At 61.2% G+C, this 57,671-nt stretch carries 48 protein-coding genes (2 of these 48 only partly in view); 36 read left to right on the top strand and 12 right to left on the bottom strand.

Annotated elements, in window-relative coordinates:
• From ahpF to AACH87_RS15925, 7 genes are all read left to right on the top strand, one after another.
• Positions 1–1,283 carry the 3' portion of an alkyl hydroperoxide reductase subunit F gene (gene ahpF / locus AACH87_RS15955; RefSeq protein WP_338795464.1) on the top strand. 286 nt of this gene lie to the left of the window's left edge, so only the last 1,283 of its 1,569 coding nucleotides appear in the window; its start codon lies beyond the left edge, outside the window; the stop codon is at positions 1,281–1,283.
• 338 nt (positions 1,284–1,621) lie between these two features.
• Entirely contained in the window at positions 1,622–3,868 is a 2,247-nt protein-coding gene (locus AACH87_RS15950) for a TonB-dependent hemoglobin/transferrin/lactoferrin family receptor (protein WP_338795462.1), read from the top strand.
• Positions 3,869–3,918: 50 nt separating this feature from the next.
• A complete protein-coding gene (locus AACH87_RS15945) occupies positions 3,919–4,263 on the top strand; it encodes a hypothetical protein (RefSeq protein ID WP_338795461.1) in 345 nt (114 codons plus the stop codon).
• Between the two features lie 5 nt (positions 4,264–4,268).
• Complete coding sequence (locus AACH87_RS15940) at positions 4,269–5,384, top strand: ChuX/HutX family heme-like substrate-binding protein (RefSeq protein ID WP_338798991.1); 1,116 nt, start codon at positions 4,269–4,271, stop codon at positions 5,382–5,384.
• Positions 5,381–6,286: an ABC transporter substrate-binding protein gene (locus AACH87_RS15935; protein ID WP_338795460.1), complete on the top strand. Its 906-nt coding sequence runs from the start codon at positions 5,381–5,383 to the stop codon at positions 6,284–6,286. The genes AACH87_RS15940 and AACH87_RS15935 overlap by 4 nt, the downstream gene beginning before the upstream one ends.
• Before the next feature lie 36 nt (positions 6,287–6,322).
• The gene (locus tag AACH87_RS15930) at positions 6,323–7,456 is read left to right on the top strand and encodes an iron ABC transporter permease (RefSeq protein WP_338795459.1); all 1,134 of its coding nucleotides are present in this window, start codon (positions 6,323–6,325) and stop codon (positions 7,454–7,456) included.
• Between the two features lie 278 nt (positions 7,457–7,734).
• Positions 7,735–8,517, top strand: a complete 783-nt coding sequence (locus AACH87_RS15925; RefSeq protein WP_338798990.1) for a heme ABC transporter ATP-binding protein — start codon at positions 7,735–7,737, stop codon at positions 8,515–8,517.
• 79 nt (positions 8,518–8,596) lie between these two features.
• On the opposite strand, the gene AACH87_RS15920 is transcribed toward AACH87_RS15925, so the two are convergent.
• Positions 8,597–9,418, bottom strand: a complete 822-nt coding sequence (locus AACH87_RS15920; RefSeq protein ID WP_338795458.1) for a pyruvate, water dikinase regulatory protein — start codon at positions 9,416–9,418, stop codon at positions 8,597–8,599.
• 320 nt (positions 9,419–9,738) lie between these two features.
• Between AACH87_RS15920 and ppsA the strand changes: the two genes are divergently transcribed.
• The 4 genes from ppsA (at position 9,739) to AACH87_RS15900 (ending at position 15,291) form a co-directional block, all read left to right on the top strand.
• Positions 9,739–12,129 carry a phosphoenolpyruvate synthase gene (gene ppsA / locus AACH87_RS15915; protein WP_338795457.1) on the top strand — a complete coding sequence of 797 codons (2,391 nt, stop codon included), beginning with the start codon at positions 9,739–9,741 and terminating at the stop codon, positions 12,127–12,129.
• 48 nt (positions 12,130–12,177) lie between these two features.
• The gene (locus tag AACH87_RS15910) at positions 12,178–12,546 is read left to right on the top strand and encodes a DUF4212 domain-containing protein (protein ID WP_338795455.1); all 369 of its coding nucleotides are present in this window, start codon (positions 12,178–12,180) and stop codon (positions 12,544–12,546) included.
• A 43-nt stretch (positions 12,547–12,589) separates the two neighbouring features.
• Entirely contained in the window at positions 12,590–14,641 is a 2,052-nt protein-coding gene (locus tag AACH87_RS15905; protein ID WP_338798989.1) for a VC_2705 family sodium/solute symporter, read from the top strand.
• Positions 14,642–14,778: 137 nt separating this feature from the next.
• Positions 14,779–15,291 (top strand): hypothetical protein, encoded by a 513-nt coding sequence (locus AACH87_RS15900; protein ID WP_338795454.1) that lies wholly within the window; start codon positions 14,779–14,781, stop codon positions 15,289–15,291.
• Between the two features lie 127 nt (positions 15,292–15,418).
• Here the strand turns inward: AACH87_RS15900 and AACH87_RS15895 are convergent, their stop codons facing one another.
• The 3 genes from AACH87_RS15895 to AACH87_RS15885 form a co-directional block, all read right to left on the bottom strand.
• Positions 15,419–15,775, bottom strand: a complete 357-nt coding sequence (locus tag AACH87_RS15895) for an FKBP-type peptidyl-prolyl cis-trans isomerase (RefSeq protein WP_338795453.1) — start codon at positions 15,773–15,775, stop codon at positions 15,419–15,421.
• A 128-nt stretch (positions 15,776–15,903) separates the two neighbouring features.
• Positions 15,904–16,215, bottom strand: coding sequence for a winged helix-turn-helix transcriptional regulator (locus tag AACH87_RS15890; RefSeq protein WP_338795452.1), 312 nt, complete (start codon positions 16,213–16,215; stop codon positions 15,904–15,906).
• A 321-nt stretch (positions 16,216–16,536) separates the two neighbouring features.
• The gene (locus AACH87_RS15885) at positions 16,537–17,448 is read right to left on the bottom strand and encodes a LysR family transcriptional regulator (RefSeq protein WP_338795451.1); all 912 of its coding nucleotides are present in this window, start codon (positions 17,446–17,448) and stop codon (positions 16,537–16,539) included.
• A 112-nt stretch (positions 17,449–17,560) separates the two neighbouring features.
• On the opposite strand from AACH87_RS15885, the gene AACH87_RS15880 reads away from it, so the two are divergent.
• The 3 genes from AACH87_RS15880 (at position 17,561) to AACH87_RS15870 (ending at position 20,975) form a co-directional block, all read left to right on the top strand.
• Entirely contained in the window at positions 17,561–18,550 is a 990-nt protein-coding gene (locus AACH87_RS15880) for a hydroxymethylglutaryl-CoA lyase (RefSeq protein WP_338795450.1), read from the top strand.
• 18 nt (positions 18,551–18,568) lie between these two features.
• Complete coding sequence (locus AACH87_RS15875; RefSeq protein ID WP_338795449.1) at positions 18,569–19,804, top strand: CaiB/BaiF CoA-transferase family protein; 1,236 nt, start codon at positions 18,569–18,571, stop codon at positions 19,802–19,804.
• Positions 19,805–19,901: 97 nt separating this feature from the next.
• Positions 19,902–20,975 (top strand): tripartite tricarboxylate transporter substrate binding protein, encoded by a 1,074-nt coding sequence (locus AACH87_RS15870; RefSeq protein ID WP_338795448.1) that lies wholly within the window; start codon positions 19,902–19,904, stop codon positions 20,973–20,975.
• A 93-nt stretch (positions 20,976–21,068) separates the two neighbouring features.
• Here the strand turns inward: AACH87_RS15870 and AACH87_RS15865 are convergent, their stop codons facing one another.
• From AACH87_RS15865 to dnaG, 4 genes are all read right to left on the bottom strand, one after another.
• Positions 21,069–22,637, bottom strand: coding sequence for a methyl-accepting chemotaxis protein (locus tag AACH87_RS15865; protein WP_338795447.1), 1,569 nt, complete (start codon positions 22,635–22,637; stop codon positions 21,069–21,071).
• Positions 22,638–22,790: 153 nt separating this feature from the next.
• Positions 22,791–23,789: a tripartite tricarboxylate transporter substrate-binding protein gene (locus AACH87_RS15860; protein ID WP_338795445.1), complete on the bottom strand. Its 999-nt coding sequence runs from the start codon at positions 23,787–23,789 to the stop codon at positions 22,791–22,793.
• Positions 23,790–24,127: 338 nt separating this feature from the next.
• Positions 24,128–26,503: an RNA polymerase sigma factor RpoD gene (gene rpoD / locus AACH87_RS15855; protein ID WP_338795444.1), complete on the bottom strand. Its 2,376-nt coding sequence runs from the start codon at positions 26,501–26,503 to the stop codon at positions 24,128–24,130.
• A 346-nt stretch (positions 26,504–26,849) separates the two neighbouring features.
• Positions 26,850–28,898 carry a DNA primase gene (gene dnaG / locus AACH87_RS15850; RefSeq protein WP_338798988.1) on the bottom strand — a complete coding sequence of 683 codons (2,049 nt, stop codon included), beginning with the start codon at positions 28,896–28,898 and terminating at the stop codon, positions 26,850–26,852.
• A 156-nt stretch (positions 28,899–29,054) separates the two neighbouring features.
• On the opposite strand from dnaG, the gene AACH87_RS15845 reads away from it, so the two are divergent.
• Positions 29,055–30,701 carry an acyl-CoA synthetase gene (locus AACH87_RS15845; protein ID WP_338795443.1) on the top strand — a complete coding sequence of 549 codons (1,647 nt, stop codon included), beginning with the start codon at positions 29,055–29,057 and terminating at the stop codon, positions 30,699–30,701.
• A 57-nt stretch (positions 30,702–30,758) separates the two neighbouring features.
• On the opposite strand, the gene AACH87_RS15840 is transcribed toward AACH87_RS15845, so the two are convergent.
• The 4 genes from AACH87_RS15840 to AACH87_RS15825 form a co-directional block, all read right to left on the bottom strand.
• A complete protein-coding gene (locus AACH87_RS15840) occupies positions 30,759–31,097 on the bottom strand; it encodes a DUF5329 domain-containing protein (RefSeq protein WP_338795442.1) in 339 nt (112 codons plus the stop codon).
• Between the two features lie 383 nt (positions 31,098–31,480).
• Positions 31,481–33,085 carry an alkaline phosphatase D family protein gene (locus tag AACH87_RS15835; protein ID WP_338795441.1) on the bottom strand — a complete coding sequence of 535 codons (1,605 nt, stop codon included), beginning with the start codon at positions 33,083–33,085 and terminating at the stop codon, positions 31,481–31,483.
• A gap of 80 nt (positions 33,086–33,165) precedes the next feature.
• On the bottom strand, positions 33,166–34,692 hold the full coding sequence (locus tag AACH87_RS15830; protein WP_338795440.1) for a GGDEF domain-containing protein: 1,527 nt from the start codon (positions 34,690–34,692) through the stop codon (positions 33,166–33,168).
• A 180-nt stretch (positions 34,693–34,872) separates the two neighbouring features.
• On the bottom strand, positions 34,873–35,850 hold the full coding sequence (locus AACH87_RS15825; RefSeq protein WP_338795439.1) for an NADPH:quinone oxidoreductase family protein: 978 nt from the start codon (positions 35,848–35,850) through the stop codon (positions 34,873–34,875).
• Positions 35,851–36,036: 186 nt separating this feature from the next.
• Between AACH87_RS15825 and surE the strand changes: the two genes are divergently transcribed.
• The 21 genes from surE to AACH87_RS15720 all read left to right on the top strand — a co-directional run.
• Positions 36,037–36,837 carry a 5'/3'-nucleotidase SurE gene (gene surE, locus AACH87_RS15820; RefSeq protein WP_338795438.1) on the top strand — a complete coding sequence of 267 codons (801 nt, stop codon included), beginning with the start codon at positions 36,037–36,039 and terminating at the stop codon, positions 36,835–36,837.
• Positions 36,837–37,613, top strand: a complete 777-nt coding sequence (locus AACH87_RS15815) for a protein-L-isoaspartate(D-aspartate) O-methyltransferase (protein ID WP_338795436.1) — start codon at positions 36,837–36,839, stop codon at positions 37,611–37,613. Before surE ends, AACH87_RS15815 begins: the two co-directional genes overlap by 1 nt.
• A gap of 12 nt (positions 37,614–37,625) precedes the next feature.
• Positions 37,626–38,561 carry a peptidoglycan DD-metalloendopeptidase family protein gene (locus AACH87_RS15810; RefSeq protein ID WP_338795435.1) on the top strand — a complete coding sequence of 312 codons (936 nt, stop codon included), beginning with the start codon at positions 37,626–37,628 and terminating at the stop codon, positions 38,559–38,561.
• 137 nt (positions 38,562–38,698) lie between these two features.
• Positions 38,699–39,709, top strand: coding sequence for an RluA family pseudouridine synthase (locus AACH87_RS15805; protein ID WP_338798987.1), 1,011 nt, complete (start codon positions 38,699–38,701; stop codon positions 39,707–39,709).
• Between the two features lie 152 nt (positions 39,710–39,861).
• Positions 39,862–40,602 carry an SMC-Scp complex subunit ScpB gene (scpB, locus tag AACH87_RS15800; RefSeq protein ID WP_338795434.1) on the top strand — a complete coding sequence of 247 codons (741 nt, stop codon included), beginning with the start codon at positions 39,862–39,864 and terminating at the stop codon, positions 40,600–40,602.
• Entirely contained in the window at positions 40,595–42,031 is a 1,437-nt protein-coding gene (locus tag AACH87_RS15795) for a pseudouridine synthase (RefSeq protein WP_338795433.1), read from the top strand. The genes scpB and AACH87_RS15795 overlap by 8 nt, the downstream gene beginning before the upstream one ends.
• 77 nt (positions 42,032–42,108) lie before the next feature.
• Positions 42,109–42,534 (top strand): nucleoside-diphosphate kinase, encoded by a 426-nt coding sequence (gene ndk, locus AACH87_RS15790; protein WP_338795432.1) that lies wholly within the window; start codon positions 42,109–42,111, stop codon positions 42,532–42,534.
• 87 nt (positions 42,535–42,621) lie between these two features.
• Positions 42,622–43,743, top strand: a complete 1,122-nt coding sequence (gene rlmN / locus AACH87_RS15785; RefSeq protein ID WP_338795431.1) for a 23S rRNA (adenine(2503)-C(2))-methyltransferase RlmN — start codon at positions 42,622–42,624, stop codon at positions 43,741–43,743.
• A gap of 24 nt (positions 43,744–43,767) precedes the next feature.
• Positions 43,768–44,601 carry a type IV pilus biogenesis/stability protein PilW gene (gene pilW / locus AACH87_RS15780; protein ID WP_338795430.1) on the top strand — a complete coding sequence of 278 codons (834 nt, stop codon included), beginning with the start codon at positions 43,768–43,770 and terminating at the stop codon, positions 44,599–44,601.
• A gap of 4 nt (positions 44,602–44,605) precedes the next feature.
• On the top strand, positions 44,606–45,544 hold the full coding sequence (locus tag AACH87_RS15775; protein ID WP_338795429.1) for a helix-turn-helix domain-containing protein: 939 nt from the start codon (positions 44,606–44,608) through the stop codon (positions 45,542–45,544).
• A gap of 20 nt (positions 45,545–45,564) precedes the next feature.
• On the top strand, positions 45,565–46,818 hold the full coding sequence (ispG, locus tag AACH87_RS15770; RefSeq protein WP_338795428.1) for a flavodoxin-dependent (E)-4-hydroxy-3-methylbut-2-enyl-diphosphate synthase: 1,254 nt from the start codon (positions 45,565–45,567) through the stop codon (positions 46,816–46,818).
• A 90-nt stretch (positions 46,819–46,908) separates the two neighbouring features.
• Positions 46,909–48,222 (top strand): histidine--tRNA ligase, encoded by a 1,314-nt coding sequence (gene hisS / locus AACH87_RS15765; RefSeq protein WP_338798986.1) that lies wholly within the window; start codon positions 46,909–46,911, stop codon positions 48,220–48,222.
• A gap of 19 nt (positions 48,223–48,241) precedes the next feature.
• The gene (locus AACH87_RS15760) at positions 48,242–48,928 is read left to right on the top strand and encodes a tetratricopeptide repeat protein (RefSeq protein WP_338795427.1); all 687 of its coding nucleotides are present in this window, start codon (positions 48,242–48,244) and stop codon (positions 48,926–48,928) included.
• Between the two features lie 14 nt (positions 48,929–48,942).
• Positions 48,943–50,091, top strand: a complete 1,149-nt coding sequence (bamB, locus tag AACH87_RS15755; RefSeq protein ID WP_338798985.1) for an outer membrane protein assembly factor BamB — start codon at positions 48,943–48,945, stop codon at positions 50,089–50,091.
• An 11-nt stretch (positions 50,092–50,102) separates the two neighbouring features.
• Positions 50,103–51,449, top strand: coding sequence for a ribosome biogenesis GTPase Der (gene der, locus AACH87_RS15750; protein ID WP_338795425.1), 1,347 nt, complete (start codon positions 50,103–50,105; stop codon positions 51,447–51,449).
• Positions 51,450–51,587: 138 nt separating this feature from the next.
• Positions 51,588–51,839 carry an RNA chaperone Hfq gene (gene hfq / locus AACH87_RS15745; RefSeq protein ID WP_338795423.1) on the top strand — a complete coding sequence of 84 codons (252 nt, stop codon included), beginning with the start codon at positions 51,588–51,590 and terminating at the stop codon, positions 51,837–51,839.
• 72 nt (positions 51,840–51,911) lie between these two features.
• On the top strand, positions 51,912–53,093 hold the full coding sequence (hflX, locus tag AACH87_RS15740; protein WP_338795422.1) for a GTPase HflX: 1,182 nt from the start codon (positions 51,912–51,914) through the stop codon (positions 53,091–53,093).
• 28 nt (positions 53,094–53,121) lie between these two features.
• Positions 53,122–54,462, top strand: coding sequence for an FtsH protease activity modulator HflK (gene hflK / locus AACH87_RS15735; RefSeq protein WP_338795421.1), 1,341 nt, complete (start codon positions 53,122–53,124; stop codon positions 54,460–54,462).
• Positions 54,463–54,471: 9 nt separating this feature from the next.
• The gene (hflC, locus tag AACH87_RS15730; RefSeq protein WP_338795420.1) at positions 54,472–55,371 is read left to right on the top strand and encodes a protease modulator HflC; all 900 of its coding nucleotides are present in this window, start codon (positions 54,472–54,474) and stop codon (positions 55,369–55,371) included.
• Between the two features lie 126 nt (positions 55,372–55,497).
• A complete protein-coding gene (locus AACH87_RS15725) occupies positions 55,498–56,649 on the top strand; it encodes an ATP phosphoribosyltransferase regulatory subunit (protein ID WP_338795419.1) in 1,152 nt (383 codons plus the stop codon).
• A 15-nt stretch (positions 56,650–56,664) separates the two neighbouring features.
• On the top strand, positions 56,665–57,671 hold the 5' portion of the coding sequence (locus AACH87_RS15720) for an adenylosuccinate synthase (protein ID WP_338795418.1). Its footprint extends 370 nt past the window's final position; the window shows 1,007 of its 1,377 coding nt (coding positions 1–1,007); its start codon is at positions 56,665–56,667; its stop codon lies beyond the right edge, outside the window.

The raw sequence follows: 57,671 nt of genomic DNA, 5'->3' as shown, positions 1-57,671 counted from the left end.
GGACGGGCGGCCACCCACCCAAGGTGGAGCAGGATGTGATCGAGCAGATCCAGGCGCTGGATGGCGACTTCAATTTCGAGGTCTACATGAGCCTGACCTGCCACAACTGCCCGGACGTGGTGCAGGCGCTGTCGCTCATGGCCATCCTCAACCCCAAGGTCAAGACCACGGTGATCGAGGGCGGCGCCTTTCAGGAAGAAGTGACCCGCCGCGAAATCATGGCCGTGCCCATGGTGTTCCTCAATGGCGAAGTGTTCGGCTCGGGCCGCATGTCGCTGGAAGAAATCGTGGCCAAGCTCGACACCGGCTCTGCCGCCCGCGAAGCGGCCAAGGTCAGCGCCAAGGAAGCCTTTGACGTGCTCATCATCGGCGGGGGCCCTGCTGGTGCTGCAGCTGCCGTGTACGCCGCCCGCAAGGGCATCCGCACCGGTGTGGCTGCCGAGCGCTTTGGCGGCCAGGTCAATGACACGCTGGGCATCGAGAACTACATCTCGATCCTGGAAACTGACGGCCCCAAGCTGTCTGCAGCGCTGGAGGCCCACGCCAAGGCTTACGACGTGGACATCATGAACCTGCAGCGCGCTGAAAAGCTGATCCCTGCAGCGCAGCCAGGTGGTCTGGTGGAAGTGCAGTTGGCCAACGGCGGCTCCCTCAAGGCCAAGACGGTGATTCTTTCGACCGGCGCACGCTGGCGCAACGTGAACGTGCCCGGCGAAGCCGAGTACAAGAACAAGGGCGTGGCTTACTGCCCGCACTGCGATGGCCCGCTGTTCAAGGGCAAGCGCACGGCGGTGATTGGTGGCGGCAACTCCGGCGTGGAGGCTGCGATTGACCTCGCAGGCATCGTGCAGCACGTCACGCTGATCGAGTTTGCCGACCAGCTGAAGGCCGATGCCGTGCTGGTCAACAAGCTCAAGAGCCTGCCCAACGTGACTATCCACACCAACGCCCAGACCACCGAAATCACGGGTGCCGACGGCAAGGTCAATGGCCTGAAGTACAAGGACCGCGCCACGGGCCAGGAACACCTGGTGCCGCTGGAAGGCGTGTTCGTGCAGATCGGCCTGGTGCCCAACACCGAATGGCTCAAGGGCACGGTCGAACTCTCTAAGTTCGGCGAGATTGTGATCGACGCCAAGGGCAACACCAACGTGCCCGGCGTGTTTGCCGCCGGTGACTGCACCACGGTGCCCTACAAGCAGATCGTGATTGCGGCGGGTGCAGGGGCTACGGCTGCGCTGAGCGCGTTCGATCACCTGATTCGCACGCCTGTGGCAGCATGAATGGATGCCTAAGGGTCAAGTGGTGCTTTGCGCTCATGAATAAAGCGCAGCAAGCTATCGAAATGATAGCTTTTTAAGGTCTTCAAGACCGATGAAAAGCCGGGGTGGCGTTTGCTCCCCCGGCTTTTTTACGTCTGGCGTCTTGCTGGCGGCTGTTGCCTTGCGGCACCCCATGCGTATGGCCTTATCGCTCGCATGAATTTGTTATTGATAATTATTCTCATGTAAGATATTGCATCCCTGCCAGCCAGCGCACGTTTTGCGGTCCCTGCAGACCACAAACATTTGCCCGCGGAGCCAGCTTCTTGTCGTATTCATGACCCTGGAAGAGGCCCGCCTTGGCGCACGTTCACGCACCCGTTTTTCGTTCTCCGCTCCATCTCACCCCCATCGCCCTGGCAGCGGCCCTGGCTGTGGCGTCTGTGTCTGCCGCGCATGCGCAAGAGCTGCTGGCCCAGGCCGGCGGTATGCCTCAGCTTAAAGAGGTGGTCATCAGCAGCACGCGCAGCGAGCAAAACCCCGACGACCTGCCCATGAGCATTGACGTGATCAATGCCCAGGCGCTGGAAGAAGGGCAGGTGCGCGATCTGCGCGATGTCGCCCGCGACCAGCCCAACATCACCGTACCGCGCTCGCCAGCGCGCTTTACCCTGGCCAGCGGCTCCACGGGGAGGGACCAGAACTCCGGCTTCAACATTCGCGGCCTGGAGGGCAACCGGGTGCTGATGCTGGTGGATGGCATTCGCCTGCCACGCAGCTACGTGTTCAGCGCCAACGCCTTTGGCCGCGACTATGTGGATGTGGGCCTGCTGCAGCGCATCGAGGTGCTGCGCGGCGCCACCTCGGCCCTTTATGGGTCTGACGGCATGGGCGGGCTGGTCAACTTCATCACCGCCGATCCATCGGCCTTTTTGAAAGACGGCAAAACCCTGGGTGGCCGCGTGAGTGCTGCCTACGACGGGGATGACGATGGCAAGCGCCTGGGTGCTACGCTGGCGGGCCGCACCAATGACACAGTGCAGTGGCTGGTCAGCGCCAACGTGGGTCGCGCCAACGAACTGGAGAACATGGGCACCAACGCTGCGGCCAATGTGGACCGCACGCTGCCCAACCCGCAAAAGGACAAGCACGCCTCCGTGCTGGGCAAGGTGGTGGTCACCCCTGGCGGTGGTCAGCGCCATGTGTTCACGCTGGAGCATGTGGACAAAAAGGCAGACTACGAGCTGCTGAGCGCCCGCAGCAAGGCCCCTCTGACCAGTACCTCGGTGCTGGGCTCCACCTCATTCACCGACATGCAGCGCAGCCGCGCCACCTGGGAGGGCAACTGGCGTGTGAACACGGCCTGGGCTGACGATGTGAAGGCGGTGCTGAGCTACCAGGACGCGCATTCCCGCGAATACATCACCGAAGACCGCAACACCGCTGCCGACCGTGTGCGCGACGTGACCTACGACGAGCGCACGCTGCAGGCCAACCTGCAGGGCAGCAAGCTCATCCGCATGGGTTCGGGTGCAGACGCCTGGGCGCAAAAGCTCACCTACGGGCTGGACTACACCCGTGCTCAGGTGGAGAACCTGCAGACCGGCGTGACGCCCCCCGTGGGCGAGACCTTCCCGCTCAAGCGCTTCCCCGACACCACCGAGAGCAGTGCTGCGTTGTATGTGCAGGACGAGTTCATCCGTGGGCCCTGGAGCATCACCCCTGGCGTGCGCTACGACAGCTTCCGCATCAAGGCCGACCAGGCCGGATTTGGTGCCAAGGCGGTGTCGCTCTCCGGCCATGCCACCTCGCCCAAGCTGGGCGTGCTGTACCGCGCCAATGACGCATGGAGCGTGTTCGGCAACTATGCAGCGGGCTTCCGCGCGCCCAATGCGGGGCAGGTCAACGCGTTCTTTGAGAACACGGTGTCCAACTACAAAACCATACCCAACCCCAACCTGCGGCCCGAAAAGAGCCAGAACTTTGAGGTCGGCGTGCGCGGTCGGTTGCAGGCCCTGTCCATTGAAGCCGCCGCATTCACGGGCCGCTACAAGGACTTCATCGAAGACCTGCAGCAGGTGGGCGGCACCGGGGCTCCGGGCAACCCGCTGGTGTTCCAGTCCATCAACCTGGGCCGCGTCAAGATCGACGGCTTTGAAGTCAAGGGCAACATGGCCTGGGGCGAGTGGCTGGGTGGTCGCATCAGCACGCCCTTTGCCTATGGCCAGGCGCGGGGGCGCGACACCAACACGGGCCGCGCCGTCAACTCGGTGGAGCCGCAACGCCTGACGGCCGGTGTGCGTTATGAAACCGCAGCCTGGCATGTGCGCCTGGACGCCACCCACAGCGCAGCCAAGAAGGCGGACGACGTGTACGTGGCCGCAGGCAGCTCCCAATACCTCACGCCCGCCTACACCACGCTGGACCTGAGCGGCCAGTGGCGCATCCGCAAAGACCTGCGCCTCAATGCTGGCATCTACAACCTTACCGACAAGAAGTACTGGCGCTGGGCCGACGTGCGCGGCCAGTCCGCCAACTCCAGCACCATCGATGCGTACACCCAGCCAGGCCGTGCGGTGCGGGTGTCGCTGGTGGCTGACTTCTGAAGCGCAGATATCCCCGCTCTCAACCCGTTGAATCCCTGAAGGAGCATCCCATGGGCACCATCCCCGGCGAGAACGTCGCCAACCCAGACACCCACCGCGACGAGGAATACAGCATGCCGTGCATGGAGGCCCTGCTGGCTGGCACCTTGGCGCTCATGACGGGCTATGCCCAGGCATGCTGTGACACCCACCGCGAGGCGATGGTGCGCAAGATCGTGACCAATCTGGAGGCATTGACCCAGTCCCAGGCGCTGAGCCCGCACTTTCGCACCATGCTGTGGAATCTGCAGGCGCGCTGGCAGCAGCAGAGTGCGCAAGAGCACGCCACGGCCGCCCTGTCGGCGGCAGAGCAGCGCCGTGCACTGTGGCTGACCGCACCGGAGACTGTGCAATGAACGCCATGCTTTCCCCCGCAGAGCCATCGACTCCCTCTGTGACCGCTCTGGCATCCACCATTCGCGAGCAGTTTGCCGCCTTGCGCGCCCAAGGCCTGCGTGCCCGCGATGCGGCAGAGCGCCTGCATCTGCCTGAGGGGGCGGTGATTGCGGCCCACGCGGGCGAGCATGGTTACGCCTTGAAAGCGCTGGCCCTGCGCGGGCCGTGGCTGGAGTTGCTGCAAGCCTTGCAGGTCTGCGGCCCGCTGATGGCATTGACCCGCAATGAATCCACCGTGCACGAAAAGACCGGCGTGTACCAGAACGTCTCGGCCACCGGGGCTGTGGGGCTGGCGCTGGGGCCAGACATCGACCTGCGCCTGTTCTTTGCCCAGTGGCACGCGGGTTTTGCGGTGACCGAGCCGGGCCGCCCCGGGCACCCCAGCGCGCAAAGCCTGCAGTTCTTCAACGCCCAGGGCCATGCGGTGCACAAGATTTACGTGCGCGAGCAGACCGACATGGTGGTGTGGAATGCCGTGGTCGAGCGCTTTGCAGAGCCAAGTGCGGGCTATGTGTTCCTGCCCGCAGGCCCCAAGCCTGCCGTGCAGGCGGATGAGGACATCGACGCGCAAGGCCTTCAGCAGGCTTGGAGCGCTATGCAGGACACGCACGAGTTCTTTGGCCTGTTGCGCCAGTTTGGCGCGGAGCGGCAGCAGAGCTTCCGCCTGGTCGAGGGGCAGTTCACCCAGCGCCTGCAAGCCCAGGCCGTGACCTGGCTGCTGGAGCGTGCTGCACGCGATGCGCTGCCCATCATGGTGTTTGTGGGCAGCGGTGGCTGCATCCAGATCCACACCGGCCCGGTACACACCATTCGCCCCATGGACACGGCAGACGCCCGCTGGATCAACGTGCTGGACCCCGGCTTCAACCTGCACCTGCGCACTGACCGCATCGCGGCCGTGTGGGCGGTTGAGAAACCCACGGCAGATGGCGTGGTCACTTCGGTCGAAGCCTTTGACCACGACGGCGAGCTGATGGCCATGTTTTTTGGCGAGCGCAAGCCTGGCAAGCCTGAACTGGCGGGCTGGCGCGAGCTGGTGGCGGGATTGCCGCGTGTAGACGTGCCGGTGACGTTGCCATGACCGAACGTGATGGGATGAAAGCCCGCGCAGGCTTGCAGCGCCGGGCCCTGATACAGGGTGTGATGGCGGCCATGGGTGGCGCTGCCGCCGGGTTGCCCTGGGCAGCGCAGGCGCAAACCCGCCCCGCGCAGCGCCTGGTGGTGTTGGGTGGTGCGTTGACCGAGGTGGTCTACCAGCTGGGCGCACAAGGCCTGCTGGTGGGCACGGACACGACCAGCCTGTTCCCCGAGGCTGCGCAGCGCACACCCAAGGTGGGTTACATGCGCCAGCTGTCGGCAGAAGGGGTCCTTTCCCTGCGGCCTGATGTGTTGCTGGGCACGGAAGAGGCGGGCCCCCGCGTGGTGCTGGACCAGGTGCGCAGCGCAGGCGTGCGCATCGAGCTGGTGCCTGCCAGCCACAACTGGGCCGAGGTGCAGCGCAAGGTGACCGTAGTAGGCCAGGTGGTGGGGCGTGAGAGCGCTGCCCAGGCCCTGCAGGTGCGGCTGGATGCCGAGTGGGCGCGCGTGCAGCAGCAGGTGGCGGCGGCCCCGCGCAAGCCGCGTGCGCTGTTCATCCTGTCGCATGGCGGCAGCCCCATGGTGGCGGGCACGGGCACGGCGGCCGATGCGCTCATCCGCTTTGCGGGCGGCCTCAATGCCGTCACCGGCTTTGCGGGCTACCGCCCCTGGACAGCGGAGGCCCTGGCCGAGGCCGCGCCCGAAGTGCTGCTCAACACCACCCAGGGCATCGAGGCCATGGGGGGCGAGCGCACCTTCTGGCAACGGCCCGAACTGGCGCTGACCCCGGCCTTCTCGCGCAAGGCCCTGGTGGCCATGGACGCCAACCACCTGCTGGGCTTCGGGCCCCGTCTGCCCGGCGCGGTGCAGGAATTGCACACCCGCATGCGGGCGCTGGTGGCCTGATTCGCCGTTGGATTGCACTGCCTGCCGCTGTTCACCATGCCTCCTGTTGCTGCCGCCTTGGATTCGCTCAACGCGCCCCTCTCGTGGCGGCAGCGTGTACGCCACGCCCTGCGCCACGCCCTTCCAACGCTGGGCGGCCAGCGGCTGCCTGCCCGCTGGGTGATCGGCGTGACGGGCGCTTTGGCACTGGTTGCGCTGGTGGTGGCCAGCACCCACGGGGCTTACGCCCTGGGCGCGGGAGAACTCTGGCAGGTGGTGCTTGCGGTGCTCACGGGCGCGGAGCCTGCCGGATCAGGGCACCTGGTGTTCATGCACATCCGCCTGCCGCGCCTGGTACTGGGCGCGGCGGCGGGGGCGGGCCTGGCGCTGGCAGGGGCGTTGATGCAAGGCCTGTTCCGCAACCCGCTGGCCGACCCTGGCCTGGTGGGCGTAAGTGCGGGGGCTGCGCTGGCAGCGGCCACGGCCATTGTGCTGGGCGGGCTGTGGTGGCCCAGCCTGCCACGCGCCCTGGGCAGCTGGCCGCTGGTGGGCACGGCCTTTGCGGGCGGCCTGCTGGTGACTTTGTTGATTTACATGCTGGCCCAATCCGCCAGCGGCACCCGTGTGGGCATGATGCTGCTGGCCGGGGTGGCGGTGAATGCGCTGGCCGGGGCCGGGCTGGGTTATCTGAGTTTTGTGTCCACCGACGAGCAACTGCGCAATCTGCAGATGTGGCTGATGGGCAGCCTGGGTGGTGCGCGCTGGGGCACTGCCATGCTGGTGGCGCTGGCCGTGTGCGTGGCGGCTGTGGGCGCTGGCTGGCTGGCCCGCCCGCTCAATGCCCTGGCGCTGGGTGAGGCGCAGGCGCGCCTTTTGGGCGTGCCGGTGGAGCGCACCAAGCGCCTGGCCATTGGCGTGGCGGCGCTGGCTGTGGGGGCGGTCACTGCGGCCACAGGCATCATCGGTTTCATTGGCCTGGTGGCACCCCATGGTGTGCGCCTGCTGGCGGGGCCAGACCACCGCGTGGTGCTGCCTGCATCGGCCTTGCTGGGGGCTGCGCTGGTGCTGCTGGCCGACACCGTGGCGCGCACGGCGGTCAAACCGGCGGAGCTGCCCTTGGGCGTGCTCACTGCGGTGCTGGGTGCGCCCCTGTTTTTGTTCATGCTGCGCCAGTTCAGGGGGCGGGTGTGAGACGACAGCTTGATGAATTGACCGAGGGAGAAGGAGAGGCGGCCCACCGCCCACCGCTAGGAGCCTGCCGGACTTGGAGCGTCGAAAGCGAAAATTGGCCCCAGCGAGGACAGTTTTTGCCGGATTTGCAGCCCCATAGCCGGGCTATGGGGCAAAAAGACGGTGCTCTCGAAGAGCGGCGAAGCCAAAAATGGACCGCTGAGGTCAATTTGCAGCCGACGATTTCCAAGTCCGACAGGCTCCCATCCCGCGCAGGGCAGTGGCTGCAGTGTCTGGACGTGGGCGTGGCCCCGCCGGGGCAGCCGGTGCTGGCGCGGGTCAGCGGCGTTTTTCAGCCGGGCCGGGTCACGGCCATCCTCGGCCCCAATGGAGCGGGCAAATCCACTCTGCTCGGCCTGCTGGCAGGGCTGGCCGAACCCGCGCACGGCCAGGTGCTGCTGCAGGGCAGGGCGGTGGCAGAGCATGCACCGGACCAGATTGCCCGCTGGCGCGCCGTGATGCCGCAGGACACGGCCGTGGCGTTTGACTTCACCGTGCGCGAAGTGGTGGAGATGGGGCGCTACCCGCACCGCCACCATCCCAGCGCAGCCGACGCGCAGATGGTGGACGCCGCCATGCAGACCACGGGTGTGGCGCATCTGGCGGGGCGCAGCGTGACCACCCTCTCAGGTGGGGAGCGCGCGCGCACCCACCTGGCACGGGCCTTGGCACAGATCTGGGAGCCGGTGGCGGGCGCTGCGCACCGCTGGCTGCTGCTGGACGAGCCCACCGCCGCCCTGGACCTGGCCCACCAGCACCAGACCCTGCGCTTGCTGCGCCACTGGGCCGTGCAGCAAGGCGTGGGCGTGGTGGCCGTGCTGCACGACCTGAACCTGGCGCTGCGCTACGCGCACGATGCGCTGCTGCTGGCCCAAGGCACGGGCCAGTGGGGGTCGGTGGACGATGTCATCACCCCGCAGGCCGTAGCACGCGTGTGGGGCGTGGGCTGCACCGAGGTGCGTGCCAGTGATGGCGTGCGCCAGTTGCTGATGTCCGGGGCTACGGCTGAATCCGGAATTTAGGTGTTTTAGCCCTCTAGCGCTTTATATATAAGCGTAGGCAGCTATTGATTTAATAGCGTTCGGTGCGGTGAATCGCGTGTCAGTACACCAGCCGCTCTGGCCGCACTTCCTGCAGGATGGTGGTGGCGATCTCTTCAATCGACTTGGTGGTGGTGGACAGCCACCGGATACCCGAGCGGCGCATCATCGCTTCGGCCTCGGCCACCTCGGCGCGGCAGTTTTCCAGGCTGGCGTAGCGGGAGTTGGGGCGGCGCTCGCTGCGGATTTCGGCCAGTCGCTCGGGGCTGATCGTCAGGCCAAAGATTTTTTGGCGGAAGGGCACCAGGGCCGGGGGCAGCTGGCGGCGCTCAAAGTCTTCGGGGATCAGCGGGTAGTTGGCCGCTTTCAGGCCGCACTGCATGGCCAGGTACAGGCTGGTGGGGGTTTTGCCGCTGCGGCTCACGCCCACCAGAATCACATCGGCCCCGGCCAGGTCCTTGTTGCTCTGCCCGTCGTCATGCGCCAGGCTGAAGTTGATAGCCTCGATGCGGTCGTTGTATTCCTTGCTGCGGCTCACGTCGGAAAAGCGCCCGATGCGGTGGTTGGACTTGATGCCCAGCTCCTGCTCCAGCGGGTGCACAAAGGTGCCAAACATATCGAGCAGCATGCCCTTGCAGCCTTCTTGGATGACCTTGAGCACCTCCATGTTGACCAGCGTGGTGAAGACGATGGGCTTCTTGCCCTCGATCTCGCCCGTGTGGTTGATCTGCCGCACCGCCTGGTGGGCCTTGTCCACGGTGTCGATGAAGGGCAGGCGCACGTGGCGCGGCTTCATCTCGAACTGGGCCAGGATGGCGTTGCCGAAAGTTTCGGCGGTGATGCCGGTGCCGTCGGAGACAAAAAATACGGTGCGCGAATGCATTGAGGGCCCTTTGGTGTTCTGGTCCGTGCGCAGTGTGCAGGGGGCTGCAAGCTGCCAGATCGGGAGATTCTGACAGTGGGCCGCCCTGCAACAAGCGGGCAGGCTCACCATCAGGACTGTCTGTTTTGCGCGGGCCGGGTGAAAGCGTCAGCCCATTGCCAGAAGCTCGGGCCTACAATGGCCGCAATTATCCAAATTCTCACCATGCGCACCGTCGGCCCACAACCACAACGACAAAGCTGCAGCCTGCGCATGGCCGCTTGCCAGGAGCTTCGCTACGCCTGGCATGCAGACCCGGTTTCAACTTCTGGAGCTTTCCCATGTCTGCACTTTTCAGCCCGACCGCCCTGGTCGTACCGTTTGAAAACCTGAGAATGACCGATGTCGAGTCGGTAGGCGGCAAAAACGCCTCCCTCGGCGAAATGATCTCGCAACTGCCCCAGGGCGTGCGAGTGCCCACCGGCTTTGCTACCACGGCCCACGCCTTCCGCCAGTTCCTGGCGCACGATGGTCTGGCCGACAAGATCAGCGCCAAACTGGCCCAACTCGATACCGAAGACGTCCGTGCCCTGGCACAGGTGGGGGCGGAAATCCGCGCCATGGTCGAGGCCCAGCCTTTCCCGGCCGACCTGGAGCAGGCCATTCGTGACGCTTTTGTCACCCTGTCTGCTGGCAATGCCCAGGCCAGTTTTGCGGTGCGTTCGTCTGCCACGGCAGAAGATCTGCCCGACGCCTCGTTTGCAGGCCAGCAGGAAACCTTCCTCAACGTGGTCGGCATCGACGATGTGCTGCACAAGATGAAGGAAGTGTTCGCGTCGCTGTACAACGACCGCGCCATCTCCTACCGCGTGCACAAGGGCTTTGCGCATGATGTGGTGGCCCTGTCCGCAGGCGTGCAGCGCATGGTGCGCTCCGATCTGGGCGCAGCGGGCGTGATGTTCACCATCGACACCGAATCCGGCTTTGAAGACGTGGTGTTCATCACCAGCAGCTATGGCCTGGGCGAAACCGTGGTGCAAGGTGCCGTGAACCCGGACGAGTTCTACGTGCACAAGCCCATGCTCAAGGCAGGCAAGAAGGCGGTGATCCGCCGCAATCTGGGCAGCAAGCTGATCCAGATGGTCTTTTCCAGCGCCGAAGAAAAGGCCGCCAGCGGCAAGCTGGTCAAGACCACCGACGTGCCCACCGAGCAGCGCAACCGCTACTCTCTGACCGACGCCGATGTGGAGCAACTGGCCCACTACGCGCTGGTGATCGAGCAGCACTATGGCCGCCCCATGGACATTGAGTGGGGCAAGGACGGCACCGACGGCCAGCTCTACATCCTGCAAGCCCGCCCTGAGACGGTGAAGAGCCAGTCCAAGGGCCAGGCCGAGCTGCGTTACAAGCTCAAGGGCCAGGGGGCCGTGCTGGCTGAAGGCCGCGCCATCGGTCAGAAGATTGGCACGGGCCCTGTGCGGCTGGTGCACAACATCTCCGAAATGGACAAGGTGCAGCCCGGTGACGTGCTGGTGACCGACATGACCGACCCCAACTGGGAACCCGTGATGAAGCGCGCCAGCGCCATCGTCACCAACCGGGGTGGCCGCACCTGCCACGCCGCCATCATTGCGCGTGAACTGGGCATCCCGGCCGTGGTGGGTTGCGGCGATGCGACCGACCGCCTCAAGGACGGCACGCTGGTGACCGTGAGCTGCGCCGAAGGCGACACCGGCCACATCTACGACGGCCTGCTGGAGACCGAGGTGACCGAGGTGCAGCGCGGCTCCATGCCCGCCATCACCACCAAGATCATGATGAACGTGGGCAACCCCCAGCTGGCATTTGACTTTGCCCAGTTGCCCAACGAGGGGGTGGGTCTGGCTCGCCTGGAGTTCATCATCAACAACAACATTGGTGTGCACCCCAAGGCCATCCTCGACTACCCTCAGATCGACGCCGACCTGAAGAAGGCCGTGGAGTCGGTGGCCCGTGGCCATGCATCGCCCCGCGCTTTCTACGTGGACAAGGTTGCCGAGGGCGTGGCCACCATTGCCGCCGCTTTCTGGCCCAAGCCTGTCATCGTGCGCCTGTCGGACTTCAAGTCCAACGAGTACCGCAAGCTCATCGGCGGCAGCCGTTACGAGCCCGAGGAAGAGAACCCGATGCTGGGCTTCCGCGGTGCAGCGCGCTACATCAGTGCCGACTTTGGCGAAGCCTTTGCCATGGAGTGTGAGGCACTCAAGCGCGTGCGCAACGACATGGGCCTGACCAATGTGCAGGTGATGGTGCCGTTTGTGCGCACGCTGGGCCAGGCCGAGCGCGTGACCAAGCTGCTGGCCAGCCACGGCCTGGAGCGCGGCAAGGACGACCTCAAGGTCATCATGATGTGCGAGGTGCCCTCCAACGCCATCCTGGCCGACGAGTTCCTGCAGTTCTTTGACGGCTTCTCCATCGGCTCCAACGACCTGACCCAGCTCACCCTGGGGCTGGACCGCGATTCGGGACTGGAACTGCTGGCGGCAGATTTTGACGAGCGCGACCCTGCCGTCAAGGCCATGCTGCGCCGTGCCATCGGGGCGTGCAAGGCCCAGGGCAAGTACGTAGGTATCTGCGGCCAGGGCCCCAGCGACCATCCCGACTTTGCCCAATGGCTGTCGGAAGAGGGCATTTCCTCCATCTCGCTCAACCCTGACAGCGTGGTGGCCACCTGGCAGCAACTGGCGGGCTGACCGCCAGGCCGGGGCTGCGTGCACGAGTGTCTGAAAAGGCTCTGAACTGTGCGTCCACCGCTGCCCCGGCAAAAGCCTCCCGAGCCTGAACTGGCCGGGCCTTTCCCTCCTGACCTGCACGACGTGCGGCACCTCTGGCTCAAGGCCGGGCTGCTCGCCGTGTGGGTGCTGGTGTCTTTTGTGGTGACCTACTTTGCGCGCGATCTCCAGCACATCATGCTGGGAGACTGGCCGCTGGGTTACTGGGTGGCAGCCCAGGGCGCGGTGCTGGTCTTCATCGGCATTGTGGTGGTGTATGCCTGCGCCATGAGCTGGTTTGAGCGGCAGGATGCCAAGGGGCAGGCTTCGCCAGCAGATCAAACTCGGGCCTCTGGCCCAGTGTCACCCCAGCGCGGCCCGGAGCAACCTGGTGCCTGAGCGCAACGAGCGCCGCGTTCCCGGCGGCTGGGCCCCTGCCTTTTTGCGGCCTCACCGGTTTTTCATTCTTTATGTGCTGGGGGTGCTGGGCTTTCTGGCACTGATGACCTGGGCCGAGAGCCAGGGGCTGTCGCGGCACTGGATTGGCCCTATCTTCCTATTCCTCACCGTGATGGTGTACGCGGGCATCGGTGTGTATGGCCGCACGTCCGACTCCGAGGAGTACTACGTGGCCGGGCGGCGCATACCGCCCATGTACAACGGCATGGCGGCTGCTGCCGACTGGATGAGCGCGGCGTCGTTCATCAGCCTGTCAGGTGCGCTGTACCTGCAGGGGTTTTCCGGCACGGCCGGGCAGGCAGGGGGGCTGGCCTATCTGCTCGGGTGGACGGGGGGCTTTTGCCTGGTGGCGATGTTGATTGCGCCTCACCTTCGGGCCATGGGGCTCTACACCGTTCCGGACTTTTTCCATGTGCGTTTTGGCGGGCGCTGGCCCCGCATCATTGCCGCACTGGCGGCGGTGCTGTGTTCTTTCACGTATGTCATTGCCCAGATTTACGGTGTGGGGCTCATCGCATCGCGCCTGACGGGTGTGCAGTTCGAGATCGGCATCATGCTGGGGCTAGGCGGCGTCCTGCTGTGCTCCTTTCTGGGCGGCATGCGTGCCATCACCTGGACGCAGGTGGCGCAGTATGTGGTGTTGCTGCTGGCGTTTCTGATTCCCGTGTCCTGGCTGGCCTACAAGCAGCTGGGCAACCCGCTGGCTCCTGCGGTGTATGGCGCTCAGATTGGCAAGATTGCCGATCTGGAAGCGCAGCTGCTCGACTCACCTGCAGAGCACCAGGTGGTGCAGTCCTACCTGCGCAGGGCAGAGGAGCTGAAGCTGCGCCTGCAGGATGTGGAGGCCGCCCTGGAGCGTGAACGGGAGCACAAGCGGGCGCGAATCCACCAGTTGCGGGAAGAGGGCGCGGACGTAGGCTTGATCGTGAACGCCAGCCGCGAACTGGCCGCCTTGCCCCGCGATGTGGCCACGGCCCGCGAGCGCTGGACGCGCGAAATGCACGAAAACTACGACCGAGCCAAGCCCCTGGGCGGCTTGCCGTTGCACAGCCAGGCCTATGCGGGCGACCCCAACGGCACGCCCGAAGAGCAGCACGAGTACGACCTGGCCCGGCGCAATTTCCTCGCCCTCATGTTTTGCCTGATGGTGGGCACGGCCGGGCTGCCCCATCTGCTCACGCGCTACTACACCTCGCCCACCGTGGGCGGTGCGCGGGCCTCGGTGGCATGGTCGCTGTTCTTCATTGCCCTGCTGTATCTCAGCGCACCCGCGCTGGCAGTGCTGGTCAAGTTTGAAGTCATGCAAAACCTGGTGGGCAGCAGCTTTGAGGCCCTGCCGAGCTGGATTGCACAGTGGGCGCGGGTAGACAGTTCGCTGCTGTCGATTGAGGACGTGAATGAGGACGGCATCGTCCAGTTTGGTGAGATTCGCCTGGGGGCCGACCTCATCATGCTGGCCACACCGGAGCTGGGTGGCCTGCCTTATGTGGTGTCGGGCCTGGTGGCTGCCGGGGGGCTGGCTGCGGCGTTGTCTACGGCCGATGGCCTGCTGCTCACCATCAGCAACGCCCTGGTGCGTGACCTGTACTTCCGGGATAGCAAGCGCAAAGCTTCGCCCGAGCAGCGGGTCATCCTGACCAAGTTCACCCTCCTGTCCGTGGCGCTGGCGGCAGCTTTTGTGGCCGCCCTCAAGCCCTCAGAGATTCTGACCATGGTGTCGGCTTCTTTTTCGCTAGCGGCCTCCGCCTTTGTGCCTGTAATGGTGCTTGGCATTTTCTGGCGCGGCACCACCCGCAAGGGCGCTGTGGCGGGCATGCTGACAGGGCTTGGGGTCGCTGTGTACTACATGCTCTCGCACGTTCCAGCCGTGCGTGCGGCACTGCCTGGCTGGATGCTGGCCGATGGCTTCTGGTTCGGCATCCAGCCGATCTCTGCCGGAGTGTTTGGCGTGCCTGCCGGGTTCATTGCTGCAGCCATCGTCAGCCGCATCACCCGCCCTGCACCTGTGCCTACTGGCGTGCGGCTTGAAATCTGACCGGGCACGGTAAGCCTTCAGATGGGCACCGGTTATGGATAAACCCCATATCCAACTGTCACACATTGTGTCAACCTGTCCCTGCAATTGAGCGGCCGGAGCTTCTGGCGCTGTTGCACCCTTACCCAAGGAGGCACATGGTTCTCGTCAAGACACAGGCAGGTCAGGATGCGCTCAAGGATCGGCACGCGGGCCTGTCTTCCAGGCAGCGCTCGGCATTCATCCTGTTTGATGGCAAAAGAACCATGGGTGAGGTGCTGGCCGCCACGGCGGCGATGGGCATCACCCAGGAGGATGTGCAGGCCATGGTGGCACAGGGGCTTCTGGCTCCAGCGGGGGGCGGTAGCGTTGCTTTTCCTGCTGCGGCTCCTTCTGCTCCAGGTGGCGAGGCGGCTGCGGCGGATCAGGCTCAGCCTGCGCAGGCTTCCCCCTCGGGGCAGGAAACTCATCGACCATCCCAGCAGCGTTACAAGGATGCCTATCCTGTGGCCACAGCGCTCACCGCTTCGCTCGGTCTGCGGGGCTTTCGGCTGAATCTGGCGGTGGAGTCTGCCTCCAGCTTTGAAGACTTGGCCGCATTGGCTCCCAAGATCAAGGAAGCTGTGGGAGAAGCCAAGTACGAGCCTTTGCGCAAGGCACTGTTTGGCTGAGGGGACATCTGCAGCATGGTTGAAAAGATGCTGCCCCAAGCAAAAAAGCCAACCGTGAGGTTGGCTTTTGAGTTTGTCAGCGGATCAGAGCCTGGCTACCGACCCGCCGTGGAGTGCGGGACTGCGATCAGCGCACGCCCAGCAGTTCCACATCAAACTTCAGCGTGGCGTTGGGGGGGATCACACCGCCAGCGCCGCGGGCACCGTAGCCTAGCGCCGCGGGAATGATCAGCGTGCGCTTGCCGCCAATCTTCATGCCTTGCACGCCTTCATCCCAACCCTTGATGACCATGCCAGCACCCAGAGAGAACTCAAACGGATCATTGCGGTCCAGGCTGGAGTCAAACTTGGCACCTTGCTCGCCATTGTTGTAGAGCCAGCCGGTGTAGTGCACCGACACGTTGCGGCCCTTGGTGGCTTCGGCGCCTTCGCCCACGGTGGTGTCTTCGTATTGCAGGCCAGAGGCGGTGGTGATGAGTGCCATCGGAATGTCCTTTGCTATTGAAAATGTAGCTTGTCGCGCTTGCAGATCAAGCCTCAGAATGCTTTTTGACCTATGCCTTGGCCGGAAGGTGGGGGGTGAACCCGGGGGGGGCTTGTCCCGCGCTGCGTTCAGGCCTGCTTTTTGGCCCGGCCCGCCACCCAGCGTGTGGCAAAGGCTTGCACGTCAGACAGGCGCTTGAGCAGGTCGGCGCCTGCGGGAGTGACGGTGTAGCCGTCGCTGCCGTGGTCCAGCAGGCCAGCTTCACGCAGTTCCTTGATACGGGTGTTCAAGGTGTTGGGGGTAATACCGCCCACGCTGTCTTGCAGAAGGCGGAAAGTTTGCGGATGGCCGTCCTTCAAGGCCCACAGCACGCGCAGCGCGTAACGGCATTCCAGCCGTTCAAACAGCTGATGGATGGCGGCATTTTCTTTGGAGCTCATGGATGCTTCTCCTTGCGCGAGTGTTGGGTCGTTGATCTTGTGGCAGGGCGCCCGGCGCGCCTGCTGATGCGCAGCGACTATAGCGCGGAACCCATTTTGCTACAAGTTTGGTAGCTCAAGATGTAATCTGCGTATGCTTCAGCCCCCGGATTTTTGGTGTCTCTTGAAAGAGGCGTCCGAATGGCGAAAATGGCAGGTGAGGTCTTCCCGGAAGGGGCGGGCCTTCCCGGCAGGGTGGCGGCCAGGTCCCGGCCACTTTTGTCTCGATATTTAAACGTTGCAGAATTTTGAGCCCCAGCTCCGCAAAGTGTGGCGTGCAGGCTACGCAGCCGCTACCATAGAGGACCCGGCCAGATGCCGGACCAGCAACTGAGCCGCGGGTGAGAGCGCCTGCTCATCCCGAAAGCAGATGGCAAAGCGGCGGCGGGCCCAGTCATCGCTGAGCGGCACGATGCGCACAGGCGCATTGGCAGCGAAGGGCGCAGCCACCTCGCGCGGAACCACGCTGATAGCCAGGTTCGCCTGCACCACACGCAGGGCCGCGTCAAAGTTGGACACCTGCACCCGGTGGGTCAGCGACTTGCCTTCCACCGCCGCCGCCCGCGCCAGCAGCACCTGCACGGCACTCAGGGCGGGCATGCTGACAAACTCATAGCCCAGCACATCGGCAAAGCGCACTGACGGTTGCTGCGCAACAGGGTGCGATGCATGCGCGACGATGGCCAGATGGTCACTGCGGTAGCTGCGGGTTTGCAGGCCACTCAGGTCTGCGGCATCCCAGCAGATACCCATGGAGGCGCTGCCCTCGCGGATTCCTTGCACCACGTCTGGGCTCACCCGCTCTTCCATGCTGATCTGGATGCTGCGGTGTTCCGGGGGCTGCAAGAAGGCGGCCACGTCATCGGCCAGCGACTCGGCCATGACGGAGGCCGTGACCAGCATGCGCACATGGCCTCGCGTGCCCGCAGCATAGGCGGCCATGTCCCGCTCGATCAGCCCGATGCTGGCCAGCATGGTGCGGGCATGCTCCAGCAAGGTTTCGCCTGCGGGCGTGGGCACCACACCCCGGCGCTTGCGCACCAGCAGGGGCGTGCCCACGTTGTTCTCCAGTTGCGCCAGCCGCTTGCTGATGGCCGAACCCACGATCGATTCCTGCTCGGCCACCCGCGCAATGCTGCGCTGCTCACATACGGCGGCAAACAGCCTCAAAGTCTGAAGGTCCAAATCGCGCATGGTGTTGCCTGTGAAAGGTGATGTTCCGGTTTGGAATCATAAGAATTCCAGAATTGATTTTCTGTTTCCAAACGGAATTTCTAGAATGGACACAACTTCGAGTGAAAGCGCCATGAGCCCACACCTGCCGGACACGCTTCAATACCCCCCCGTCCTGAATCCCGTCGGGCCCGCCCAGGTGGTGGTGCGCGAGGTGGGGCTGCGCGATGGCCTGCAAAGCATTGCCCGCGTGCTGCCCACGGCCCAGAAGATCGAGTGGGTGAACGCCGCTTACGCCGCCGGGCAGCGCGAGATCGAGGTGGGCTCTTTCGTCCCCGCCCGCCTGCTCCCCCAGTTGGCCGACACCGCCGAGGTGCTGGCCCACGCGCAAACGCTGCCGGGCCTGCGCGCCTCGGTGCTGGTACCCAATCTGAAAGGGGCCGAGCGCGCGCTGGAATGTGGCGCGCACCTGATGGTCGTGCCCTTGTCGGCCAGCCACGCCCACAGCCTGGCCAACCTGCGCAAGACGCCCGACGAGGTGGTGGCCGAGGTGGCCCGCATCCGCGCTGCCCGTGATGCGGCAGGCAGCGCCACCCTGATCGAAGGCGGCGTGGGCACCGCGTTTGGCTGCACCCTGCAGGGCGAGGTGGCCGAGAGCGAAGTGCTGCGTCTGATGCAAGCCCTGCTCGACGCCGGCGCCGACCGCGTGAGCCTGGCCGACACCGTGGGCTTTGCCGACCCGGTCAGCGTGCAGCGCCTGTTTGCCAAGGCCCGCGCGCTGGTGGGCGACCGGCTGGCCTGCGCGCACTTTCACGACACGCGCGGCCTGGGCCTGGCCAACGCCTATGCCGCCTGGCAAACCGGCATTACCCGCTTTGATGCGTGCCTGGCGGGCATTGGCGGCTGCCCCCACGCGCCCGGCGCTAGCGGCAACGTCACCACCGAAGACCTGGAATACATGCTGCAGCGCATGGGCGTGGTCACCGGCGTGGATGTGCCTGCGCTGCTGGCGCTGCGCCAGCAAGTGGCGGGCTGGCTGGCAGGCGAGACCCTGCACGGCGCCCTGTGGCAGGCGGGCCTGCCCCGCCACGCACAGCCCACCCTGGCCGCCGCAGCGGTTTGATTTCTGTATCGTTCGCCCATGACAAGTACCACCTCTTCTTCCCCGTCCGAGTCACCCAAATCGTCCGCACGCCCTTTGCCCTTGGCGGGGCTGCGGGTCGTTGAATTCACCCACATGGTCATGGGCCCCACCTGCGGCATGGTGCTGGCCGACCTGGGGGCCGAGGTCATCAAGGTCGAGCCGGTGGAGGGCGACCGCACCCGCCACCTGCTTGGTGCGGGCGCGGGCTTCTTTCCCATGTTCAACCGCAACAAGAAAAGCATTGCGCTGGACCTGCGCAACCCCGAAGGGCTGGAGGTAGCCCGCAAGCTGGCAGCGTCGGCCGACGTGGTGGCGCAAAACTTCAAGCCCGGTGTGATGACCAAGTACGGGCTGGATTACGCCGCGCTTTCGCAGATCAACCCCCGCCTCATCTACGTGAACCACACCGGCTTTCTGGCCGGGCCGTACGAGCACCGCACCGCGCTGGATGAAGTGGTGCAGATGATGGGCGGCCTGGCCTACATGACGGGCCGCCCCGGCGACCCGCTGCGCGCAGGCAGCAGCGTCAACGACATCATGGGCGGCATGTTTGGTGCCATTGGCGCCATGGCGGCGCTGATGCAGCGCGGCATCACCGGGCGCGGGCAAGAGGTGGACTCGGCACTGTTCGAGAACAACGTTTTTCTGGTCGGCCAGCACATGATGCAGTACGCCGTGACGGGCAAGCCTGCCGCCCCCATGCCCGACCGCATCTCCTCATGGGCGCTGTACGACGTGTTCACGGTGAAAGAGGGCGAGCAGATCTTCCTGGCCGCCGTGAGCGATGCGCAGTGGGTCACCTTCTGCGACGCCATGGGTTATGCCGACCTCAAGGCCAATCCGCAGCTCGCCACCAACAACGACCGCGTGCGCGCCCGCCCCGCGCTGATGCCCGACCTGCGCCAGCGCCTGGCGGCCCACAGCGCGGCCGAACTGGCCGCCATTTTTGAAAAGCACGGCCTGCCGTTCGCCCCCATCTCGCGGCCCGAGCAGCTGCTGGACGACCCGCACCTCAATGCCACGGGCGGCCTGGCCGACATCACATTGCCCGACGGCGAGCGCGCCGGGCAGACCGCCCGCACCACGCTGCTGCCCCTGGCCATGGACGGCCAGCGCCTGGGCGTGCGCCTGCAGCCCCCCGTGCTGGGCCAGCACACGGCGGCCTTGATGCAAGAGCTGGGCTACACGGCAGAACAGGTGCAGGCCCTGCAGCAGGCAGGCGCTGTGGCCTGAACTGCCTGGGCAGGCCCTGAACACCCCCGCCTGGAATCAGCACAGCAACAGACTGCGCGGCCTAGGGCGGATTGACCACCATAACGGAGACAACACCATGACGAACCAGCCCCCTAACGTCTCGAAAGCCGTGGCCCCAGGCCTGTGCCGCCCCTTTGCTCCCTCGGCCACCGCGGCATCTCCGGCATTCCCCACCCGGCGCCAGGCCCTGTGGCTGGGCGCCGCCGCTCTGGGCGCTGCCGCCATCTCCCGCCCGGGCCGGGTGCGTGCGCAAAGCCTCGGTGACAAGCCATTGCGCATCATCCTGCCGCTGTCTGCAGGCTCGGGGGCCGATGGCGCCATCCGCGCCATCAGCAACAGCCTGGCCAAGGCGTTGGGCCAGCCGGTGGTGATTGAGAACCTGCCCGGCGCGGGCGGCATCACCGGCACCACGCAGATCGTGCGCGCCCCCAAGGACGGCTCGGTGATCGGCGTGGTGTCCAACAACCATGTGGTCAACCCCAGCGTGTACAAGAACATTCCGTTCGACTCGCTGGCCGATATCACGCCCATCACCATCCTGGGCGCTACGCCCTTTGTGCTGGTGGCCCACCCTTCGGTGCCTGCCAAAAATGTGCAAGAGCTGATTGCCTACGCCAAGTCCAAGCCAGGGGTGCTCAACTACGGCTCGTCGGGCAACGGCACCATCCTTCACCTGGGCGCGGCCATGTTCGTGGACCAGGCCAAGGTCGCCATCCAGCACATTCCCTATAAGGGCATGGGCCCGCTGATGAACGACGTGCTGGGTGGTCAGGTGCAACTCGCCGTGGTGGCGGTGGCGCCTGCGGCCGCGCACATCAAGTCGGGATCGCTGCGCGCCTTGGGCGTGACCACGGCCACGCGCGTGCCGTCGCTGCCCGGCGTGCCCACCGTTGCAGAGCAAGGCTTGCCCGCCTATGAGCTGGACGGCTGGATCGCCCCGGTGGCGCCTGCTGGCCTGCCCAAGGCAGAACTGGCCCGCCTGTTCAACGGCTTCAAAGCCGCCATGGACATGCCAGAGGCGCGCGATGCCCTCATCGCCCAGGGCTACGAGATCAAGCTCACCCCACCCGACGCCGCTGCCGCCTTCTTCCGCACCGAGGCGGCGCGCATGGCGCAGGTGGTCAAGGCCGCCAACGTGAAGGTGGATTGAGGCCGGTTGAGAGTGTTTTTGACCACCAGCGCTTGCTGATCAAGCGCAGGCAGCTATGAATATGTGAGCAATCTGGCCCGGTTGCGTGGGCTACTAGCGCAACAATGCCTGTGTGTGCGAGCCCTGGTGCCGCACGCGAAACACCGCCACAGCCTGCACCAGCTCACGCGCCTGGCTGCTCAGGCTGCCTGCAGCGGCAGCGCTTTCTTCCACCAAGGCTGCGTTTTGCTGCGTGGCTTCATCCATGCGCACGATGGCCTGGGTCACGCGCTGCATGTCGTCGGTCTGATGGGTGCTGGCTTGGCTGATCTCCTGCATCAGCGCGCTCACCCCGCGAATGGATGCCACCACTTCTGACATGGTGCCCCCGGCATTCTGGGCCAGGTCCGAACCTGCCTGTACCCGCTCCACACTGGCCTGGATGAGGGTCTTGATCTCTTGAGCCGCACTGGCGCTGCGGGTGGCCAGGTTGCGCACTTCGCTGGCCACCACGGCAAATCCGCGGCCTTGTTCACCCGCGCGGGCGGCTTCCACCGCGGCATTCAGCGCCAGGATATTGGTCTGGAAGGCAATGCCGTCGATGACACCAATGATGTCTGCAATGCGGCGCGAGCTTTCCTGAATGCCTTGCACCACCTGCACCATCTGCTCCACCACGGCCCCACCGCGTTCTGCCACAGACGAGCCGTTGCGAGCCAGCTCGCTGGCACGCTGCGCCGTGGCTGCGTTCTGCTGCACGGTGGTCTGCAGTTGCTGCATGGATGCGGCTGTCTCGTCGAGTGAGCTGGCCTGCTGCTCGGTGCGCGCGCTCAGGTCCGCGTTGCCTTGGGCAATTTCTGCACTGGCGCTGGCCACGCTCTCGGCGCTGCTGCGTACGCCTGACACGACTTTTTCAAGGTTGTCCTGCATTGCCTGCAGGGCTTGCAGCAGGCGTGCGGGCTCGTCCTGCCCTTCCAGCGGAATGTCGGAGGTGAGATCGCCCGCTGCCACCTTGTGTGCCACGGACACGGCCTCGCGCAGGGGGCGGACCACCGAGCGGGTAAGCAGCAGCCCGGCGACGACGCCCAAGGCGGTGACCAGAGCCAGCGCAATCAGGCTGCTGACCAGCGCGTGGCGTGCATCTTGTGCCGCCGCCTGGGCGATGGCTGCGCTGCTGGCCGCCACCTGTTCGCTCAATGCCGTCAACAGCTTGGCCGGGCCTTGGTCAATGTCGGCCACATCGGCGTCGCCCGCTGCAGGCACAAAGCCCAGCGACTGGAACACCTCGAACCCTTTGCGGTAACCCTGGGCCATTTGCGCATGCGCCTGCGTGAATTTTTGCAGTGCCGCGCGCTCGTCGGCGTCGCTGAGCTGGGCTTCAAGCGCCTTGGCAGCGTCGGCCACCCGTTTTTCGCTGGCCTGGAAGGCATTCCAGTGCAGCTCGCGCTTGCGGGCGTCTTCCCCACGCAGCAGGGTGTTCTTCCATTCCTGCACCTGCGTTTTGAACTCGTTTTCCATGCGGCTGACGGCGCGCTCCTGCGCCACGCGCTGCAGCACGGTGCTGTCGTAGGTGCCCAAAGCGTGATAAAGCGCCGAGATGCCAAACAGTGCTGCACCAATCATCAGTGCGAGCACCATGCCCAGGGCCGCAGCCATGCGGGTGCCAATAGAGAAGCGGGACATTTTCATCACGAACCTCGACATGTGGAGGGAAGATCAACGGCACTTCAGCCCTTGGGCAGGCCCGCCCGGTGGGCTGTGGCGCTGTGCCAGACAGTGTGCCGGTGCATGCGGAGCAGGACAAGCGCTGAGGTTGCCGTGCAACACGGCCGCCAATCAGGTCTTGAGTTTGAGCAGATAGGTCATCACCCGGGCGGTGGTCATGTCCAGTTCCATGAACTCCACCAAGTCTTTGCCGGTGAGCCAGGAGGCTTCCCACCGGTTTTGCTTCAGCGTCTGCAGCCAGCTCTCATGATGGATGGCCTGCTCCAGCGCTGATAGCAACTCTGCAGAGCGTGCTGAGCTGACCGCTTTGCCTGTGAAGACTCCCCGCCAATTGGCCATGACGGCATCAATGCCCTGTTCCTTGAAGGCCGGGATGCCGAATGCACCGCGGCGGGAGGACACCCCTACTGCGCGCAACTTGCCGGACGCCAGTGCATCGCCAAACTCGCTGTAGCCCGAGATGCCGACTGCCGCCTTGCCACCGAGCAGGGCATCGACCACCTCGCTCCCACTGGCAAAAGGGCGGTAAGACAGCTCTTCGGGTTTGGCTTTGGCTGCGCGGGCCAGTACCCCGGCAAACATGTGGTCCACGCCCCCGGCAGAGCCACCGGCCACCACCATGCCTGCAAGATTGGTGCGCATGGCATCGGCCAAGTCCTTGCCTGTTTTGATGCCCGACGCTGCGGGAACGGCAGTCACCAGGTAGTCGCTCGTCAGGCGGGCCAGTGGCTGTACATGGCTCATGTCGATCGCAGGTTTTTGCAGCGCTACGGCGCCCAGCATCACCATGCCACCCATCATGAGGGTGTTGGCATCGCTGCCATATTTTTCGGCGTACTGCGCCAAGCCAATCGTGCCCCCCTTGCCCCCGATGTTCTCGAACTCCACCTGATCGGCAGCCCCTGCAGCCTTCAGGGCCGCACCGAGTGCCCGGCCAGTCTGGTCCCAACCGCCACCGGGATTGGCGGGGATCACGATGCGCAACGTGCCCGCCACTTTGGTGGCCTTGCCTGCAGGGCGGCCGGTTTGCGCCAAGGCTGGTGCCAGGGGCGTGAGCAAGGAGGCAAGTGCGGCGCTGCGTGCCAGGATCTGTCTGCGTTGCATGGTCATGGGGGTTCCCTCGTCGTCTTTAATGGATGCGGCGCCCCGCATTTGCCGGGACGATCAATGGTGAGTGGTGGAGACCGACAAGCCGTGCAGCCGCTGATCAATCTCTGGAAACGTTCGCAATGCTGACTTGCAAAGCTGTCAGATTGCTGTCCGGGTTGTAGGGGTTACTACGGGGTGGTCACTCACTTGGCCGGAGGGAGAAGTCCGTCGCAGTGACGTAGGGAGCAAAAAGAAAACCCGCCAACCTGTAACAGGGTGGCGGGTTGGCATGTAAGGGCAGGCTGCTGCTGCAGGCACCCCATTGGCAGTGGTTTGCCGGGGCGCTGCCCCAGTCTGCCTTACAGCGAGTCGATAAAGCTGCGCAGCTTGTCCGAGCGCGAGGGGTGCTTGAGCTTGCGCAGCGCCTTGGCTTCTATTTGGCGGATGCGCTCGCGCGTCACGTCGAACTGCTTGCCCACTTCTTCCAGCGTGTGGTCGCTGGTCATTTCGATACCGAAGCGCATGCGCAGCACCTTGGCTTCGCGGGGGGTCAGGCCATCGAGGATGTCCTTGACCACATCACGCAGGCCGGCCTGCATGGCGGCTTCGATAGGCGCGGTGTTCGCACCGTCCTCGATGAAGTCGCCCAGGTGGCTGTCGTCGTCGTCCCCGATCGGTGTTTCCATGGAGATCGGCTCCTTGGCGATCTTCATGATCTTGCGGATCTTGTCCTCGGGGATTTCCATCTTGGCCGCCAGGATGGACGCATCGGGCTCAAAGCCAAACTCTTGCAAGTGCTGGCGGCTGATGCGGTTCATCTTGTTGATCGTCTCGATCATGTGCACCGGGATACGGATGGTGCGCGCCTGGTCGGCGATCGAGCGGGTAATGGCCTGGCGAATCCACCAGGTGGCGTACGTCGAGAACTTGTAGCCCCGGCGGTATTCGAACTTGTCCACCGCCTTCATCAGGCCGATGTTGCCTTCCTGGATCAGATCGAGGAACTGCAGGCCACGGTTGGTGTACTTCTTGGCAATCGAGATCACGAGGCGCAGGTTGGCCTCGATCATTTCCTTCTTGGCATCGCGCGAGGTGGCTTCACCTTCGTTCATGCGCTTGTTGATGCCTTTGAGCTCGGCCAGCGGTACGACGACGCGCGACTGCAGGTCCATCAGCTTTTGCTGCAGGTCCTGGATGGGCGGAATGTTGCGCGCCATCACGGCAGACCAGGGCTTGCCAGCGGCGGCCTGCTTCTCGACCCACTGCAGGTTCAGCAGGTTGGGCGGGAAGTCCTTGATGAACGTCTCTTGGGGCATGCCGCATTTGTCCACGATGATGCGGCGCAGCTCGCGCTCCTTCTTGCGCACATCGTCCACCTGGGCGCGCACCATGTCGCACAGCTTCTCGATGGTCTTGGCGGTGAAGCGGATGGTCATCAGCTCTTCCGACAGGGCGGCCTGTGCCTTCATGTAGGCAGGGGTGCCGTAGCCTTCCTTGTCGTAGATCTTGTGGATCTTCTCGAACAGCTCGCGCAGCTTGTCAAAGCGCTCCAGTGCCTGCTTCTTGAGTTCTTCGAGCTTCTTGGTCAGCGCCTTGGAGCCGCCCTTGCCGTCATCGTCATCGGCTTCGTCAAACTCGTCGAAGTCTTCTTCGGCCACATAGTCATCGGCCTCGTTGGGGTTGGAGAAACCGTCCACGATGGTCGAGATGACGACCTTGCCTTCGCGGATTTCCTCGCCCATGTTCAGGATTTCGGCAATGGTGGCAGGCGATGCACTGATCGCTTCCATCATGGCCTGCAGACCGCCTTCGATGCGCTTGGCGATTTCGATTTCGCCTTCACGGGTCAGCAGTTCCACCGTGCCCATTTCGCGCATGTACATGCGCACGGGGTCGGTGGTGCGGCCGAATTCCGAGTCCACGGTCGAGAGCGCGGCTTCGGCAGCTTCTTCCGCTTCTTCTTCGGTGGCGCCAGCAGGGGCGTTGTCCGTGATGATCAGCGCTTCGGCGTCGGGCGTTTGCTCGTACACCGCCACGCCCAGATCGTTCAGGGTGGTGATAACGGCTTCGAGCGTTTCTGCATCGACCAGCTTGTCGGGCAAGTGGTCGTTGATTTCCACGTGGGTCAGGTAGCCGCGCGTCTTGCCCAGCTTGATCAGCGTCTTCAGGCGCGAGCGGCGCTTGGCCAGGTCTTCTTCGGAAAGGACGGTTTCGTCCAGACCGAATTCCTTCATCAAGGCCCGTTCCTTGGCCTTGCTGATCTTCATGCGCAGTGGCTTGGCCTTTTCGACCGTGGCGGAGGAATCGCTCGATTCTTCGATCTCGCCTTCCAGTTCTGCTTCGATGTCCGACAGATCGGTGTCGTCACCGCTTTCGTCGCTGGCTGCAGCCTTGGGCTTGCGGCCGCGTTTGGCGGGGGCCTTGCCTTCGGCGGCAGCAGCGGCCTTGGCGGGGCGTCCGGGCTTTTTCTTGGGCGCCTCTTCCTCGTCGGGGGTGGTAGCCGCGGCAGCCTTGGCGCGGGCGGGCTTCTTCTTCAGCAATTCATCGGCGGCTTTGATCAGCTCGGCGGTACTTTTCACAGGCACTTTCACTTTCTTGGCAGCCGGGGCTTCGGCAACTGCAGCGGCCTTTTTGGGTGCAGCTTTGGCCGGCGCTTTGGCAGCGGTTTTGGAGACAGCCTTGGCGGCGGTGTCTGGAGCAGTCTTGGGCGGCTTCGCGGACTTTTGAGCGGGCATGAACAACCTCAGAATCAAAAACGGACACAAAGAAAACGCAAACGCCACAGATCCCGGCGCGGGTGGCAACGCATGAGCAGGACGGCTCAGGCGGGTGGAGGGGAGGCCCTCATTGGCAAGATGTCTGGGCGAACATTTGGTGTGCAGTCCTTGCGATGGTTGGGCTCTGTGTGCGCGTGTGTCACGGTGGCCCGGCTCGGAGGTGCTGCTGTCGCTCTTGCCGACAAACCCTACATTATACCAGTGGGCTTGTTTTTCAAGGACTTTCGTTGTAAACGCAGCGTGCAGCTTTGGCCAGTGTGGCTTTTGTGATCACGCTGCTCAAAAGCACAGGCAAATCAGGCGTTTACGAACGCGCCGCAGCGGGCTGCAATGAGAGTTTGAGCGCACGCCAGCGGGCATCCAGTTCCTTGAACTGGTCCAGGTCGTTCTGGGCGCTGGCCAGGTTGCGCTGCTTTTCGATCTGCTCGATCTGGATGCGCACCAGCAGGTCGTTCAGTTCGGCACGCAATTCACCCATGTCGCCCTCGGTCTGTGCGTGCGCACCGGTCATGACACGTACTGCCACGGCTTCGCAGTCATGCCCGCGCAGGCTCTCGCGCAGCACTGCCCAAGGTTGGGGGCCATGTTCGTGAAACTGCGCCTCCAGCCACACAAAAAGCGGGCCGTGGGGTGCGGGTTGGGCGCACAGCGCCGTGTGGTCGTCCTGGGTGAGGTGTTCCAGAAAGCCCATGTGCGACAGCAGCAGGCGAGCAGCATGGTCGATCCGGCTGGCTGCAGGTGTGCTGGGCAGCCGTGGCTGGGGCGGCCAAGGGCTGTCGTCGCGCTTTTTCCAGTTGCCTTTGCCTTTCCAGTCGCCCTTGCTTTTCCAGTCTCCGCCTTTGCGGAATGGCGGGCGCCCTCCGCTATTGCCCTGTGGGTAGGTCGCACCCGCAGGGGCATCAAACTCTCCCTCGGGTGCGCCGTACCAGGGCTCGGCTCCGTCCGGTGGGCCACCCCAAGGGGGCTCGTCGGAGCCGGTGGATTGATGCGATGAATGGGATGACGCGTAGGAGCCAGCGCTGGCACCCGGGCGGCGGTGGGCTTCCTGTGCGGCGGCCTGGCTCCACAGTTGGGCCAGATCGTTGGCAGGCAGCTGCATGAGCTGGGCCAGTTCGCCCAGCAGCTGGCGGCGCAGCACGCCCTCGGGCAGGCTGGCCCACAAGGGCCGTGCATTGCTGGCCATGTGGGCGCGGCCCTCGGCGGTGGCCAGGTCGCAGCCTTCACTGGCGGCTTCGATCAAAAAGCGGCTCAGCGGAGTCGCCTGGGCGATGTACTGGGCAAATGCCTCGGTGCCGTGCTCGCGGATGTAGCTGTCCGGGTCATGCTCGGCGGGCAGGAACAGGAACTTGATGCTGCGCGTGTCGCTGGCGTAGGGCAGGGCGGCATCCAGTGCCTTGCGCGCTGCGCGGCGGCCCGCGGCGTCGCCGTCAAAGCTGAACACCACCGCATCGGTAAAACGCAGCAGCTTGTGCACATGGTCGGGCGTGCAGGCGGTGCCCAGGGTCGCCACCGCGTTCGGAAAACCCAGCTGCGCCAGCGCCACCACGTCCATATAGCCTTCGGTGACCAGGGCATAGCCCGCTTCGCGGATGGCGGTGCGGGCCTCAAACAGGCCATACAACTCGCGGCCCTTGTGGAACACCGGGGTCTCGGGGGAGTTGAGGTACTTGGGTTTTTCATCGCCCAGCACGCGGCCACCAAAGCCGATGCATTCGCCCTTGACGTTGCGGATGGGGAACATGACCCGGTCGCGGAAGCGGTCATACCGCTTGCCCCCGTCTTCTTCATTGACGATGACCAGGCCGCTTTCCTCCAGCAGCGGGTCGTCATAAGCCGGGAACACGCTGGCCAGGCTGCGCCAGCCCTCAGGCGCGTAGCCCAGCCCGTAGAGTTTGGCCACATGCCCCGAAACGCCCCGACCCTTGAAATAACCAATGGCCCGCTGTGAGCTGCGCAGCTGCTTGCGGTAGGCGTCGGCTGCCTTTTCCAGCACATCGGTCAGGGTGGCCTGCTTCTGGCGGGCGGCGGCAGCGCGTTCGCGCTCCTGGGGCGAGATGTCGTCGTCGGGCACCTGCAGCCCCACGCTCTGGGCGAGGTCTTGCACCGCCTCCACAAAGCCCATGCCCGCATGTTCCATCAGGAAGCTGATGGCGTTGCCGTTCTTGCCGCAGCCAAAGCAGTGGTAGAACTGCTTGGAAGGGCTCACGCTGAAAGAAGGGGATTTTTCGCCGTGGAAGGGGCACAGCCCCATGAAGTTGGCCCCCCCCTTCTTGAGCTGCACGTAGCGACCCACGATATCGACCACGTCGACGCGCGAGAGCAACTCCTGGATGAACGACTGGGGGATGGACACGCGCGTATTTTCCTTCATGGCTGGCCTGCGCCAGCCGTCACGGGGCATGCACTGGGTGTATGCGGGGCGGATCGTACGGGCGGGTCACTTTCAGCGGGGCGTCAGCCCAGCGGGCTGTAATGGTGAATTTCCTGTTTCCTGCCTGAGGATGATGTGATGACTTCTGCATACGACCAGCACCTGCCGCGCAACCACGCCAACTTTGCCCCACTGTCCCCGTTGGGGTTCATTGAGCGAACGGCCGAGGTGTACCCCGAGCGGCTGGCCATTGTGCACGGAGCGCTGCGGCAGACCTGGCGTGAAACCTATGCCCGTTGCCGCCAGCTTGCCAGCGCCTTGCGCAAGAGCGGCATTGGCAAGAACGATACCGTGGCAGTCATGCTGCCCAACACGCCCCCGATGGTGGAGGCGCACTTCGGTATTCCCATGGCGGGGGCCGTGCTCAACGCCCTGAACACACGTCTGGACCCCGAAACCATTGCCTTCATGCTGGACCATGGCGAGGCCAAGGCCGTGATCGTGGACCCCGAGTACACCGGCACCATGGCCAAGGCGCTGGCATTGCGCCAGTCCACAAGCCCGCTGCTGGTGGTTCAGGTGCAGGATGCGCTTTACGGTGAGCCCGCACAGCCCCTGCACGCTGTCGATTACGAGGCGTTTGTGAGCAGCGGCGACCCGGAATTCGCCTGGGAGCTACCGGCAGACGAGTGGGACGCGATCGCCCTCAACTACACCAGCGGTACCACCGGCAACCCCAAGGGGGTGGTTTACCACCACCGGGGTGCGGCCACCAATGCCATCAGCAACGTGCTGGAATGGGACATGCCCAAGCACGCGGTTTATCTGTGGACCTTGCCCATGTTCCACTGCAACGGCTGGTGCTTTCCCTGGACCGTGGCGGCCCGCGCGGGCGTGAATGTGTGCCTGCGCCGGGTGGAAGCCCAGGCGATTTTTGATGCCATCCGCAACCACGGCGTGACGCACTACTGCGGCGCGCCCATCGTTCACGGTCTGCTGGTCAATGCCCCTGATGCGATGAAGGTGGGCCTGCCAGCAGGGGTCAAAGCCATGGTGGCAGGGGCAGCGCCACCGGCCTCGATGATCGAGGGCATGGAGAAGATGGGGTTCGACTTGACCCATGTGTATGGCCTGACCGAGGTGTATGGCCCCGCCACCGTGTGCGCCAAGCACGACGCCTGGAATGCGCTGGACATCGGCGAGCGTGCCCGCCTCAACGCCCGCCAGGGCGTGCGCTACCACCTGCAGCGCGACGTGCGTGTGCTGGACCCCGAGACGCTGCAGCCGGTGCCCCACGACGGCGAAACCATGGGCGAGATCATGTTCCGCGGCAATATCGCGATGAAGGGTTACCTGAAGAACCCCAAGGCCACGGAAGACGCGTTCCGGGGCGGCTGGTTCCACAGCGGAGACCTGGCCGTGCAGTACCCCGACGGGTACATCAAGATCAAGGACCGCAGCAAGGACATCATCATCTCCGGCGGGGAAAACATCTCGTCGATTGAGGTGGAGGATGTGCTCTACCGCCATCCTGATGTGCTGGCCGCAGCCGTAGTGGCCAAACCCGATGCCCGCTGGGGTGAGACGCCTTGCGCGTTTGTGGAACTGAAGGCCGGTGCCACCGCCACGGCGGAAGATATCGTGCAGCACTGCAAAAAGCACCTGGCAGGCTTCAAGGTGCCCCGCGCCGTGGTGTTTGGCGAACTGCCCAAAACCAGCACCGGCAAGATCCAGAAGTTTGAGCTGCGCAAGCTGGCAGGCTCTGCCACTGCGATTGACGTGTGATCCGGGGGTGGAGTGGCAGGCCGTAGGGCAGGCTTTGAGCAGGCCTTGGGGCAGGCCCTACTTGGCGTTACCGGCACGCAGGGTCTTGAGCTCCCCCTGCAGCCACGGGCCTGAATTCACCACCGGTGCGTTACCGCAGCGCACCTGGTAGGGCTTGCCGCTGGCGCTGCTGGATGACGCCCCCAGTTCGATGAACTGCTCGGTGCTCTGCACGGCGTTCTTGCCGTCCAGGTAGTCCAGCTTTTTGAGCAGGTGGGCTTTGGCTTCGGCGCCCGAGTACCACGAGCCGTTGCGTTGAAACTCGCAGCCTGACTTTTGCAGCCGGGTCAGCAGTGCATCCACTTCAGCGCGTGCCGCTGTGGGCAACGATCCAGCAGTGCAGAGACCCGCGGCCACCCATAAAGCTGATGCCAGCAAGGCGGTGTGCCACGGCGCGCGTCGGGAAGGTGCTTTTGCGAGGGGGCGAGTGCAAAGTGAAAGAGGCATGACAGCGCGACGGATGAGGACAAAACGATGACTCATCTTGCCATGGTTGCTCATCTTTTGATAGCTGCTTGCGCAGATCACATGAGGTTTTGAGGCGCATTTTTGTGAAAAATTGCGTCCTTTTCCGTCGTGTAGGCTGATCTCACCGGCCTGCGCGGTGCCTCTGGCCTGCCTGCAGGAAGTTGGCAGAACATTTTGCGATCAAAAATGAGGCCTGGCGCTTTCTGAATAAGCGCAGGCAGCTATCAACTCAGTAGCATCTTGCGCTGCGGGGGCGCAGCGCAGGCCATTCCTCATGCCGCCACGGGCCCCGGCTTGCCATCTTCCACCACAAAGCGGGCCTGGGTGCTTGCCGTGCTTTGCGCATCCAGCACGTTGTCCACCACGCGCAGGGTGGTAGTCCAGCGCTGCGGGGTGATGTCTGCCACGCCATAGCCTCGCTGCTCGCAGCGGGCCAGCAGCACATGGGGGTTGTGGCGGACGACAGCATCCACCTTGTCTTGCGTGGTGCCGGCCCGGGAGGTGATAGAGGTGCCGCAGAACTCGCTGGCGATGATGGGGGTGGAGCTGCCCGAACGTGGCCCTGAGCCGGAAGCCTCCGCATGCACGTTGCAGACGTAGTTCTGATGGATGTCGCCGCCCAGCAGTACGGTGTTGCGTGGGTGGTGGCGCTGCACAGACTGCAGCAGCCGCGAGCGGGCGGCCGGGTAGCCATCCCACGCATCGGTGCCCACCTGGCCGCTCGGGTAGTGGCGTGGCGTGAAGAGCGTTTGCTGCGCCAGCACGCTCCAGCGAGTGCGCTGGTTGCGGGCATCGTCCGCCAGGCCTTTGTCCAGCCATTGCTCCTGCGCGGGGCCGAGCAGGGTTCGGGTGGGGTCGGCCAGCTCTGCGCAGTCGGCCGGGCGCACCGATCCTGCATTGGTGCTGCCGGGTTTGCGGCAGGCCTGCAGTGCGCGGTACTGGCGGTCATCCAGCAGGTGCAACTGCGCCAGCCGCCCCCAGGCGAGGCGGCGGTAGACCTGCAGGTGCTCGAAGCTGGTGCCCAGCAGGCTGCTGGCACGCAAAGGCATGTTTTCGTAGAAAGCTTGCCATGCAGCACTGCGCCGCACCAAAAAGGCAGCGGCGTCCTCCGCCGTGCCGCCGGGTCCGGCGTGATCCCCGGCGTAGTCGTTCAAGACTTCGTGGTCGTCCCAGGTCACCACCCAGGGGCACAGGGCATGGGCTGCCTGCAGGGCGGGGTCGCTCTTGTAGAGTGCATAGCGGTCGCGGTAGTCGGCCAGGGTGCGTGCATGGCGCAAGCTATGGGTGCGCGGCAGGTCGTCTGCGTTCTTCGGGGTGGCCGATTCATAGATGTAGTCCCCCAGAAACAGCACCAGATCAGGCTGATCGGCACACACATGGCGCCAAGCCGCGTATTGCCCGTGCTCCCAGCGCTGGCATGAAGCAAACACCACGCGCAGCCGGGTGGCCATGGCATCTGCCGCCGGTGCCGTGCAGGTGCGGCCTGTGGCGCTGATGGCATCGCCCAGCATGAATCGGTAGTGGTACCAGCGTGCAGGCTCCAGACCCTGTACTTCCACATGCACGCTGTGTCCCAGTTCGGGCGTTGCCGTGGCCTGGCCTTTTTGCACGATGTGGCGGAAGGCATCGTCATGCGCCAACTCCCAGCGCACCGTCTGCGCAGACAGCGCCTCGCCCGCAGCGGGGACCAGTCGTGTCCACAGCACCATGCCGTCGGGTGCGGGTTCACCACTGGCAACCCCCAGCGCAAACGGGTTGTGCTGTGCTGGGGCCGTTTGCAGCCAGGCCCATCGTGGGGCTGAAGTGGCCGCCGCCGCCAGCAAGGCACGTTGAGCAAAGTGACGGCGGGACAAAGGGGGGTGACTTGGGCTGTGCATGTGGTGGCAGTTTTTTAGGGCTCGGTCACAAGGTATTTTTCCTGCTGCCCCTTGGGGTCCCGAAGGGAGGCAGGTCTTGCTCAGGCGGCCATGACCCGGTTTTTGCCTGAGCGTTTGGCCAGATACATGCCCTTGTCCGCCCGCTGCAGCGCTTCCGTGCTGGTTTCGCTTTCATGCAACTGGGCCACCCCGGCGCTGAAGGTGATGAGGATTTTTTCGCTGCCCTGCAGGAAGAACCGCGTGGTCAATTCGCGCTGCAGCCGGGTCATGGCGTTCACGCCGTTTTCGACATTGGTGTCGGGCAGCAGGAGTACGAACTCTTCGCCGCCGTAGCGGGCCAGCAGGTCCTGGGGACGCATCACTTCGCGGGTGACCTGTGCCAGGTGCTTCAGCGCAGCGTCGCCCACGGTATGGCCCAAGCGGTCATTGATGCTCTTGAAGTTGTCGATGTCCAGCAGCGCCAGGCACAACGGGGTCCCCAGGCGGCGTGAGCGGGCGATCTCTCGCTCCATGGCCTCGTCCAGCCCTTTGCGGTTGAGGGTGCCGGTGAGCGGGTCATGCCGCGCCTGTGCGCTGGCGCGTTCCAGTTCCTGCTGCAGCTTCGTGATCTCTGCATGCTTGGCGTCGGTGCGCTCGCGCAGATCCTGCAGTTCGGTGTGGGTGAGCTTGGTGTCGAGGGCCATGGCGCGGGTCGCGGTCATGACCTCTTCCAACACGGGGGCAATCTCCTGCAGGGTGGTGGCCTTGCCGATCAGGTCGGCGCAGCGCTCCATGGTGTCATGGTAGGTGGTGCTGGATGCCGTCATCTGCGCCAGGCGCTCGATGAAGGTGGCCAGCATGTCCTTCATCTGCTCTTGCGCCTCTACCGTGCGCGCCTTGGCCTCTGTCTGCTTGAAGATGACGTCTTTGAGTCGCAGTTGAACGTCGTCCAGCCTGCGCAGCGTCAGTGGCGGGGTGGAGGCCGACATCAAAGCCTCTGCCTGCCCACGCAGCCAGCGGTCATCCACGCTCAGCACGGCAATGTTCTCAAACACCATGTGCAGCAGTTGCAGCAGGCTGGCCCGGATGGCGGCCTGGTCTTCCGTGGCAAACGACAACCGGTAGGTGAAGTTGCTGAGCATGAGCTGCACGGTCGACAACGGGGGCGAAGGCTCCCTCAGAAATCCCGTGAGCTGGGTGGCCATGTCATGCACCCGCACATCGTCTTCGCCCAGCGCGGGCACGACGTTGTCAATCAGCCGGGCCAAGCCTTCGGCGAAGTCTGCGGGCAGGATGTTGGGCGCGGTTGCTTCGGCTGCCACCGGGGTGGCGGCTACGGGGCTCAACCCCAGATTGGCGTAACCCACCAAAACGCTTTGCAGGGCAGACCAGTCTTTGTTGGCTACCGCCTTCTCAAATTGCGTGAGCAGTCGCTTTTGGGGTGGCGTCTGTGCTGGTAGCAGGCGCTGGATGCTGCTCAGCTGCGCATCAGGAAACGGTTGCGTGCTGCGGCTGCCTGCGATTTCGTCATAAATGGCGAGATAGTTGTCTGGCGTGGGGGGCAATCGGCGGGTGGCCAGTTGCTTGAGCGTTTCGCGCGCGATTTCGTAGGGTTGACGGTCTGCCATGTGCGGACACCAGGATCAAGGACAGCGATGGTGCCCGAGTGTGACACAGGCAGACCGCAATGGCGTTGTCGGTAGTGCCAATCCTGCAGGGTTGGCACTCACTCAGGGTTCGTTGGAAAGGAAAGGGGGCAAGCGTCGGGCGCTGGGGCCCTGGGGTGTGTCCTGCTGCTCCCGGCTTTCTCACTCGTTGACCAGCACCAGCTTGCCCATCACTCCACGTGAGCCCATGTGGGCATAGGCTGCGGGTAGTTCAGACATGGGCATGGTCCGGTCAATCACCGGTTTGATCTTGCCTTGCGCATACCACTGGGCCAGCTCAGCCATCATGGCCGCGTTGGCCTGTGGTTCGCGTTTGGCAAAGTCGCCCCAGAAGACGCCCACAATGGAGGCGCCCTTGAGCAGCGCCAGATTGAACGGCAGTGCAGGGATGGGGCCAGAGGCAAAGCCCACCACCAGATAGCGCCCGCGCCAGGCGATGGAGCGGAAGGCGGGCTCTGCAAAGTCGCCGCCCACGGGGTCGTAGATCACATCGGGGCCTTTGCCCTCGGTCAGGGACTTGATGGCATCGCGCAGGTTGTCGCGGCTGTAATTGATCGTGGCGTCTGCACCGATGGAGCTGCACAGTGCGCATTTTTCATCGCTGGAGGCTGCCGCGATTACCCGTGCACCAGCAGCCTTGGCAATCTGAATGGCGGCAGTGCCCACCCCGCCTGCTGCGCCCAAAACCAGTACGGTTTCACCCGCTTTGAGCTGCGCCCGGTCCATCAGCGCGTGGAACGAGGTGGCATAAATCATGATGAACGCTGCCGCATCCACGAATGAGAACGCGGGTGGCAGTGGCATGCACAAGGCTGCAGGCGCGAGAGTGTGGGTTCCAAAACCCCCAGTACCCGACAGGCAGGCGACCCGTTGTCCCACCTGTAAATGCTTGACGCCATCGCCCACGGCCACCACCTCGCCTGCGTACTCTGAGCCGGGCACAAAAGGCAGAGGGGGCTTGATCTGGTACTTGTTCTGCACGATCAGCAGATCAGGGAAGTTCAGGCTGGCAGCCTTGATCTGGACAAGCACTTCTCCCGCCTTGGGGTTGGGAGTGGGCAGCTCTGTCCACTGAAGGGCTTCCACTCCGGTGGGGTTGGTGCAAAGCCAAGCGTGCATAAGGTTGTCTCCTTGGGGTCTTTGGGGGCGGATCATAGGAGTAGGTGTCAGGCGCGGTTGTCCCTCGCGTGACCCAAATCAAGCCTTCTGGGAGCGAATGTGCTGTGCCATCACCTCCCAACCCTGTACCTCGGCATGGCAATGGAGAGCCCACCTACAATTCGATGCATTCAGCACCGTGCCACCATGAAAATTCTCATCTCCAACGACGACGGTTACCAGGCGCCCGGCATTGTGGCGTTGTACGAAGCGCTCAAGACGATTGCCGATGTCGAGGTGGTTGCACCTGAGCACAACAACAGTGCCAAGTCAAACGCGCTGACCCTGCACTCGCCGCTGTATGTGCACAAGGCACACAACGGGTTTCGTTATGTGAATGGAACACCCGCAGACTGCGTGCACATTGCCCTGACGGGCTTGCTGGGTTATCGGCCTGACCTCGTGGTCTCTGGCATCAACAACGGTGCCAACATGGGGGATGACACCATCTACTCTGGCACGGTGGGGGCTGCCATGGAGGGCTATCTGTTCGGTATTCCGGCCATCGCTTTTTCTCAGGTGGACAAAGGCTGGGGCGAGATTGAAGCCGCAGCCGCCAAGGCGCGGGAGATTGTGGCGCAGATGATGTCGGGCGATCTGTTGGGGCAAGCGGGACAGGCGGAACAAGCTCCGTGGCTCCTGAATGTCAATATTCCGAACATGCCTCTTTCCGCCCTCAAACCCTTGAAGCTGTGCCGCCTGGGGCGCCGCCATGCGGCAGAGCGTGTGATCATGCAGGAAAGCCCGCGCGGCGAGGTAATGTACTGGATCGGAGGCGCAGGCCCGGCCAAGGATGATGCCGAAGGCACGGATTTCCACGCCACGGCACAAGGGCATGTGGCAGTGACGCCTCTCAAGGTGGACCTGACAGACCATGACCATCTGGGCTATTGGGCCCAGACTATTTCACGCATGCAGGTGGGCGAGTCAGCGGGGAGCGCGCGCTGATGCAGCGGCGCCCAGGGTTTCCTGCCAAGCTGCCGGGGGCATCCGGGCCGGCCACGCCGCGGCCCTCTGCTTCTTTGCCTGCGGCGGTCCGTGCGGTTGTGCCTACGGCAACCGGTACGGGGCTGGATTCTGCTGCTGTACGAGCACGCATGGTCCAAAAGTTGGTTGCGGGTGGCATTACTGCTGCGCCGGTGCTGGCTGCAATGGGAGCGGTGGAGCGCCACCGTTTTGTCGATAGTGCGTTGGGCAACCAGGCCTATGAAGACACCAGTTTGCCGATCGGTATGGGACAGACCATATCCAAGCCCAGCATCGTGGCCCGCATGTGCGAACTGGCGCTGGGGGCCGAGCTGGTGCGAACTGGCGCAGGCCTGGGGCGCGTGCTGGAGATTGGCACGGGCTGTGGCTATCAGGCGGCTGTGCTGAGCATGTTGGCGCCTGAGGTGTACACCCTGGAGCGGGTGCGTACCCTGCACGAAAAGGCGCGGGACAATCTGCGCCCGTTCCGTCTGCCCAATCTGCATTTGATTTTTGGGGACGGCATGTTGGGATATGCGAAGGGGGCGCCTTATGGGGCCATCATCGCCGCCGCAGGCGGTGACTCTGTGCCCCAAGCCTGGTGCGACCAGCTGGCCGTAGGAGGGCGCCTGGTTGCGCCGATGGCGGTGGCAGCAGGGCAGCAAATGTTGCTGGTAATCGACAAAACAGTGCACGGTTTGAAACAAAACGTGCTCGAGCCGGTTCATTTTGTCCCCCTAAAATCGGGGATTGCCTGAAGGGAATTGCTTATGTTCGTATCGCGAGGTCTTGTGGTTGGGTTTTCCGTGGCGGTGGCAGGGCTTCTGCTGTCCGGTTGCGGCACCCGCCTGAACAAGGCCCCAGTGGAGGATCGTGGTACTTTCACTCAAAGTACTCCAGCCTCCTCGCCCCAACCCGGTGTGGTTGTGGCGGCCCCGGTCAAGCCTCTGCCAGGTGCAGAAAACGCCGGCAAGCCTGGCTACTACACCGTCAAGCCCGGCGATACCCTGATTCGCATTGGCCTGGAAACCGGCCAGGGCTGGAAAGATATTGCTCGCTGGAACAATCTGGAGAACCCCAATCTGATCGAGGTTGGGCAGGTGCTGCGTGTGACGGCTTCGGTGCCCCCCCCAGCGCCGCCAGCGGCTGCAGTTGTGGCGTCCGACACAGGCGTGGTGACGCGCCCCGTGACTTCGTCAACCATTACGCCTGCGGCTGCGGGAAGTGCTTCCAGCGCCCCTAAGACCCCAGCCTCCAATCCCGCTCCGGTGGTGGCGGCCTCGTCTGCCCCAGTAGCGCAGCCTACGCCATCCTCGCCGCCAGCGGGAGCTGCTGAAGATGATGTGTCGTTCATCTGGCCCGCTGCTGGCTCCTTGATCGCCGGTTTTGACGAGGCTCGCAACAAGGGGTATGACATTGCCGGAAAGGCGGGCGATCCTGTCCTGGCTGCCGCCGATGGCCGCGTGGTGTATGCCGGTGCGGGGCTGCGTGGGTATGGCAACCTGATCATTCTCAAGCACAACAATACTTTCCTCACGGCCTATGCCCACAACCAGACCTTGCTGGTGAAGGAAGACCAGGCTGTGCGGCGCGGGCAGAAGATTGCCGAGATGGGCAGTACCGATGCTGATCGTGTCAAGCTGCACTTTGAGGTCCGGCGTCAGGGCAAGCCTGTAGATCCATCTCGCTATCTGCCAGCACGGTAATGGCGACCAGATCAAAATCAGTCAAAGGGGCGCAAGCCCCTTTGGACATTCTGGAGCCAGCAAACCCACAGTCTTTGACGCCACTCGCGGTGCCTGACGCGATCGTGTTGAGCGCGATGCAGCCCGTTGCTTCTTCAATGGAGTCCGCGTCCGTAGACTTGGCCGATGAGGTTGATGAGTCGTCTCCTGATGCCGAGTTGCGTACCATGACCGTAGGCACCGCGCAGCATGGAGTGCGACTGGACCGAGTTTTGGCAGAGCTGGTGCCGGAGCTTTCACGTAGCTACCTGCAGCAATTGATGGGGCAGGGGCTGCTTTCGTTGAATGGCAAGCCCACCCCCAAGCCCGCAACCAAGGTCAAGGCGGGCGACGTTCTGGTTCTGGAGATGCGTCCCACGCTGCAGAGCCAAGCCTTTCGGCCTGAAATTCTTCCAATCGATGTGGTGTATGAAGATGAATATCTTCTCGTCATCAACAAGCCTGCGGGGATGGTGGTTCACCCGGCACCGGGCAACTGGAGCGGCACGTTGCTCAATGGGCTGCTTGGGCGAGACCCGAAGGCTGCGCTTGTGCCCAGAGCGGGAATCGTTCATCGGCTGGACAAGGACACCAGCGGGCTCATGGTGGTGGCGCGTGATCGATCCACCATGGATGCGTTGGTGCAGATGATTGCGGCCCGGCAGGTCAGTCGTAAATACCTTGCCTTGGGGCATCGTCCTTGGAGAGGTGCGGATTTGCGCGTGGTGAATGCGCCGATTGGTCGTGATCCACGCAACCGTTTGCGCATGGCTGTGGTGGACTTGACTACACATGCGGGCAAAACGGCGCAGACGGATATCCGCATCTTGCAGCGCTGTGATGATGGGTGCTGGGTGGAATGTACGCTGCACACCGGCCGCACCCACCAGATACGAGTCCACATGGCATCCATAGGGCATGCGCTTGTCGGGGATCTTCTTTATGGCGGCGCGCCAGTGGATCAGATGCAGCGGCAGGCCTTGCATGCATACCGCCTTGCATTTCTCCATCCTGTCACTGGCCATGAGCTTGTTTTGTTCGCACCGCTTCCACTGGATATGCAGGCGGCGCTCTCGTTTTGGGGGCTGAGCTACAATCCGCAACACCAAGACCTTGAACACAGGGTCTGAGAGGCCGTGAGGCCTGTCCATATTCCCGAGCACCTGGCTGCATCGGGCAAGTGCTGTGTACAGACAGCGCGCTCATAGCGCTTTTGACCATTCCCTGCATCGGTGAGCTCCCCATAATATTTGGGTGGGCCTTTTTCCGGAATCGCTGAACCATGAACTCGGTGGATGCCAAGCGGGTCTTAGAGACTGCCTTGATTTGTGCCCCTCAGCCCGTGCCTTTGCGTGAGCTGCGGGTTTTGTTCAATGATGCGTTGGGTTCGGATACGCTCAAAATGCTGCTGCAGGATTTGCAGCGTGACTGGGCTCAGCGTGGGGTGGAACTGGTGCAGGTGGCATCGGGATGGCGTTTTCAAAGTCGGCCTGAAATGCGTGAATACCTTGACCGGCTACATCCGGAAAAGCCTCCTCGCTACACCCGTGCTACGCTGGAGACTCTTGCCATCATTGCGTACCGACAACCCGTGACGCGCGGGGATATCGAGGATATCCGTGGGGTGACGGTCAACAGTCTGATCATCAAGCAGCTGGAAGACCGTGGTTGGGTCGAAGTAATTGGTCATCGGGAAACTGTAGGCAGACCTGCCTTGTTCGCTACCACGCGGCAGTTTTTGGATGATTTGGGTCTTGCCTCGCTCGACCAGCTCCCCGTGCTGGATGATCCCGCCGCAAACGCCAGCGTGCTGGAGGCGATGGCTGCCAATCAGTCGCTTGGATTGGAAGTGGATGAGGTCGGTATTGAAGCCGGATCGCCCTCATCGGAAGAGCCCGCAAGCCCTGGCACGCCAGTTCCCTCTGGACCGGGTGCTGATTTGTTTGAAGCTGCGGAGGAGAGCCTTCGCAATGATCACGTTGACGATGCCTCTGGTGGCATCGCAGGAACACCACATGAATGATTCAAATCCCGTTGTGAACACGGAAGAAGTACCTTCAGAGCAGGGTTTGTCTGAGGTCGCGACAGCACCCGTTTCGGCAAAACCCAAAGTGCCTCGGAAACGCGCTGCGCCCAAGAAGAGCAAGTCCGTTGAAGCGCCAGAGATTGAGGACACGCCGGATGTGGTGACGTCGCCAGTTTCGGAAGAGGTGGCTGGCTCCTCTGCCCCAGTGATGGAAACATCCGTTGAACCAGCCAAGCCCAGACGTGACCGCGATTCCCAAGGTCGGGGCAAGCCTCGCGCGCAGGCCTCTGCGGGTGTGCAGGGTTACGAGTTTTCGGATGTGGTTTCTGGGCGCTTCGACGAGGATGATGTCACCGATGTGCAACCCGCCAAGCGCGTCCTCTTGCCTCAGGTGGAAACACCCAAGCTCCATAAGGTACTGGCTCAGGCGGGGCTCGGTTCCAGGCTGGAGATGGAGCAACTGATTCTGGAAGGGCGTATTTCCGTCAACAACGAGCCGGCCCATATTGGGCAGCGCATCCAGTATGGGGACCAGGTCAAGGTCAATGGAAAACCCATTCGTTACCGCATTGATCCTCCTCCTGCGCGGGTGATTGCCTATCACAAGCCCGTGGGCGAGGTGGTTACGCATGACGATCCGCAAAACCGGCCCACGGTGTTTCGTAAATTGCCTCGCCTGCAGCATGGCAAGTGGCAGTCCGTGGGACGTCTTGACCTGAATACAGAGGGACTGCTGCTGTTCACGAGTTCTGGTGAGTTGGCCAACAAGCTGATGCACCCCCGTTTCGGGCTTGAGCGCGAGTATGCCGTGCGCGTGCTGGGTGCCTTGAGTAACGAAGAAAAGCAGCGCTTGCTGGACGGTGTTCGTCTGGATGACGGTATGGCGGCCTTCGGCTCCATCGAAGATGGCGGCGGGGAGGGGTCTAATTGCTGGTATCGCGTCACGATCTCCGAGGGGCGCAATCGGGAAGTGCGGCGAATGATGGAGGCAGTGGGACATGCTGTCAGCCGCTTGATTCGCATCAGGTATGGTGCGATGGTTCTTCCCCGGGGGCTCAAGCGTGGCGCTTGGCTGGAGCTTGATGAAGCGGACATTCGCGCTTTGTCAAAAGCTGCTGGCGGAAATGCCGGCGCAGGTGCTGCAGACCGGGATGCAAACATGCCCGTGCGGCGGGGCCCGGGCGCTCGCTCTGGCAAGGGCGCAGGAGCGCCTAGTGGGCAGCGCAAGTCTGGGCCCGGAGCTTCAGGTGGTGGACAGTCTCGGGGGCGTCGTCGTGACGAAGGTGCCATGGCGGGTGACCGATCCCGTTCATCTGCCCAGCCAGATCCTATGAAAACCTCTGTGGGCTACATCGGGTCTGACAGCCTGACACGTTACCGCCAGGCTCAACGAACCCCTCCAGGCCGCAGGGGGCGGAGTCGATAACTTTTTCACAGCCCAGCTACAATCAAGAGTTTTGTCCGCTGGGCAAAAGAATTTAGCAACATTTATTAGGAATCAACATGGCTATCGAACGTACCCTCTCCATCATCAAGCCTGACGCAGTCGCCAAAAACGTGATTGGCCAGATCTACGCCCGTTTTGAAGCCGCTGGCCTCAAGGTTGTTGCTGCCCGCATGGCTCACCTGTCGCGCCTGGAGGCTGAACAGTTCTACGCCGTTCACAAAGAGCGTCCTTTCTTCAAGGATCTGGTGGACTTCATGGTTTCTGGTCCCGTGATGATCCAGGTTCTGGAAGGTGAGAACGCCATCCTGAAAAACCGTGAACTGATGGGCGCTACCGATCCCAAGAAGGCTGAAGCTGGCACCATTCGTGCAGATTTTGCCGACAGCATCGACGCCAACGCTGTGCACGGTTCTGACGCTCCCGAAACTGCCCAAGTGGAAGTTTCGTTCTTCTTCCCCGGTCTGAACATCTACTCCCGCTGAGATGGCGGTCCCCATGTCTGAACCCACCTCAGTGGGAATGCTAGGCCATGGGGACAGCTGCGAGCGGTCTCGCGCAGGGCTGCCGCAATGACCACCAATCTCCTTGAATTTGATCTCGATTCCCTCGTCGCTTTTTGTGAGCGACTGGGTGAGAAGCGCTTTCGCGCGACGCAGTTGTTTCGCTGGATTCATCAGCGGGGCGCCAGCGATTTTGATGCGATGAGTGACTTGGCAAAGACCTTGAGGGAGAAACTCAAGGGCTGTGCCCGAATAGAAGCGCTGCCTGTTATCAGTGAGCACGTATCAGCGGATGGAACGGTCAAGTGGCTGTTCGACGTGGGCGACGGAAATGCCGTTGAATCGGTTTTTATTCCTGAAGATGACCGAGGCACTCTTTGCATTTCCTCCCAGGCGGGCTGCGCCGTGGGATGCCGTTTCTGTTCTACGGGTCACCAGGGGTTCAGTCGCAACCTGACAACTGGCGAGATCATTGCGCAACTCTGGTTCGCAGAGCATTCCCTTCGTGCGCGCTTTCAGTCTGCTGAAAGAGTCATTTCCAATGTGGTCATGATGGGCATGGGAGAGCCGCTGCAAAACTACTCTGCGCTCGTTCCTGCTCTTCGCACGATGCTTGACGATCATGGTTATGGTTTGTCCAGACGTCGTGTCACTGTATCCACATCAGGTGTCGTGCCGATGATGGACAGGTTGGCGCAAGATTGCCCTGTAGCTCTCGCGGTATCCCTTCATGCCCCCAACGATGCACTGCGTGACAACCTTGTGCCTTTGAATCGGAAATATCCGATTCACGAGTTGCTGGATGCCTGTAATCGTTATCTTCAGCATGCCCCCCGGGACTTCATCACGTTCGAGTACTGCATGCTCGATGGCGTAAATGACCAAACTGAACATGCTCGTCAGTTGGCGGACTTGGTGCAGCCTAAGCAAGGCCAAGGGGTGCGTTGTAAGCTCAACCTGATCCCCTTCAATCCATTTCCTGCTTCAGGCCTCCTCCGATCTCCTCAAAAGCAGGTGCAAGCTTTTGCCCAGGTTTTGAGCGAGTGCGGGATTGTCACAACAATCCGCAAGACCCGAGGGGATGATATCGATGCAGCATGTGGTCAACTTGCAGGCGATGTGAAAGACCGTACCCGTGCCGCGGAGCGTATGGCCAAGCAGCGCACTATCGTGCTGAAACCGGTTGCATGAACTGCTGAAAAAAGGAGGCTCTCTATGGTGAGATGGATGGAGCAGATGACGGTGTATGGCCGCACCACGCTGTTGTTGCTAGGGGTTTCCGGCGCAGTTGCGTTGTTGCAGGGCTGTGCTACCAATGGCGGCACAGTGGCTGCTGATAACGCCTCCTCCATCGTCACGCCGTCTGATGAGCCGGATGTTCGTCGGCGGGCTCGTATTCGTCTTGAGTTGGCCGCCAAATATTTCGAGAACGGCCAAACGACTGTAGCGCTGGATGAAGTAAAGCAATCTTTGGCTACGGATCCGAGCTACGCAGATGCCTTCAACATGCGTGGCCTTATCTACATGCGACTGAACGATTTGGCGCAGGCTGAGGACAGCTTCAGGCGTGCTGTCTCAATGCGGGCCAATGATTCCGATCTTTTGCACAACTACGGATGGCTGCTGTGCCAGCAGAAACGCTACACCGAGGCTGACCAGCAGTTTGACAAGGCCCTTGCCAATCCCACGTATCTGAGTCGAGCCAAAACCTTGATGGCACGCGGACTATGCCAATCGAGTGCAGGAAAAGTTGAAGACGCAGAGCAATCGTTCTTGAAATCGTATCAGCTGGATGCTGGTAACCCTGTCGTTGGCTATCACCTTGCCTTGTCGATGTTCCGTAAGCAGGACTTGACGCGCGCGCAGTTCTACATACGTCGATTGAACAACAGCGAATATGCGAATGCTGAGTCGTTATGGCTAGGCATCAAAGTCGAGAAGGCGGTGGGCGATAACGTGGCGTTGCGTCAATTGGGTGACCAGTTGCGTAAGCGCTTTCCTGAGTCCGCCGAGATGAGCGCTTACCAGCGCGGAGCTTTTAATGAGTGAGTCGATGTCCACATCGACCTCCGTGCATGAGGGTGCGGAGCCGATGCAATCCACCGCAGGGGAAATTCTCAAGAGTGCGCGCGAAGCTGCAGGTATTCATATTGAAGCCTTGGCGGTCGCTTTGAAGGTGCCTGTCGGCAAGCTGGAAGCCCTTGAGTCCAACCATTTGGAACTCTTGCCGGACACCGTGTTCCTGCGCGCACTGGCCTCTAGCGTGTGTCGTACCCTGAAGCTAGATCCCGCCCCGGTATTGTTGCTTTTGCCCCAGTCCAAGAGTCCCCGCTTGGTACCGGAGCGTCCAGATCTCAATGCTCCCGTCAAAACATCTGCGGCGGGGAAGACATTTTCACCTTCACGCGGAGCCCAGCACTCCAACTGGCTGATGTGGGGCGGGGCTGTTCTATTGGTAGGAGCTGCTGCTATTTTTTACTGGCCATCTGATTTGCAGCTTTGGCGGATCATGAGCGTCATGAAGCCTTCGGAACCAGCGGCTACTCCATCTGCAGGCACAGTTCAGTCCACGGTTACCGAAACATCGGCACCCAGGCCCTTGATAGTCGAAGAGGCGCAGCCGCAGGCTAACACTCCTTCGCTTGGTGTTGCTACAGCCCCCAATGCGCAATCTGCGAGTTCCGTGAGCGCGCCAGCTTCCGTGCCGGTGGTGCAAAGTGCCAGTACGGCGAATGCTCCGGTTGAAGACGCAGCGATACCTTTGTTGCTGCGCGCCCGCGCAGATTCGTGGGTGCAGGTGAAAGACGCTTCCGGACGTGTCATTTTTGAGAAAAAGCTCGTAGCTGGTGATTCAGCGCCGGTGTCAGGTTCTCTTCCGTTCAGCGTGGTGGTAGGGCGTGCTGACGTCACGGACGTCTTTGTGCGTGGCAAGGCTTTTGAACTGACGACGGTTTCTCGTGAAAACGTAGCGCGCTTTGAGGTGAAGCAATGATGGATTCGCAGGATGTTTGCATGCCCATCCCGCTCGTGGCTCCCTTGGTGCGTAGTACTCGCCAAGCCCGCGTAGTCTGGGGTAACCGTGTTGTCACGGTGGGGGGAGGGGCTCCGGTACGTGTGCAGTCCATGACCAACACGGATACCGTTGACGCCATAGGCACGGCCATTCAGGTCAAGGAATTGGCGCAGGCGGGCTCTGAGTTTGTTCGCATCACCGTCAACACACCTGAAGCTGCTGCTGCAGTGCCCTACATTCGTGAGCAACTCGACCGCATGGGTGAAACAGTGCCTTTGGTAGGTGACTTTCACTACAACGGGCATCGGTTGTTGTCTGAGTTTCCCGCCTGCGCTGAGGCGTTGTCCAAGTACCGTATCAATCCTGGGAATGTGGGTAAAGGCGACAAGCGAGATCGCCAGTTCGGTCAAATGATCGAAGCAGCGATGCGCTGGAACAAGCCCATACGCATAGGGGTCAACTGGGGGAGTCTGGATCAGGAACTGCTCGCCCACTTGATGGATGAAAACAGCCGCAGACCCGAGCCTTGGGACGCTCGACAAGTCATGTATGAAGCGCTGATTTCCTCCGCCATTGACTCTGCCAAACGTGCCGAAGAGATGGGCATGGATGGAAATCAGATCATCCTCTCCTGCAAAGTCAGCGGTGTGCAGGACCTCATAGGTGTCTACCGCGAATTGGCGCGCCGATGCGACTACCCCCTTCACCTTGGATTGACTGAGGCAGGAATGGGCACCAAGGGGACCGTTGCATCCGCCGCTGCACTCTCCATTCTCTTGCAGGAGGGTATCGGAGACACCATTCGGGTTTCATTGACACCTCAGCCTGGGGAATCTCGTAACCAGGAGGTTGTCGTTGCGTCGGAAATTCTTCAATCGTTAGGGCTCAGGGCTTTCGTTCCCAGCGTGACTGCTTGCCCAGGATGCGGAAGAACGACGAGCACCACGTTCCAAGAGCTGGCCAAGCAAATTGATGATTTCTTGCGCTCGCAGATGCCGGTGTGGCGCGTGAAGTACCCCGGGGTGGAGGGTTTGCGTGTGGCGGTGATGGGATGCATTGTGAATGGCCCGGGCGAGAGTAAGCACGCTGACATCGGGATCAGCCTTCCAGGAACCGGTGAGGCTCCTGCTGCGCCCGTATTTATCGACGGCGAAAAGGCCATGACCTTGCGCGGCGACAATATTGCAGCCGAGTTCCATCAGATCGTTGAAGATTACATTGAACGTCGCTTCGGGGCTGCCGCGGTAGCCTGAGGCAATTGATTTGTGCGAAGGTCTTTTGCCTTGGCGCATGGCCTTCATTGACCTATTTTTAATAAAAAATTTGTGAGTACCTCCAAGGCAATGGCCTCTTCAAAATCCGAAAAAGTCACTTCCGTCAAAGGCATGAATGACATTCTTCCCCTCGACTCGGCTCGATGGGAATGGCTTGAGGCCAAGGTGAGAGACCTCATGGCGCGGTACGCCTATCGCAACATCCGTACCCCCATCGTTGAGCAAACTGCTCTCTTTGTGCGCGGTTTGGGTGAGGTGACGGATATTGTGGAGAAGGAGATGTACTCCTTTGAGGATCGACTGAATGGTGAGCAGCTCACTCTCCGACCTGAGGCGACGGCGGGTGTAGTGCGTGCCGTTGCTGAGAACTCTTTGTTGTACGACGGTGGTAAGCGCCTGTACTACATGGGGCCTATGTTTCGGCATGAAAAGCCTCAGCGTGGCCGTTACAGACAATTCCACCAGATTGGTGCCGAGGCCTTGGGTTTTCCAGGCGCTGAGGTGGATGCCGAATTGATTTTGCTTGCGAACGCCCTGTGGCGGGAACTGGGACTCCAGAACGTTCGCCTGGAGCTCAATAGCTTGGGTCAGCCAGCCGAGCGGCAGGCCCACAGGGCAGCTTTGATCGCTTATCTGGAGCAACACATGGACGCTTTGGATGAGGAGGCACGGCGGCGCCTGTACAGCAACCCTTTGCGTATTCTTGATACCAAGAATCCCGCGCTCCAGGCTATCGTGAATGCAGCCCCGAAACTGATCGAGTTTCTGGGCGAAGAGTCCTTGTCGCACTTCAATGCTGTTAAAGCCATTCTGGATGCCAATGGTGTTGCGTGGACCCTCAACCCACGACTGGTCCGCGGTATGGACTACTACAACTTGACGGTGTTTGAGTTTGTGACGGATCAGTTGGGCTCTCAAGGGACCATCTGTGGCGGTGGCCGTTACGATTACCTCATGGAGCAAATCGGCGGTAAACCTGCACCAGCCGTGGGGTGGGCGCTGGGTGTGGAGCGGGTCCTGGAGTTGCTCAAAGAGCAAGGACGTGCAGAGGTGAATGTGGCCCCTGATGTGTATGCGGTTGTTCCGAATGCAGCCTCTTTGCCTCGTGCGATAGCTGTAGTGGAACAGTTGAGGGAGTTGGGAGTGAGCGTTCAGATCCATGCCTCCACTGATGCGGCCGGTAGCATGGGTAGCATGAAGTCTCAGTTCAAACGTGCAGACGCCAGCGGTGCCTCTTTTGCACTGGTGTTTGGTGAGGCAGAACTCGAGAGAGACGTGGTCGCTGTCAAGTCGTTGCGCGATGGGGAAGGATCGCAGATTGAGCAACCCTTGGCCCAAATTGCTTCTTGGGGCAGCACCCTACAATCCCGTCCAGTTCACTGAACCAGAAAAAAGAATCTTCATGGCAAATCACTTAGATCTCGAAGAACAGGAACAGCTTGACCAGCTCAAGCATTTCTGGAACACATGGGGAACACCCATCAGCGCCGTCGCCGTCATTGTGATGGCGGGTCTTGCTGGGTGGAATGGATACCAATACTGGCAAAACCGCCAAGCATCGCAAGCTGCAGCGCTCCTGGATGCGGTAGAAATTGCTGTTCAGGCCAAGGATCAAAGCAGGCTGGAACAGGCATTTGCTGATCTTCAGTCGAAATATGCGGGTACCCCGCAAGCTGACATGGCAGGCTTCGCGTTGGCAAAGTCCATGCAGGAGAGCGGCAAGCCCGATGCTGCTAAAGCAGCACTTGGCTGGATCTCTGAGCATTCATCGGACGCAGGCTACAAGGCTGTCGCTAAACTGCGACAAGCTACTGTCCTGATGGAGCAGAAGGAGTTTGAAGCTGCTCTGAAGTTGCTTCAGACGAATTTCCCTGCGGAGTTCGAAGCGGTGGCGGCTGACAGGCGAGGTGATGTACTGATGCTGATGGGCAAAACAAGTGAGGCAGTGTCCGAATACACCCGTGCCTTTAAAGGCTTGGAAGAGGGGTTGGAATATCGGCGTCTTGTCGAAGTCAAACTTAATGCTCTAGGCGTAGATCCGCAGAATGCTCAGCCTGGCACCGTAGCTTCCTCCGAAGTTAAAAAATGAAATCCACCCTTTCGATGTCTACTCTTCTTTCGTCCAGATGGTTGAGAGTGACGCCTGTCGTTCTCTCTGCGCTATTGAGTGCTTGTTCATTCTGGGGGAGTAGCAAGGTAGCTCCTCCAGATCTGGGTGAAAACGTCCCTTTGCTTGGGGTTCGCCAAGTATGGACCTCCAAGGTGGGTGCTGTTGCTCTTCCCGCAATGGACGTGCGGGTGCAGGATAACCGCGTGTTATTGAGTTCGGCCGATGGTGTCGTTGCCGCTATCGATGCTCGTACTGGAGGGGATATCTGGAGGGCGACGCTGGGTGAGTCGCTGTCCGCGGGAGCGGGTGGAGATGGCAAATATGCTGCGGTGGTTTCCCGTGCAAATGTCTTGATCTTCCTGAATGAGGGGCGAGAGCTTTGGCGTCAAGCCCTCCCTTCGCAAGTCTTCACAGCACCATTGGTTGCCGGGGGGCGTGTGTTTGTATTGTCCGCAGACCGTTCTGTTCTTGCGTTCGACATGCAGACGGGTAAGAAGTTGTGGACGCAACTCCGGCAGAGCAGCGATACCCTGGTTTTGAAGCAGGCGGGAGTCATTGTCCCCGTTGGTGACACTTTAGTGGTGGGGTTGTCAGGACGTTTGGTTGGGCTGAATCCGGATACCGGTACCCCCCGTTGGGAAGTCCCGCTCGCCAGCCCTCGCGGCGTCAACGATGTTGAACGCTTGGTGGACTTGGTAGGCAGAGTGAGTCGCTCTGGTGATTCCCTGTGCGCACGAGCATTTCAAGCCACCGTTGGGTGTGTAAATGTCTTGCGTGATCGCGCATCAGTGACTTGGACGCAGTCTGCAAGTGGCTCCGAGGGAGTGCATGGTGATGCCGAAGCAGTTTACGGTACGGAAAACAATGGACAAGTTATCGCCTGGCGGAGAGAGGATGGTTCTCGACTGTGGTCTACCGATCGGCTCAAGTTGCGTAAGCTGACTGCACCCTTGGCGCTTGGCCGTTCCGTGGTTGTGGGCGACGACTATGGTTGGGTGCACTTTTTGGGGCGCTCTGATGGCGCTCCTTTGAATCGTGTCGCCACGGATACCTCTGGCGTGGCTGCGGCCCCTGTGGTGGCGGCTGATACCTTGGTCGTTGTGACTCGGTCTGGGGCAATTTACGGCTTCCGTCCAGATTGAATGAGTTTTTGATGAAGCCAGTTATTGCCCTCGTTGGGCGCCCGAATGTCGGTAAGTCGACGCTCTTCAACCGTCTGACGAAGACTCGCGACGCCATCGTTGCCGATTTTGCAGGCCTGACCCGAGATCGTCATTACGGCAACGGAAGACAGGGGAAGAAAGAATATATCGTCGTAGATACGGGTGGTTTTGAGCCCGATGCTTCCTCTGGTATTTACCGCGAAATGGCCAAGCAAACACAGCAGGCTGTAGCCGAAGCTGATGTAGTACTCTTTCTCGTTGATGCCCGTGCTGGAGTTTCTGCCCAGGACCACGATATTGCCAAGTACCTGAGACGCTTGGGCAAACCCTGTCTGTTGGTTGCCAACAAAGCAGAGGGCATGCTTGAAGGTCTTCAGTTGGCTGAATTCTACGAACTGGGGTTAGGTCAAGTTCAGGGGGTTTCTGCTGCTCATGGTCAGGGAATTCGGGACCTAATTGATCAGGCTTTCGAATTGCTCAATATCCCCGAGGCGGTGGAGGATGAACTGGATGCAACACCTTCTGACGTAATCAAGCTGGCCGTTGCGGGACGACCTAACGTTGGTAAATCGACACTTATCAACACGTGGCTAGGCGAGGAAAGACTAGTTGCATTTGATATGCCTGGCACCACTCGTGATGCCATATCGGTCCCATTTGAGAAAAATGGACAGAAATTTGAGTTGGTAGACACCGCAGGATTACGTCGTAAAGGCAAGGTGTTTGAGGCTATCGAGAAATTCTCTGTGGTGAAGACATTGCAGGCGATTGAGTCAGCCAACGTGGTTCTGTTGCTACTTGATGCCACGCAAGGTGTGACAGACCAGGACGCTCACATCGCAGGCTACATACTTGAGAGTGGTCGTGCAGTTGTTTTGGCTATCAATAAATGGGATGCGGTGGATGACTATGAGCGGCAAATGCTGGAGCGTTCCATCGAGTCTCGTCTGTCGTTCTTGAAGTTTGCGTCTTTGCATTTCATCTCGGCCAAGAAACGACAGGGGTTGGGACCGTTGTGGACCTCTATCGCTCAAGCTTACAAGGCTGCTAACTGCAAGATGCCCACGCCAGTGTTGACCCGACTGCTGCAGGAGGCAGTTCAGTTTCAAAGTCCACAGCGCTCTGGCATGTTTCGACCAAAGCTGCGTTATGCGCATCAGGGTGGCATGAACCCCCCGGTGATTGTTATCCACGGCAATTCTCTTGAGCATGTGACGGCTGCTTACAAGCGATTTCTCGAAAGTCGTTTTCGGAAGGAGTTCGGGCTTGTGGGAACACCCCTGCGCATCGAAATGAAGACTTCTCACAATCCTTTCAAGGACGAGACTGAAGGCTGAGCGTTGATTTTTTAGCCACGCCATGAGAGCAAGGACTTGCCTTGAAATCACAAGGGGCAATGTTCAGCATCGGATTCCAGCTCATTTGGTGTGGTATGGTGCTGCTTTACAACAACATTTTTGAACACGGAGCATATCGTGAGCAATAAAGGCCAACTTCTCCAAGATCCATTCCTCAACGCCTTGCGGCGTGAGCATGTCCCTGTATCCATCTATTTGGTGAATGGCATCAAGCTTCAGGGGCAGATCGAGTCTTTTGATCAGTATGTAGTGCTGCTGCGTAACACAGTCACTCAGATGGTCTACAAGCACGCCATCTCTACGATTGTTCCCGGCCGTGCAGTGAATTTCTCCACAGCGGAGTCATCCGAAGCGGATGCCAACGCGTAGTGTCTCGCTGATCGCAGCCACATCAGACCGAGGTGGGCTGATGTGGTGTGATTTCGTTCCCGCGGTGCACCCATGCCCTTAGTTGTTGCACCGAAAGTAATTTTGGTAGGTGTTGATCTTGGTGCTCCCCACTTTGATGCGGAGTTGGAGGAACTCGCCCTGCTGGCTCAAACCGCGGGACTCCATCCTGTTGCCAAGATAACTTGCAAACGTAAAGCACCTGACGCAGCTTTGTTTGTCGGTAGTGGAAAGGCAGACGAGATTCGTATGCTCATACAAGCATACGGCGCTGTGGAGGTACTGTTTGATCAAGCGCTAAGCCCTGCACAACAACGTAATCTGGAGCGCCATCTAGAGCGGCCGGTGAATGATCGGACGTTTCTTATTTTGGAGATATTTGCGCAAAGGGCCCGAAGTCACGAAGGGAAACTTCAGGTCGAGTTGGCAAAACTGCAGTATCTGAGTACCAGGTTGGTGAGGCGCTGGTCTCACTTGGAGCGTCAGCGAGGTGGCATTGGCACTCGTGGCGGTCCAGGTGAAACCCAGATTGAGTTGGATCGTCGAATGATTGGCGATGCGATCAAAAGAACTAAAGAACGTCTGCAGCGGGTCAAATTGCAGCGATCCACGCAGCGTAGGCAGAGAGAGCGTCGAAATGCCTTTTCTGTTTCTTTGGTTGGTTATACCAATGCTGGCAAGTCCACTTTGTTTAATTCGCTCGTGAAGGCGCGGGCATATGCGGCAGACCAGTTGTTTGCCACTTTGGACACTACAACGCGCCAGCTGTACTTGTCTGAAGCTGAGGTATCAGTTTCGCTGTCTGACACAGTAGGCTTCATCAGAGACTTGCCTCATGGCTTGATCGATGCCTTTCAGGCCACTCTTCAGGAGGCCGTGGATGCGGATCTTCTTCTGCACGTGGTCGACGCCTCAAGTGAGTCATTTCCTGAGCAAATTATCCAAGTAATGCAGGTGTTGTCAGAAATAGGCGCCTCGTCCATCCCGCAGATATTGGTTTTCAATAAGTCGGATGTGATGTCGATGGAATTGACTCCGCGCCGATTGCAAGACACCTACGAGCTTGACGGCACGGTTACCCCTAGATTGTTTGTGAGCGCGCGTACTGGAGACGGAATCAAGGAGCTGCGTACCGCTCTTGCGAAGGCGGTTCTCCTTCGGCGAGAGTCGATATCCCCAAGCGTGCAAGCTGAATCTCTCATCTCACACGACCACCTTGGCACAATGCATGAGTAGCTCTCATCGAAAATCAGAGAATGTGCGCATGACTTTCCAAAATTACAAATCGCTTGGTGTTTACTTGCCGCAGAGGATATTGGGAGTTTTTAATCTCAACGACCCTCGCTGGGGTCGGGGGGATGACAAGCCTGCCGATGAGGTCAAACCTGATGACCGCAAGCCTCCTACTTCGGGTGATCGAGGGCGCGCTCCTGGTTCTGGTGGTGCAGGTCAATCGCCGGATTTGGATGAACTATGGCGAGATCTCAATCGTAAACTTGGCAGTCTTTTTGGTGGCTCAGGTGGTGGTGGAGGTGTGGGCGGAGGGCGACCTTCTGATGCGCGCAATGCAGGTATCGGTGTTGCATTGTTGGCTGGGGTCGCGGTGCTGGTTTGGATGGCTTCCGGATTTTTTATCGTTAAGGAAGGCCAACAAGCCGTCATTACACAGTTTGGAAAGTACAAAGCAACGGTCGGTGCGGGATTCAATTGGCGTTTACCGTATCCCATCGAGCGGCATGAATTGGTTTTTGTTACACAGATCCGCTCGGCAGATGTAGGTCGCGACTCCATCGTGAAGAGCACGGGTCTGCGTGAGTCGGCCATGCTGACCGAAGATGAGAACATTGTTGAGATCAAGTTTGCTGTTCAATACCGTCTTAACGATGCCCGTGCGTGGCTCTTCGAAAGCAAGAATCCTGGGGACGCAGTTGTCCAAGCAGCAGAAACAGCCGTTCGCGAGGTTGTGGGAAAGATGCGGATGGATACCGCGCTTTCAGAGGAGCGGGATCAAATTGCCCCCCGCGTGCGCAAATTAATGCAAACCATTCTTGATCGTTATGGTGTTGGGGTGGAGGTTGTTGGCGTCAATTTGCAGCAGGGTGGAGTTCGACCGCCGGAACAGGTGCAAGCTTCGTTTGACGACGTTCTGAAGGCGGGTCAGGAGCGGGAAAGAGCAAAAAACGAAGCTCAGGCATATGCCAATGACGTGATTCCTCGGGCGGTAGGGGCTGCTTCTCGGTTGGCGGAGGAGTCTGCTGCGTATAAAGCTCGAATCGTGGCGCAGGCGCAAGGCGATGTGCAGCGTTTCTCTTCGGTATTGGTCGAGTATCAGAAAGCTCCGCAGGTGACCAAAGATCGGATGTATCTGGAAGCCATGCAGCAAATTTACTCGAATGTGACTAAGGTGGTTGTCGAGTCCCGTCAGGGCGGAAGTCTCCTGTACATGCCCTTGGACAAGATCATTCAAAGTGCCGCCGCATCGGTACCCAACGGGTCCGATACGCTTCAAGGTACATCGACAACACCCTCTCCCGTAGTCGTTCCATCTCCTGCGGAGTCGAGAAGTCGGGACAGTGGGCGTAGCCGTGAGCGCGAAGTGCGCTAGGAGATTGTTGTGAATCGAATTGGATTGTTTGCTACGGCTTTACTCGTCGCTTTGGGGCTGGCGAGTTCCATGTTTTTCGTGGTTGACCAGCGGCAGTTTGGGGTCGTGTATGCCTTGGGTCAAATCAAGGAGGTCATTACAGAGCCAGGTCTGAATTTCAAACTTCCCCCACCGCTACAGAATGTTTCTTACATAGACAAGCGCCTATTGACGTTGGATAGCAAGGATACAGAGCCGATGCTCACGGCTGAGAAGCAGCGTGTTGTCATTGATTGGTATGTGCGGTGGCGTATTTCCGATCCCGCTCAGTACATCCGCAATGTGGGACTGGATGAGGAGGCGGGTGCGGCTCAATTGAACAGGGTCGTTAGGAACGCATTCCAGGAGGAAATCAACAAGAGGACTGTGAAAGAGTTGCTCTCGTTGAAGCGTGAGGCCGTGATGGAGGATGTGAAGCGCGAGGTTTTGGCAGCGGTCCGTGGCTCCAAACCGTGGGGTGTTGACGTCGTCGATGTGCGTATCACACGAGTGGATTACGTAGAAGCAATCACTGAGTCCGTTTATCGAAGAATGGAGGCTGAGCGTAAACGAGTTGCTAATGAGCTGCGCTCCACCGGAGCTGCAGAAGGCGAGAAAATTCGGGCTGATGCAGATCGTCAGCGCGAGATCGCCATAGCTAACGCCAACAGAGATGCGCAAAGAGTGAAAGGCGAAGGTGATGCGGAAGCCGCTAGGATTTACGCTGAAGCGTTTGGAAAGGATCCCCAGTTTGCGCACTTCTACCGGAGTCTTGAGGCATACAAGGCGACGCTGAGCAAGAAATCAGACGTTATGCTGGTTGATCCGGCCAATTCTGAGTTCTTTAAAATTCTTCGTGAGGGGCAAGGTGCGGGCCCTCAACGGCGCTGAAAGCTTCGAACTTCAGCTGAGAACACTGCTTTTGGGGGGCTCTGTCTGGGCGGTGAGGCTCTCAACCTGAGGGATTTGAGGGTGTACCCGGTAGAATCACGGTTTTAATAGCACCCACCTGTCCAAATGTCTGCTTGGATCCTCCCGGATCATATTGCCGATGTCCTGCCCTCCGAGGCTAGGCACATCGAAGAGTTACGTCGTGGTTTGCTCGATACTGCGCGTGGCTATGGTTATGAACTAGTGATCCCTCCCCTATTAGAGCATTTGGAGTCTTTGCTTACAGGGGCTGGCGAGGCTTTGAATTTGCAAACCTTCAAATTAGTGGATCAGATTTCTGGCCGCTCTATGGGTTTGCGTGCAGACACTACTCAGCAAGTAGCTCGAATAGATGCTCATTTGCTCAATCGCAGAGGAGTGACCCGGCTCTGCTACTGTGGGCCTGTTCTTCACACTTGGCCCGAAAAGCCTCATGCGACGCGCGAACCTCTTCAGTTTGGCGCTGAAATATACGGGCATGCGGGTTTGGAGGCGGACGTCGAAGCTTTAACGTTGGCGGCTGAGTGCTTGCGCGTAGCTGGGCTCTTTAACTTCACGATTGATCTTGCTGATGTGCGTGTGGTCCGCCAAATACTTGATGGGGCGGAACTCAGTGAAGGCCTTTGTACGCAGTTGCAGGCTGCGCTCGTGCGAAAGGATACGGCTGAATTGGAGAGACTTTCTTCGAGTCTTCCAGAGCAGACTCGCCAAGGGTTGCTCGCGTTACCTCACCTATATGGTGATGAGAGCGTGTTGGAGCGGGCATCCGAAGCTTTGTCCTTCATGCCTGGCATTCAGCACATCATTGATGAGCTACGTGAATTCGCCTCCACCTTTCCCTCAGAGCGCATCAGTTTTGACCTTTGTGATTTAAGGGGCTACTCCTACTACAGCGGCGTGCGCTTTGCTGTCTTTGCGGAGGGGGCAAGTGACGCAGTGGTGAGAGGAGGGCGGTACGATGAAGTTGGCGCTGTATTCGGTCGCAACAGACCTGCCGCTGGCTTCAGCCTGGATTTGAAGCAACTTGCCTCGGTAGTGCCGGGCAAGGCTCTTCGTCCAGCGATTCGTGCCCCATGGTGGGTCAATCATGAATTGAACGAAACTATCGTTTCACTGCGTAGAGCTGGCGAGACCGTGGTGTGCGTTTTGCCCGGACATGAGAGCGAAGTGGATGAATTTGATTGTGATCGTGAACTCGTAGAGGTCTCTGGTCGCTGGGTCGTTAAGTCAATTAAGTAAATAGTTGGATTACAAATGAAAGCAACCAAAGGCCGTAACGTAGTCGTCGTGGGCACGCAGTGGGGCGATGAAGGTAAGGGCAAGTTAGTCGATTGGCTCACCGAGAGCGCCCAAGGCGTGGTGCGATTCCAAGGCGGGCATAACGCTGGCCACACATTGGTCATAAACGGCGTCAAGACTGCGCTTCATTTGATCCCCAGCGGGATCATGCGCCCCGGTGTGAAATGCTACATAGGCAATGGCGTAGTGCTGTCTGCGGCAAAGCTCTTTCAGGAAATTGAAGGTCTGGAGAGCGCCGGAGTCGAGGTACGCTCTCGCTTGCGTATCAGTGAGGCATGTCCTCTGATCTTGCCCTTCCATGCTGCGTTAGATATTGCTCGTGAGGCTGCGCGCGAACAAGGAGGCTCTGAAAAAATCGGAACTACAGGCCGTGGAATTGGCCCTGCTTACGAAGACAAAATTGCGCGCCGTGCTCTGCGTGTACAGGACCTCAAGTACCCAGATCGGTTTGCTGCGAAGTTGAAAGAACTGCTGGCATTGCACAATCATGTCCTGTCAACATACCTCGGCTCGCAGCGGTTCGATTTTGGCGAGGCACTATCGCCATACATCAAGGACGGTGAGATCCAGTTCGATGTGGTTTACGAGGAGGCCATGCGGCATGCGAACATGATGGCGCCCATGATGGCTGATGTATCGCGTGAGTTGAATGAAGCGCACAGTGCGGGGGCTAACCTCCTGTTCGAAGGTGCTCAAGGCACTTTGCTGGATGTGGATCATGGGACATATCCCTATGTAACCTCCAGTAATTGCGTTGCGGGTAACGCTGCGGCTGGTTCTGGCGTGGGTCCGGGCATGCTCCATTACATACTTGGAATTACGAAAGCCTATTGCACGCGTGTGGGTGGCGGACCTTTCCCCACTGAACTTGATTGGGAGCGCCCGGGTACCCCGGGTTATCACATGAGTACTGTGGGAGCAGAAAAGGGTGTAACCACCGGACGCAGTCGCCGTTGCGGATG

Source organism: Acidovorax sp. DW039 (assembly GCF_037101375.1).
Lineage (GTDB): Bacteria > Pseudomonadota > Gammaproteobacteria > Burkholderiales > Burkholderiaceae_C > Acidovorax.
Note: the sequence above shows the minus strand (reverse complement) of the source record. Positions and strands in the feature narration are given on the sequence as shown.

What these genes read in the sequence shown, in the direction of transcription:
- AACH87_RS15945 (WP_338795461.1), top strand. Translation starts at nt 3,919, where the DNA reads ATGGGCACCATCCCCGGCGAGAACGTCGCCAACCCAGACACCCACCGC.
- AACH87_RS15940 (WP_338798991.1), top strand. Translation starts at nt 4,269, where the DNA reads ATGCTTTCCCCCGCAGAGCCATCGACTCCCTCTGTGACCGCTCTGGCA.
- AACH87_RS15935 (WP_338795460.1), top strand. Translation starts at nt 5,381, where the DNA reads ATGACCGAACGTGATGGGATGAAAGCCCGCGCAGGCTTGCAGCGCCGG.
- AACH87_RS15930 (WP_338795459.1), top strand. Translation starts at nt 6,323, where the DNA reads ATGCCTCCTGTTGCTGCCGCCTTGGATTCGCTCAACGCGCCCCTCTCG.
- AACH87_RS15920 (WP_338795458.1), bottom strand. Translation starts at nt 9,418, where the DNA reads ATGCATTCGCGCACCGTATTTTTTGTCTCCGACGGCACCGGCATCACC.
- ppsA (WP_338795457.1), top strand. Translation starts at nt 9,739, where the DNA reads ATGTCTGCACTTTTCAGCCCGACCGCCCTGGTCGTACCGTTTGAAAAC.
- AACH87_RS15900 (WP_338795454.1), top strand. Translation starts at nt 14,779, where the DNA reads ATGGTTCTCGTCAAGACACAGGCAGGTCAGGATGCGCTCAAGGATCGG.
- AACH87_RS15895 (WP_338795453.1), bottom strand. Translation starts at nt 15,775, where the DNA reads ATGGCACTCATCACCACCGCCTCTGGCCTGCAATACGAAGACACCACC.
- AACH87_RS15890 (WP_338795452.1), bottom strand. Translation starts at nt 16,215, where the DNA reads ATGAGCTCCAAAGAAAATGCCGCCATCCATCAGCTGTTTGAACGGCTG.
- AACH87_RS15885 (WP_338795451.1), bottom strand. Translation starts at nt 17,448, where the DNA reads ATGCGCGATTTGGACCTTCAGACTTTGAGGCTGTTTGCCGCCGTATGT.
- AACH87_RS15880 (WP_338795450.1), top strand. Translation starts at nt 17,561, where the DNA reads ATGAGCCCACACCTGCCGGACACGCTTCAATACCCCCCCGTCCTGAAT.
- AACH87_RS15875 (WP_338795449.1), top strand. Translation starts at nt 18,569, where the DNA reads ATGACAAGTACCACCTCTTCTTCCCCGTCCGAGTCACCCAAATCGTCC.
- AACH87_RS15870 (WP_338795448.1), top strand. Translation starts at nt 19,902, where the DNA reads ATGACGAACCAGCCCCCTAACGTCTCGAAAGCCGTGGCCCCAGGCCTG.
- AACH87_RS15865 (WP_338795447.1), bottom strand. Translation starts at nt 22,637, where the DNA reads ATGTCCCGCTTCTCTATTGGCACCCGCATGGCTGCGGCCCTGGGCATG.
- AACH87_RS15860 (WP_338795445.1), bottom strand. Translation starts at nt 23,789, where the DNA reads ATGACCATGCAACGCAGACAGATCCTGGCACGCAGCGCCGCACTTGCC.
- rpoD (WP_338795444.1), bottom strand. Translation starts at nt 26,503, where the DNA reads ATGCCCGCTCAAAAGTCCGCGAAGCCGCCCAAGACTGCTCCAGACACC.
- AACH87_RS15845 (WP_338795443.1), top strand. Translation starts at nt 29,055, where the DNA reads ATGACTTCTGCATACGACCAGCACCTGCCGCGCAACCACGCCAACTTT.
- AACH87_RS15835 (WP_338795441.1), bottom strand. Translation starts at nt 33,085, where the DNA reads ATGCACAGCCCAAGTCACCCCCCTTTGTCCCGCCGTCACTTTGCTCAA.
- AACH87_RS15830 (WP_338795440.1), bottom strand. Translation starts at nt 34,692, where the DNA reads ATGGCAGACCGTCAACCCTACGAAATCGCGCGCGAAACGCTCAAGCAA.
- AACH87_RS15825 (WP_338795439.1), bottom strand. Translation starts at nt 35,850, where the DNA reads ATGCACGCTTGGCTTTGCACCAACCCCACCGGAGTGGAAGCCCTTCAG.
- surE (WP_338795438.1), top strand. Translation starts at nt 36,037, where the DNA reads ATGAAAATTCTCATCTCCAACGACGACGGTTACCAGGCGCCCGGCATT.
- AACH87_RS15815 (WP_338795436.1), top strand. Translation starts at nt 36,837, where the DNA reads ATGCAGCGGCGCCCAGGGTTTCCTGCCAAGCTGCCGGGGGCATCCGGG.
- AACH87_RS15810 (WP_338795435.1), top strand. Translation starts at nt 37,626, where the DNA reads ATGTTCGTATCGCGAGGTCTTGTGGTTGGGTTTTCCGTGGCGGTGGCA.
- AACH87_RS15805 (WP_338798987.1), top strand. Translation starts at nt 38,699, where the DNA reads ATGGAGTCCGCGTCCGTAGACTTGGCCGATGAGGTTGATGAGTCGTCT.
- scpB (WP_338795434.1), top strand. Translation starts at nt 39,862, where the DNA reads ATGAACTCGGTGGATGCCAAGCGGGTCTTAGAGACTGCCTTGATTTGT.
- AACH87_RS15795 (WP_338795433.1), top strand. Translation starts at nt 40,595, where the DNA reads ATGAATGATTCAAATCCCGTTGTGAACACGGAAGAAGTACCTTCAGAG.
- ndk (WP_338795432.1), top strand. Translation starts at nt 42,109, where the DNA reads ATGGCTATCGAACGTACCCTCTCCATCATCAAGCCTGACGCAGTCGCC.
- rlmN (WP_338795431.1), top strand. Translation starts at nt 42,622, where the DNA reads ATGACCACCAATCTCCTTGAATTTGATCTCGATTCCCTCGTCGCTTTT.
- pilW (WP_338795430.1), top strand. Translation starts at nt 43,768, where the DNA reads ATGGTGAGATGGATGGAGCAGATGACGGTGTATGGCCGCACCACGCTG.
- AACH87_RS15775 (WP_338795429.1), top strand. Translation starts at nt 44,606, where the DNA reads ATGTCCACATCGACCTCCGTGCATGAGGGTGCGGAGCCGATGCAATCC.
- ispG (WP_338795428.1), top strand. Translation starts at nt 45,565, where the DNA reads ATGCCCATCCCGCTCGTGGCTCCCTTGGTGCGTAGTACTCGCCAAGCC.
- hisS (WP_338798986.1), top strand. Translation starts at nt 46,909, where the DNA reads ATGGCCTCTTCAAAATCCGAAAAAGTCACTTCCGTCAAAGGCATGAAT.
- AACH87_RS15760 (WP_338795427.1), top strand. Translation starts at nt 48,242, where the DNA reads ATGGCAAATCACTTAGATCTCGAAGAACAGGAACAGCTTGACCAGCTC.
- bamB (WP_338798985.1), top strand. Translation starts at nt 48,943, where the DNA reads ATGTCTACTCTTCTTTCGTCCAGATGGTTGAGAGTGACGCCTGTCGTT.
- der (WP_338795425.1), top strand. Translation starts at nt 50,103, where the DNA reads ATGAAGCCAGTTATTGCCCTCGTTGGGCGCCCGAATGTCGGTAAGTCG.
- hflX (WP_338795422.1), top strand. Translation starts at nt 51,912, where the DNA reads ATGCCCTTAGTTGTTGCACCGAAAGTAATTTTGGTAGGTGTTGATCTT.
- hflK (WP_338795421.1), top strand. Translation starts at nt 53,122, where the DNA reads ATGACTTTCCAAAATTACAAATCGCTTGGTGTTTACTTGCCGCAGAGG.
- AACH87_RS15725 (WP_338795419.1), top strand. Translation starts at nt 55,498, where the DNA reads ATGTCTGCTTGGATCCTCCCGGATCATATTGCCGATGTCCTGCCCTCC.